The following is a 55916-nucleotide window of genomic DNA, read 5'->3' on the forward strand; positions in this document are numbered from 1 at the left end:
TCGAGCCGCTGCGCCGCGCCATGCCGTTCACGGTGATCTGCGGCACTTCGGCGGGCGCGATCAACGCCACTTCCATCGCCAGTCACGCCGACCATTTCCAGCACGGCGCGGCGCGTCTCGTTGACGTTTGGGCGGGTTTGAGCGCCGATAAGGTCTATCGCACCGACTGGCCCGGCATCGCGGCGGCGGGCGGCCGCTGGCTCGCGGCGCTCGCGTTCGGCTGGGCCACCTTCGGGCTCGGCGCGCGCCGCACGCCGCGCACGCTGTTCGACAACGCGCCGCTCGCCCACTTTCTCGCCGCCACGCTCGACTTCCATCGCATCGAGCAGATGCTCGACGCGCGCCTGCTGCACGCGCTTTCGGTCACGGCGCTCAGCTATTCGTCGGGGCGGCATCTGACTTTCTATCAGGCGAGCGAGCCGATCCAGGCCTGGCGGCGCGCGCAGCGCACGGCGCGCATGGTCGCGCTCACGCCCGCGCATCTGCTCGCGTCGGCGGCGATTCCCTATGTGTTTCCCGCCGTGCGCCTCGAACTCGACGGCCATCACGAATATTTCGGCGACGGCTCGATCCGCCAGATCGCGCCGCTTTCGCCCGCGATCCACTTCGGCGCCGAGCGCATCGTCGTGATCGGCGCGAGCGCGCCGACGCCCGGTGCGCCCGCGCCCGAAGCGCCGGAAGTCTCGGTCGCGCGTCCCGATATCGACGTCTATCCGACGCTCGCGCAAGTCGGCCAGCAGGTGCTCGCGAGCGTGTTCCTCGATGCGCTCGGCGCGGACATCGAGCGCGTCGAGCACGTCAACCGCATGGTCCTGCAACTGCCGCACACGGTCGAGCCGGAAAGCGGCTGGCGGCATATCGAGGTGCTCGCGATCGGTCCGAGCGAGCGTATCGAGCTGATCGCGGCGCGCCATCTCCAACGGCTGCCGCTTTCGGTGCGCATGCTGCTGGGCGCGGTGGGCGGCAACCGCGCGTCGGGCGCGGCGTTTGCGAGCTATCTGCTGTTCGAGCGCGAATTCACGCAGGCGCTGATCGAACTCGGCTATCGCGACACGCTCGCCCAGCGCGAAGTGCTTTTGAGCTGGTTGAAGATGCCGACAGCGGCGCCAGCAGCAGCGCCGACCGTGGCGCCGGCAGCGCCGCCGGACCCACCGTCGGGCGTCGTCACGGCCCACCCGGAGGCGCCCCGGAACTGAAAGATCGGCGTGCTATCATGGTGTAAGGTTTTTCTGGCCGTCCAGTCAGAGCGTCGGAGCGCCGCGAGCCTTATGGCACGTGCCTCCACGCGATTTCCGATGCGATCATCGGGAGGTGGCACTGCGTCATTCTGTCGCAGTGCTGGGACGGTCCGCCGGGGCCGCCGCGTATCACGCGGGCGAGGCGGCCAGGCGGCGTGGGCATCGCGAACCGGCGGCCCCGCGGACATTTCGGCAGCCGGGTTCGAGGCACGGTGTAACTACCCAGAACCCACGACGGCGCCTTACACCCCGGCAGCGCGGATTGCCGCTCGACAGGAAACAATCTGTTTAGCCGCGGTGAGATTGCGTCCAGAGGGCCGGTTACCGCGTAAAATTAAACGCTTTTCGCCTGTGCGCCGCGTGATGGCACGCGCAGCAGGCGGCACGCTACAAGTCGTCATGCGCAGAACAGGGGCGGGACTATGAACACGATGCTTTATCCGGAACTTTACAAGTCGCTCGAATCGGTCCGATGGGACATGGAGAAGGACATTCCGTGGGACCAATTCGACGCGTCGCTCCTGACCGACGAGCAGGCCGCGACCATCAAGATGAACGCGATCACCGAGTGGTCGGCGCTGCCGGCCACGGAAATGTTCCTGCGTGACAACCATCACGACAGCGACTTTTCCGCGTTCATGAGCGTGTGGTTCTTCGAAGAACAGAAGCACTCGCTCGTGCTGATGGAATACCTGCGCCGCTTCAAGCCGGAAATGGTGCCCACGGAAGAAGAACTGCACGCTGTGCGCTTCGAATTCGATCCGGCGCCGCCGCTCGAAACGCTCATGCTGCACTTCTGCGGCGAGATCCGCCTGAATCACTGGTACCGCCGCGCCGCCGAATGGCACACGGAGCCGGTCATCAAGGCCATCTACGAAACCATTTCGCGCGACGAAGCGCGTCATGGCGGCGCGTACCTGCGCTATATGAAGAAGGCGCTCGTGAACTGCGGCGACGTCGCGCGCGCGGCGTTCGCGAAGATCGGCGTGCTGATGGCGTCGGCGCGCCGCACCGAAAAGCCGCTGCACCCGACCAACCTGCACGTGAACCAGGCGCTGTTCCCGCGCGACACGGTGCAATCGCGCCTGCCCGACCCGGAATGGCTCGAGCGCTGGCTCGACGAGCAGATCCGCTTCGACGACGGCTGGGAAAAGAAGGTCATCGAGCGCATTCTGCACAACCTGTCGATCCTGTTCGAACGCACGTTCAGCACGGCGCAGGAACTGAACCGCTACCGCAAGGAAGTGGTGCAGCGCCTGCAGGCCGAGCAGGGCACGCAGCAACCGGCCTGAGCGCCGGCGCCTTCGAGCGCGCGCCTCGCGGCGTGCCCCGAAGCGCAAAACGCATGAATCGAAAACGGCCCGGCACGCTTGCGCGTCCGGGCCGTTTTACGTTGTGAGTCCAGCGGCTAATCTCGCAGTTAGTCCCGCAGTCAGTCAACTTCTTTTCGAGTCACATCCGATGCCCGCTTCCTTCGAACGCAAGATCACGACGCGCGAGGCGCTCGCGCAGATGCGCGCCTCGCTGCCCGGTCCGGTGGTGTTCACCAACGGCGTTTTCGACATCCTCCATCGCGGTCACGTGACCTATCTCGCCGACGCCAAAGCGCTCGGCGCAACGCTGATCGTCGGCGTGAACAGCGACGCTTCGGTGAAGCGGCTCGGCAAGGGCGACGATCGTCCGATCAACAACGAAAACGACCGCATGGCGCTGCTGGCGGCGCTCGAAAGCGTGGACTGGGTGGTGCAGTTCGGCGAGCAGACGCCGATCGAGCTCATCGAGGCCGTGCGCCCCGACATCCTCGTGAAGGGCGGCGACTACGACATGGATGCGCTGCCCGAGTCGGCGCTCGTGCGCGGCTGGGGCGGCAAGGCGCTGGCGATCGCGTTCGAGCACGACCGCTCGACCACCAAGCTGTTGCAGAAGGTGCGCGCGCAATCCTGATCGATCGCCCGATGAGGTAAGCGACGCCGCGCCTGGTGTGTAACCCCTACATGATCACTGCGTGAGCGTCGACGCCTGGATGGCCGGCTCGGCCACCGGGCCGCCGACCACGGGCACGTCCACGGACTCCGACGGCTTGATCGGCCGCACCGTGAGTCCTTCCGGGTGAATCTGCCGGTTCAGATGCTGCCGTTGCAGCGAGCCCGAAGCGGGCATGGGACCGAACAGGCCGCGTATCGCCGCGAAGGCGAGCAGGTTGGCGAGAATCAGGATGGCGATCAGCCAGCGCAGCATCGTGTGAAACTCCGTCGAAATCGTGGTTCGGATGGGCGGGCGCCGTGCAATGCGGCGTCCAGCAGGGCTTGGGCTGGGCTCAGGACTGCGCGATCAGCGCGAGGCCGGCGAGCACCAGCGCGTCGTGGCGAGTATGCGGCACCTTGAGCGCCGCTGTCACTTCGGCTGCCGCGCCGCCGCTCACCACCAGCCGGACCGGCATTGTCCACGCATCTTGCAAATCCGCCCACGCGCGCTCAATGAGGCCCGCCTGCGCGAGCGCGCAGCCCGCCGAGATCGAGCGCTTCGTGTCGGTGGCGAAAAGCGGGCCGGGCTGCTCGCCTGGCGCGCGCGCGGGCGCATCGATCAGGCCGCGCGCGTGCTGCGCGTCGAGCACCGGCAGTTGCGCGGTGTGCTCGCCGAGCGCGCGCATCATCAGCGTCCAGCCGGGCGCGATCAGGCCGCCGACGAAGGTGCCGTCGGCGCGCAGCGCTTCGAGCGTGGTGGCGGTGCCGAAGGTGGCGATCAGGAGCGGTTCGCCGGGAAACGCCGCGCGCGCGCCGATCATGCCGGCCCAGCGGTCGCTGCCGAGCGCGTCGGGCGTGCTGTAGCCGTTGGTCACGCCGCATTGGTGTTCGCAGGCGCGGATCACCGTGCGCGCGAGGCCGGGCCAGCGCGCGTCGAGCGCGGCGTCGAGGCGGCGCGCGACGGCTTCGCCCGCGACGTTCGAGATCCATGCGCCGCCGGGCGCGGGCAGCGTCGCCCAATCGGCGAAATCGAGACGGGGATCTTGCGCTTCATCGTGACTCGCATGATCCGCCGCGCCCGCGTGCAGACGCGCGCCGTCGGCGGCCACGAGGGCCCATTTGATGCGGCTGTTTCCGGCGTCGATCAGCAGAAAGGGCGCGGCCGCGCGGCTCATGCGCCGCCGCCCGCGAGACGCAGCGAGACGTCGCCGGTCGTGACCGCTTCGCGTCCGCGCGCGGTATCGACGAGCAACTGGCCGCGCTCGTCCACGCCCACGGCAATGCCGCGCATCAGCTCGGCGCCTTGTTCGTAGAGCGCGATTTCGCGGCCCGCGTAGGCGTGGCACGCGTTCCAGCGCGCCTGGAACGTGGCGAAGCCGCTTTCGCCGAAGCGCGCGAGCGCGTCTTCGAGCGCGTTGAGTTCGGCGGCCAGCACGTCGGTGAGATTGGCGCCGGGCCACACGCGCGAAAGCGCCGTGGGCGCCGCGCCGGGCACGGGCGCGGCCTGCTGCGCGGCGGTGTCGGCGTTGAGCGCCTGGACTTTCGCGGCCAGCGCGTCCGCGCCGCGCACGTTGGTGCCGATGCCGATCACCACCGCCGTCGCGTCGGGCGTGCTCCACGCCGTTTCCACCAGAATCCCCACCAGCTTGTCGCCTTCGAGCAGCACGTCGTTCGGCCATTTCAGCGCGATCTGGCCGGGTGCGCTCACGGGCAGCGTGCGCAGGCCGTCGACGAGCGCCGAGCCGACCGCGAGGCTGAGCCCCGCGAGTCCTTCGATCGGGCGCGGGATCACGCAGGCGAGCGAGAACAGCAGCGCGTCGCCGGGCTGGGCGACCCAGCCGCGGCCGCGCCGACCGCGTCCGGCGGTCTGCAGATAAGCCACGCGCACGAGCGGGCGCGCGAGCGCGTTGGTGCGATGGGGCAGCGCTTTCAGGCGCGCCATCAGGTCGGCGTTGGTGGAGCCGGTTTCCTCGACGATTTCGATCGGCCAGTCGTGTGCAGCCGGGCCGAACAGCGTCACCGCGCGATCGCGGTCGATGCGCCAGTCGTCGGCGCGCGGAGCGGGGGTGGGGGGCGTCGCATTCATGGTGCGTATTGTAGTGGCTGGCCGTGGCTGTGCGGCGCGCGGGCGGCGCGGGAACGGCGCGGCCGATGGGCTGACAGAGGAGGCGGCCGACGCGATCCGTCCCTCGTGTGGTTTTATCGCCGGAATGCCCGTTTTTTATGCAAATTCACAGCCCACCCACAGGCTGCCAACAGCTTATCCACGGATTCATCCACAGGCGCGAACGATTGTGATGATGAGAATCGCGCTGACGGTCCGCGAATTCCCCATCGTGCCCACAGGGTGCCAACAGGTCATCCACAGAATTGTCCACAGCCCCGCGCGCCCTCGCACGCACCCTCGTGGCGCGATGCGAAATCGGTGCGCGCTCGCACCGCCGAAACGGGGCGCGTTCGATACAATGTTTGATCATTTCTTCCGTCCGAGCGCCCCGCCTTGACTCAAGAGACGCCGCCTGGCCTCGAAATCGCGGCCGGCAACCAGGGAAAGATCGTGCGCCTGTCCGGCCAGTGGACCGCGCTCGCGCTCGCACGCGACCGCGATCAGGGCGGCGCGGCGCAGCGGCTGCGCGCGCTGCTCGGCGAGCGCGTCGGCCAGTGGGATCTGTCGCGGATCGAACGCATGGACCACGTCGGCGGTCAGGCGCTCTGGCGCGTCTGGGGCCACAAGCTGCCCGCCGATCTGGTCGCGCTCACGCAGACGCAGCGCGACATCTTCGAGCGCATCGCGCTGCTCGATTCGGTGCGCGAGGCGCCCGAGCGCGTCGTCAAGATCGATCCGGTCACGAAGCTCGGCCTCGCGATCTTCTCGTTCTGGGATCACCTTTACGGCGGCATTTCGATGCTCGGCCGCGTGATCCTCGATCTGCTCTTTATCCTGCGCAAGCCGAAGGCCACGCCCTGGATCGAGATTTCCGCGAATGTCTACAACGCGGGCGCGCGCGCGCTGCCGATCACGGCGCTGGTGGCGTTCCTGATCGGCATCGTGCTGTCGTATCTCTCTGCGCAGCAGTTGCGGCTGTTCGGCGCGAACCAGTTCATCGTCAATATTCTCGGGCTCGCGGTGATTCGCGAACTCGGTCCCGTGCTTGCGGCCATACTGGTGGCTGGGCGCTCCGGTTCGGCCATCACCGCGCAGATCGGCGTGATGCGCGTGACCGAGGAGCTCGACGCGATGCGCGTGATGGGCATCTCGCACGGCCTGCGGCTGATCCTGCCGCGCGTGGTCGCGCTGGGCGTGGCCATGCCGCTGCTGGTGATCTGGACCGACATCATCGCGCTGCTCGGCGGCGCGCTCGCGGCCAAGGCGGTGCTGGGCATCGACGTGTCGTATTTCGTGCGTTCGCTGCCGGGCGTGGTGCCGATCGCGAACCTCTGGATCGGGCTCGGCAAGGGCGTGGCGTTCGGCATGCTGGTGGGCATCGTCGGCTGCCACTTCGGCTTTCGCATCAAGGCGAATTCGCAGAGTCTCGGCGAGGGCACGACGACGTCGGTCGTGTCGTCGATCACCATCGTGATCCTCGCCGACGCCGTGTTCGCCATCCTGTTCCAGAACGTGGGGCTGTCATGAACACGTTGACCACGACCGGCACGCTGGGCACGCCGCTCAAGGAAGCCGTCGAGGACCTGCCGCTGCCGGCGATCGGCGAGCCGATCATCGAGGTGCGCAACCTCACGAAGCGCTACGGGCGCAACATCGTCCATCAGCATCTGAATCTGGATATCCGGCGCGGCGAGATCGTCACGATCGTGGGCGGCTCGGGTTCGGGCAAGACCACGCTGGTGCGGCAGATTCTCGGGCTCGAACGGCCCACGTCGGGCACCATCAAGATGTTCGGCGAAGACATTACGACGACCGATCCCGAGCGCGCGCGCCTGATGCGCACGCGCACCGGCATGCTGTTCCAGCACGGCGCGCTGTTCTCGTCGCTGTCGGTGTACGACAACATCGCGCAGCCGGTGCGCGAACTCGGCAAGGTGCCGGCCGACCTGCTGCGCGACATCGTCATGCTCAAGCTGGAGATGGTCGGGCTGCCGTGCAAGCACGCTTCGAAGATGCCGGCCGCGCTCTCGGGCGGCATGGTCAAGCGCGTCGGGCTCGCGCGCGCGATCGTGCTGGAGCCCGAACTGCTGATACTCGACGAACCGACGGCGGGGCTCGACCCGCGCTCGTCGGACGAAGTGGTGGAACTGATCAGCACGCTGCACCGCGCGCTGGGCCTGACCGTCGTGCTGATCACGCACGATCTGGACGCGATGGTCGCGCTCTCGACGCGCGTGGCCGTGATCGCGGAGCGCAAGGTGCTGGTGGCCGCGCCCGTGGAAGAGGCGGCCGGCGTGGACGATCCGTTCATCCGCGAATATTTTCTGGGCATGCGCGGACGGCGCGCGCTGCAGGCGCTGCCGCCCGAGCGCCGCGCGAAGCTGCCGCCGGCGGCGCTGCTGCCCGCATCCGTGGGCGTGAAGCCGTGCTGACGCGCGGGCGTGTCACGAGGCGCAAGGTCGCCAACAAGGGAATCTGACGATGGAAAACAAACCGCATGCGTTCTGGGCCGGCCTCTTCACGATCGGCCTGCTGGCGGCCATCGCGCTGGCGGTCTTCTTCTTCAGCGCCAATCATTCGGTGCGCGTGCCGTACGACCTGATCTCGCGCAGCAGCGTCACGGGCCTGTACCCGGACGCGGCCGTGCGCTATCGCGGTCTCGACGTGGGCAAGGTGCAGTCGATCCGCTTCGACGCGGCGCATCCGGGCCAGATCCGCATCCGTGTGCTGGTCGACCAGAAGGCGCCGATGACGCGCTCGACCTTCGGCACGCTCGCGCTCCAGGGCGTGACCGGCATCGCCTTCGTGCAGCTCGACGACAACGGCCTCGACCAGTCGCCGCTCGCGTCGTCGGAGAAGAATGTGGCGGAGATTCCGCTGCGGCCCGGCCTGCTCGACCAGCTTCAGCGGCGCGGCGACGTGCTGCTGCGCAAGCTCGACAGCATCGCCACCGACGTCGACCAGATGCTCAGCGAGGAAAACCGCAAGCAGGTGATGGCGACGGTGGTCTCGCTCCAGCAGGCCGCCGACAGCGTGAACACGCTCGCGCAGCAGTTGCAGCCGACCGCGAAGCAGTTGCCGGGCGCGGTCGCCGACCTGCAGAAAACCTTGCAGTCGACCAATCAGCTCATCACCAGCGTGAACCGCCCGGACGGCCCGTTCCAGACCAATCTGAACAAGGCCGGCACGGCGGCGGCGCAGGCGGGGCAGGCGCTCGCCTCGATGGACATGTCGATCCAGGAACTCTCGGCGCGCGTGGGCTACGACACGCTGCCCCGCGTCGATTCGCTGACCGACGACGTGCGCTCGGCGATGCGCTCGGTGGACCGCGCGGCGGGCACCTTCAGCAGCAGCCCGCGCAGCGTGCTGTTCGGCGGCGCGCCGCAACCCGCGCCGGGGCCGGGCGAGCCGGGCTTCGCCTGGCCGGGCACGGGCGCGAAGTAAGTCCGCGGCGAGGCGGCACGACGCAGCGGCACGCGTTCTGGCCCCTCGCAAAAATCGCTATGCTGCTGCGCGCGCCGCGAACTGCTGCGCCGCAACCGAGTCGGAGTCCATTCGACCTGGGCGGCGCCTGTCAGAACGGCGCCGCATAACCGCAAGAACCGGAAGGAACCGCAATGTCACGCCAAGCCACCCCGTCACGCTCGCTCCTGCGGCTTTGCTGCGCCGCGCTCGCGGCGCTCGCCATCGGCACGCTGGCGGCGTGCGCCGGCAATCCGGCCGCGCTCTCGGACATCCGCTACGACCTCGGGCCGCAGGAAGCGCCGCCCGCGGCGCCCACGCTGCCGCCGCTCAAGGTGCTCGAAGTGAGCGCGCCGGCCACGCTCGATCACGACGGCATCGTCTATCGCATCGGCGGCGACTCGCAGCGCTCGGCGCGCTACGCCGACAGCCGCTGGACGATGTCGCCCGCGCGCCTGCTCACGCAGCGTTTGCGCACCTCGCTCGCCACGCGCGTGACGGTGCTCTCGGGCGCCGACGCCGTGCAGGCGCCGATGCTCAAGGTCGAACTCACCGAGTTCGAACAGGTCTTCGACACCCAGTCGGAAAGCTCGGGCGTGCTGGCTGCGCGCGCGACGCTGATGCAGGGCGGCAAGGTGATCGCGCAGCGTTCGTTCCTTGCGCGCGCGCCCGCGAGCACGCCGGATGCGGCGGGCGGGGCGGCGGCGCTGCGCACGGCGAGCGACGACTTCGCGAGCCAGATCGGCGCATGGCTGAGCGTGCAGGCATTCGCCGGCACGCCTTGAGGAACGCGGCGGGCGGCGCGCGCGGCGCGCGGCACGCGGCTCCAGTGGGACCGGTTGGATGAGCGGCAAAGCGGGTAAGGGCGGCAAGGACGACGAGAGCGGCATCGGCGAATCCGGCGGCGGCGAGGCCCGCGCGCGGGAGGCGTCCGCTGCGTCTGCGCAATCCGGCTCGCTCGATCCTGCGCGCGATGTCGCCGTCGATTCGCGCGGCGGTTCCGCCAACAGTTCCCCCAACAGTTCATCCCGCAGTTCACCCATCAGTTCCCCCGATCCCACGCGCGAGAACCTGCCGCGCCAGGCCTCCACGCTCTCGCGCCAGGCGCTGGCGCTCTACACGGCGCTGATCGTCTACGGCTCGTGGTATCCGTTCTCGGGCTGGCGCTCGCTCGGCCTCGGTCCGTTCGACTTTCTCAACGATCCGTTTCCGCGCTACTGGACCGTCTTCGACGTCGTCACCAACGTGCTCGGCTACATGCCGTTCGGCGCGCTCGCGGTGCTGGCGGTCTGGCCGCGCTGCCGCGCGCTGGCGGCCGTCGCGCTCGCGACGCTGGGCGGCACGCTGCTCTCCAGCGCGATGGAAGCGGTGCAGACCTATCTGCCGACGCGCGTCGCATCCAATCTCGATCTCGCCACCAATGCGCTCGGTGCGCTGCTGGGCGCAGCGCTCGCGGCGCCGCTCACGGGCGCGCTGCTCGAACGCGGCTTTCTGCGGCGGCTGCGTTTTCGCTGGTTCGAGCGCGATGCCGGCGCGCTGATGGTGCTCGCGGCGCTCTGGCCGTTCGCGACGATGTTTCCCGCGCCGCGCCTGTTCGGCATGGGCGACTGGCCGCGCGCGATCTGGCAGCGCTTCGACGTCTCGATGCAGGACGCCGTGCTCGCCTGGACGCCCGCCGCCTGGCATCTGCGCGCGCTGCCCGACGCGCTCGCCGCGCGCCTGCCCGACAGCAGTTGGGAGGCGCTCGTCACGACGCTGAACCTGTTCGGCGCGGCGGCCTTCGCCTCGCTGCCGATGCGCCAGCGCGCGCCGCGCGCGCGGCTGATCGTTGTGCTGCTGGCGGCGACGCTGGTGGTGAAGGCGGGCGCGACCTTCCTGCAATCGCAAAGCGGGCTGATCTTCAACTGGGCGACGCCGGGCGCGCTCGGCGGCCTGGTGTGGGGCACGCTCGCGGCCTTTCTCGCGCTGCGCCTGCCGCGCGCCGCGCGCGCGGCGGCGGCGAGCGCGGCGCTGGCCGTGGCGCTCGTGCTGGTCAACGTGCTGCCCGTGAATCCCTATTTCGACGTGGTGCTCGCCGACTGGCGTCAGGGCCGCTATCTGCATTTCAACGGCCTCGCGCACTGGCTCGCGTGGAGCTGGCCGTGGGCCGCGCTCGGCTGGAGCGCGTTCTCGCTGGAGCGCGCGTGGCTCGCGCGGCGCTCGCTATAATCGACCGCACATTCCAGAACCGCCTTCAGCGATCCGATCAGGCACGCCGCGCGCGCATCGTCACCGGTTTCCGGTTCCGATCCTCCGGCAAGCGCCGCCCCCACTTTCACCGCCTTCACCGGTATTCAGCCATGACCGATTCCTTCTACAAACACCATGTGTTCTTCTGCCTGAACCAGCGCGAGCCCGGCGCCGAGCGTCCGAGCTGCGCGAACTGCAACGCGCAGGCGATGCAGGAATACGCGAAGAAACGCGTGAAGCAACTGGGCCTCGCGGGTCCGGGGCAAGTGCGTGTCAACAAGGCCGGCTGTCTCGACCGCTGCGAGGAAGGCCCGGTCGTCGTCGTGTACCCGGAAGGCACCTGGTACACCTATGTCGACGAAACCGACATCGAGGAAATCGTCGTGTCGCATCTGCAGAACGGCCAGGTGGTCGAGCGTCTGCTGATCGACCGTCCGTGATGCACGCCGGGATAAAAACGACTGTAAAAACGACAGCAAGGACCGTAGCCCGATGAACGCCCAGACGCAGAAATTCCATATCGACGGCCCGATCGGCCAGATCGAATGCGCGCGCGACACGCCCGACGCCGGCACGCCCGTGCGCGGTATCGCGCTCGTCGCGCATCCGCATCCGCTCTTTGGCGGCACGATGGACAACAAGGTCGCGCAGACGCTCGCGCGCACGCTCGTGCAACTCGGCTACACGACGTACCGCTCGAACTTTCGCGGCGTCGGCGGCACGGCGGGCACGCACGACAACGGCATCGGCGAGCAGGACGATCTGCTCGAACTGATCCGCTACATGCGCGCGCAGCCGGGTCAGGCCGATGTGCCGCTCGTGCTCGCGGGCTTTTCGTTCGGCACCTTCGTGCTCTCGCACGTCGCGAAGCGCTATCTGGAAGCGGGCGGCGAGATCGAGCGCATGGTGTTCGTCGGCACGGCGGCGAGCCGCTGGGAAGTCGCGCCGGTGCGCGAGGACACGCTCGTGATTCACGGCGAACTCGACGACACCGTGCCGATTCTGTCGGTGTACGAATGGGCGCGGCCGCAGGAACTGCCCGTTGTGGTGATTCCGGGGGCGGAACACTTCCTGCATCGCAAGCTGCATATTCTCAAGCGCATCATCGTCGAGGCCTGGCGCTGAGCGCTGCGTTTGCCGATCTGATTCACCCGCGCACGTTTTTAGGGTCCACATCGTTCGCACGCAATGGCTGTAAGCCGTGCGTCGGACGATCGTGAGAAAACATCGCGCGGCGCCGCAAAAAATGCGCGCGAAGCGTTAAAAATGCACGACAGGTGCGCGCAAACGTGTGCCCACTTCGAAAAACGCCTGCACGCGACGCGTATAATGGGCGCTCTTTTTGCGGCCGCCGCGCCCGCCTGAAACCTCATCAGGCGTGTGAGCGAGGCGGCGCAATCCGCCTCACCCGACCGTGCGCCGCATGGCGCGCCACGTTCATCCCGACCCCAATCCCGTCCGACCTGAACCCATGCGTTTTCTCTCCAACGGCCAGCAGTCCTCCTTCGTTTCTCCCTCCATCGTCCGTAAAGTCACGCTCGGCGCGCTCGTGCCGGCCTCGCTGCTCGCGAGCGCCAGCGCCTTCGCGCAAGTGCCGCCGCCGGCCGTGAACGCGCGCTCGTGGGTGCTCGTCGACGCCACCGCGAATCAGGTGCTCGCCTCGGGCAACGCCGACGAGCGCGTCGAACCGGCCTCGCTCACGAAGCTGATGACCGCGTACCTCACGTTCGAGGCGCTGCAATCGAAGAAGATTTCGATGGAGCAGATCGTCACGCCGAGCGAAGCCGTGCGTCGCGTGAAGACCGACGAATCGCGCATGTTCATCGAAGCGAACAAGCCGGTCTCGGTGCACGACCTCGTGTACGGCATGATCATCCAGTCGGGCAACGACGCGGCTATCGCGCTCGCCGAACTGGTCGGCGGCAGCGAAGCGAACTTCGTGAACATGATGAATGCCGAAGCGCAGAAGCTCGGCATGGCGCACACGCATTTCGCCGACGTCAACGGCATGCCCGACCCGAATCACTACACGACGGCCGGCGACCTCGCCACGCTGTCGGCGCGCCTGATTCGCGACTATCCCGAGTACTACAGCATCTTCTCGGTCAAGGAATTCAAGTACAACAACATCAAGCAGCCGAACCGCAACCGCCTGCTGTGGATCGACCCGACGGTCGACGGTCTGAAGACCGGCCACACGCAAGCTGCGGGCTACTGCCTGATCGCGTCGGCCAAGCGTCCGATGGCGGGCGGCGGCGATCGCCGTCTGGTCTCCGTGATGATGGGCGAGCAGAAAGAGCACGACCGGGTGCAGGACAGCCTGAAGATGCTCAACTACGGCTATAGCGCCTACGACACCACGCGCATCTACGGCGCGAACCAGGCCGTGGCTACGCCGCGCGTCTACAAGGGCGCGGCGGACGCCGTGAAGGTCGGCGTGAAGAAGGATCAGTTCGTCACGCTGCCGAAGGGCGCGGCCGACAAGGCCAAGCCGCAGATCGACATCACCAGCCCGCTGATCGCGCCGCTCGCGGACGGCCAGCAAGTCGGCACGGCGAAGTTCGTCGGCGCGGACGGCAAGGTGCTCGCGCAATTCCCGCTGGTCGCGCTCGAAGCGGTGCCGCAAGCCGGTATCGTCGGCCGCGTGTGGGATTCGCTCATGCTGATGTTCAACAAGAAGAAGTAAATGGCCGGGCCGACCTCGACTTCCGCGCCGCAAGACGGCGCGCTTGACCCGCACGACGAGCACGATGCCTTCGATGAGCACGATGTCGATGATGAGCACGATACCGGTGACGAGCACGAAGGCGAGCCCGTCGTCTGGCTGAACGGCGAGTTCACGCCGATCAGCCTGGCGCGCGTGCCGGTGCTCGACCGCGGCTTCATTTTCGGCGACGGCATCTACGAAGTGGTGCCGGTCTATGCGCTCGAAGTCGAGGGCGTCGAAAGCCACGATGACGATGACGACGAAGGCGCAGCGCCGCTGGTGCACGTGCCGTTCCGGCTCACGCAGCATCTCGCGCGGCTCGCGCGTTCGCTGGAGAAGGTCGGCATCGCCAATCCGTTCAGCGACAGCGGCTGGCGTGCGCTGATCGCGCGCGTGCTCGACGCCAACGTGCAGGCCGGCGCGCTCGCGCCCGATGCGCACGCGAACGTCTACGTGCAGGTCACGCGCGGCGTCGCGAAGCGCGCGCACGCGTTTCCGGCGGCGAGCGTGCCGCCCACGGTGCTCGTGATGGTGAACCCGCTCGTCATGGCGGGCGAGTCGCAGCGCGCGACCGGCGTGGGCTGCGTCACCGCCGAAGACCGCCGCTGGCTGCATTGCGACATCAAGTCGACATCGCTGCTCGGCAACGTGCTGATGGCGCAGCATGCCGCCGAACACGGCGTGTTCGAAACCATCCAGCTACGCGACGGTTGGGTGACCGAAGCATCGTCGTCGAATGTGTGGATCGCGAAGGATGGCGCGCTGTATGCGCCGCCGCGCAGCCACAAGATTCTCGAAGGCATCCGCTACGGGCTCGTCGAGGAACTGGCGCAGGAATGCGGGCTGCGTTTCGAGGCGCGCGAGATCGACGAGGCCGCGCTGCGCGCCGCCGACGAGGTGCTCTTGACCTCGGCGACCAAGGAAGTGCTGCCGGTCGTGACGATCGACGGCCAGGCCGTGGGCGACGGCAAGCCGGGGCCCGTCTATGCGGCGATTTACGCGGCGTACCAGCGTGCGAAGGCGCGCGCGGCGCGTGAGGTTTATGAGGCGGAATCGCTGGCGCAATCGCACGCCGAAGCCGCCGCCTCGCTACAGGAAGTGGACAAATGAGTGCATCGCAAACGAACGGCGCGGCCAGCGCCGAAGAAAAGACCTCGCTGATCGAGTTTCCGTGCGACTTCCCCATCAAGGTAATGGGCAAGACGCATCCCGAGTTTCAGGACACGATCATCGCCGTGCTGCGCGAATTCGACGGCGGTTTCGATACCGCGACCATCGAAACGCGCCCGTCGAGCGGCGGCAACTACACTGGCCTCACGGTGACGGTGCGCGCGACGAGCCAGCCGCATCTCGACGATATCTATCGCGCGCTGACCGGGCATCCGATGGTGAAGATCGTGCTGTAAGGGCGCGCTCCCGCCACTCGGGATCGACATGAAGCAAGGGCCGCTTTCGAGCGGCCCTTGTTGCGTTTACCGGCGGTTCAGGGCGCCTCGCCCGTGGTCGCGCGCATCGCGGCGGCGGCCGCCGTGATGACGGGACCGGCCTCGCAGGCGTCTTCGTAGAGCCGGCGAAAGCGCGCCACCTCGTCGAACACCCAGTTGCGGAACGCGGTCACGCGCTCGGTTTGCAGGCGCTGCGGCTGGCAGATGAAGTAGTAGCGCCACGGGCTCGGGCCGTCGATGTCCTTGAAGAGGCGCACGAGGCGTCCGCGCGTGATTTCGTGCATCGCGAGCGAGCGGCGCACGAGCGCGATGCCCTGGCCGTCCATCGCCGCCTGCAGCAGATTCGACGAATCCTGATAGAGCACGCCGCGCTTGGGCTCGGGCAGATCCTGCAGGCCGGCGGCGTCGAACCACGGGCGCCAGAGTTCGTCGTCGGAGCGCAGCAGCGGCAGCTTCGTCATCTCGCGCGGGTCTTCGGGCAGCTTGCCGCCGTTGAAGTCGGGCGCGCAGGCGGGAAAGAAGATCTCGTCGAGCAGCAGTTCGGTGTGCAGGCCCGGATAGTGGCCGAAGCCGAAGCGGATCGCCACGTCCACGTCGTCGCGCGCGAAATCGATCAGCGAGTTGGTGGATTGCAGCTCGACGTCCCACTGCGGATGCGCCTCGATGAAGCGGCCGATGCGCGGCGTGACCCAGCGCGCCGCGAACGACGACAGCATCGACACGACCAGCCGCCGCTCGCGGTCGCCCGCGCGGATTTCCTCGGTGGCGCGCGCCAACTGGTTGAGCGCGTCGCGCACCTGGGTGGCGTAGCGGCGGCCCGTGTCGGTCACGCGCACGCGCTTGCCGTCGCGCGCGAACAACGCTACGCCGAGTTCCGCTTCCAGCGCGCGGATCTGATGGCTGACCGCGCCGTGCGTGACGAACAGCTCGTCGGCGGCGCGCGAAAAACTCTCGTGACGGGCGGCCGCCTCGAAGGACTTGAGGGCATTGAGGGCCGGAAGCGTGCGCAGGTCCATCGTAATTTTTCTCACATAGCCGTGAAAAATGATCGTTTTGCTCGATCCCTTGCAGTGTCTAGGATTGTAGCCATTGGAGCAGGTCATTCGGAGTCGAAAATGAGAGAAATTTCTTCGGATATCACCTTCGAGGTGGAAGCGCATCAAGTCGCTTCGGTGCGGGTTTCGCGCAGCACGCGTCTGACGGTGCATTGCGGCGCGGTCTGGCTCACGCGCAGCGACGACACGGCCGATTACTGGCTCGAACCGGGCCAGACGGTGCGGCTGCGGCGCGGAGAGCGGCTGTGGATCGGCGCGGAGAAGGGCGCGCCCGCGTGGGTGGCGTTCGCGACGCCCCAGCGCGTGAGCGAGCGCGCGCTCGACTGGGCCGCGCGCACGGCGGCGCGCCTCGGCGTGCATACGGGCGACGGCTGGCGCACGGTTTGATGCACCGTGCATAGGTGTGCGGAAATGCGCCTGGATCGTGCTGAAATCGCGCGAAAAACACGCTGAAACCGCGAAATCGGGCGATTCTGGCGCGATCCCTGTGCGATCCCTGCGCGATCCCGACGAGGCACCGCTGCGCGCAGGCTGATCCCGGCCATGCCGCAGCGTCCTCGGCGCGCTTGTCCCGAATTGGGTAAACTTCGGGAATCATGTGTGCCACCCCGGTTTCACCCCTGTCCATGTCATCCGACCCCGCGCGCTCCGCGATTCCCACGATCGCCGAGGCGGCGTCCAGCAACGCATCCGGCGCATCCAGCGCACCGGTTTCCGCCGCGGTTTCAGTCCGATTCGCCGCGCCCGTCTTGCGCTGGCGCGGCACTGAAGCGTACCAGGCGAGCTTCGACGCCATGCGCGCGTTCACCGAACAGCGCGACGCCGATACGCCCGACGAAATCTGGCTCGTCGAGCATCCGCCCGTTTTCACGCTCGGCCAGGCCGGCAAGCCCGAACATCTGCTCGTCGCCAACAGCGGCATTCCGCTCGTGCAGATCGACCGCGGCGGCCAGATCACCTATCACGGGCCGGGCCAGATCGTGGCCTATTTGCTGCTCGATCTGCGACGCCGGAAACTGATGGTGCGCGAGCTCGTCACGCTCATCGAGCAGGCCGTGATCGACACGCTGGCGGCGTATAATCTCGCGAGCGAGCGCAAGGCCGGCGCGCCCGGTATTTACGTGCCGGAACACGCGCAAGGCGCGGCCGCGACGCACCGTGGCGCGAAGGTCGCGGCGCTCGGTCTGAAGATCCGCAACGGCTGCTCCTATCACGGCGTCAGCCTGAATGTGTCGATGGATCTGAGCCCCTTCCTCGCGATCAATCCGTGCGGCTACGCGGGCCTCGAAACCGTCGACATGGCGTCGCTCGGCGTCGCGGCGGACTGGCGCGAGGTGGCCGCCACGCTGGCGGCGCAGCTCGAGACGCAACTCGCTGCGCACGCGGCAACTCTTCCGGTGGCCGAAGCGGCCGCCACAGACCCGGCGGCCGAAGCGGCTGCAGTGGACCCGGCTGCTCAGGCGGCCTCAGGCGGGCAACCGCCGCAACCGCAGGCTGGCGCTGTTCCGGCGGCCTGACTGGATCGAACGAATGACTGATGTAACCGCGAACCCCGCCGCGAATTCGGTGCCGAACCCGGCCACGAGCCCGGTCCCCGCCGACGTCCCCTACGACGCCACCGCGAAACAGAAGGCGCAGGCCAAGACCGCGCGCATTCCGATCAAGGTCATCCCCATCGAGAAGCTCAAGAAGCCCGACTGGATCCGCGTGAAAGCGGCCACGGGCACCTCGCGCTTCTACGAGATCAAGAACATCCTGCGCGAGCACAACCTGCATACGGTGTGCGAGGAAGCGAGCTGCCCGAACATCGGCGAATGCTTCGGCAAGGGCACCGCGACGTTCATGATCATGGGCGACAAGTGCACGCGCCGCTGCCCGTTCTGCGACGTCGGCCACGGCCGTCCCGATCCGCTCGACCCGGACGAACCGGCGAACCTCGCGCGCACCATCGGCGCGCTCAAGCTCAAGTACGTCGTGATCACGAGCGTCGACCGCGACGATCTGCGTGACGGCGGCGCGGGCCATTTCGTCGAATGTATCCGCCAGGTGCGCGAGCATTCGCCGGAAACGCGCATCGAGATTCTCACGCCCGACTTCCGCGGCCGTCTGGACCGCGCGCTGGGCATCCTCAACGCCGCGCCGCCCGACGTGATGAACCACAACCTCGAAACGGTGCCGCGTCTGTACAAGGAAGCGCGCCCGGGTTCGGACTACGCGCACTCGCTGAAGCTCCTCAAGGACTTCAAGGCGCTGCACCCGGAAGTCGCGACCAAGTCGGGCCTGATGGTCGGTCTGGGCGAAACCGAGGAAGAGATTCTTCAGGTCATGCGCGACCTGCGCGCGCACGACGTGGACATGCTCACGATCGGCCAGTATCTGCAGCCTTCGGAGCACCATCTGCCGGTGCGTTCGTACGTGCATCCGGACACCTTCAAGATGTACGAGGAAGAGGCGTACAAGATGGGCTTCACGCACGCGGCCGTCGGCGCGATGGTGCGTTCGAGCTATCACGCCGATCTGCAGGCGCACGGCGCGGGCGTGGTCTAAGCCGCATCGTTTCGCTGCATCGCTTCGAAAAAAGCCCGCTGAAAAGCGGGCTTTTTCGTTGGCGCGCGGCATACGCCGGAACACGCAAAGCAATGCTCCAGCAGCGTCATTAGCTATCGCGGATAAATTAGAACCGGACGCCGCGAGACTCCCTATAGTCGGAACCGTCCATTCAACCTCAGTGGTTCCGCCGGAGTCTTTCGATGAGTCATCGCGCCCGTCAACGTGTCCTTTCCTCGCAACGTCCGCGCGGGCTCGCCGCCGCGCTGGCGGCCACGGCGCTGTTCGCCGCGTTCGGCGCGCCGCGCGCGCAGGCCGAGACGCGCGAAGTCGTGATCGCGTATCAGGACATGGTGGTGCCCTGGCGTTACGCGCAGGCGACCGGCGAAGTCGAAAAGGCCACCGGCTACAAGGTCACCTTCCGCAAGCTCGCGAGCGGCGCCGATGTGATCCGCGCGCTCGCCTCGGGTTCGGTGCAGCTCGGCGAAGCGGGGTCGAGCCCGATCGCGGCAGGGCTCTCGCAGGGCGTGAATCTCTCGCTGTTCTGGATTCTCGACAACATCAACGACGCCGAGGCGCTGGTCGCGCGCGACGGCTCGGGCGTGACGAGCATCGCAGGGCTCAAGGGCAAGACGATCGGCGTGCCGTTCGTGTCGACCTCGCACTTTCACGCGCTGGTGGCGTTGCAGAACGCGGGCGTGAATCCTGCCGACGTGAAGATCGTCAACCTGCGTCCGCCTGAAGTGGCGGCGGCCTGGCAGCGCGGCAACATCGACGCGACCTATATCTGGGACCCGGTGCTCGCGCAGGTGAAGAAGAACGGCAAGGTGCTGATCACGTCGGGGCAGGTGGCGAAGGCGACGGGCAAGGCGACCTTCGACGGCTTCGTGGTCGATCGCGGTTTCGCGAAGGATAACGGCGACTTCGTGGCGAAGTTCGTGCAGGTGCTGGCCGCCGCCGACGCCGATTACGGCGCGCATCGCACCGCGTGGAACGCCGCCTCGCCGCAGGTGCAGGCGGTGGCGAAGGAGTCGGGCGCGAACCCGGACGAAGTGCCCGCGAGCCTTGCGCTCTACGCGTTCCCCACGCCGGCCGAGCAGGCGTCGAAGACCTGGCTGGGCGGCGGCGCGCAGTCGGGCGCGGCGCAATCGCTGCTCGCGACCGCGACCTTCCTCAAGCAGCAGGGCACGATCCAGAACGTGCTGCCCGATTACTCGGTCGGCATCGATCCGCGTTACGTGCAGCGCGCCGCGGCGCACTGAGATCGGCATTCGTCACCGCACGCACGCGAAGGAGGCGAGCATGAGCGCACTGGATATCCGCGATCTGAGCGTCGCCTACGCGGGCGCGCGTCGCGGCGACGCGCCCAGCGTGGCGCTCGCGAACGTGAATCTGCAAGTGGAAAGCGGCGAGTTCGTGGTCGCGCTCGGCGCCTCGGGCTGCGGCAAAACCACCTTGCTGAACTGCATCGCGGGCTTCATCGAGCCGACCGGCGGCGAGGTGCGCGTGAACGGCGCGCGCGTGGCCGGGCCGGGCGCGGAGCGCGGCGTGGTGTTTCAGAAGCACGCGCTGCTGCCGTGGCTGAACGTGCTCGACAACGTCGCGCTGGGCCTGCGTTTCCGGCGCGTGCCGAAGGCCGAGCGCGAACGGATCGCGCGTGCGCAACTCGCGCTCGTCGGGCTCGACGAGCATGCGCGTTCGCGCGTGGATGCGCTCTCGGGCGGCATGCAGCAGCGCGTGGGCATCGCGCGCGCGCTCGCGAGCGATCCGCAAGTGCTGCTGATGGACGAGCCGATGGGCGCGCTCGACGCGATGACGCGCGAATCGGTGCAGACGCTCGTGCTCGACGTCTGGGCGCGCACGCAGAAGACGGTGTTCTTCATCACGCACAGCGTGGAGGAGGCGCTCTTTCTGGCGACGCGCGTGGTGGTCATGACGCCGGGGCCGGGGCGCATCGAGCACGCGTTCGAGGTGCCGTTCGCGCGCCGCTATCTGCGCACGCGCGACGCGCGCGCGGTGAAGTCGGCGCCCGATTTCATCGAATGGCGCGAGCGGCTCGTGAGCCTGCTGCACGCGGATGCGCGCGAACCGGCGCTGACTTGAGCCGATCCACGAGCCGATCCATGAAGCCCATAGTGAAGGTGATGCGATGAGCGTGCCGCAAGAATCGTTGGAAGCGCTGAACGCACGCGCCTCAAGTCATTTCGACGGCGCTGAAGTCGCGTCGCAAACCGCGTCGCAAACCGCGCCGCAAGCCGCGCCTGCTTCGTCCGCGCATTCGCGCGCCCGCGTCTGGCGCATGCCCGGCGAAGGCCCGACGGCCGCGCTGAGCGCCGCGTCGGTGGCCGGGCTGGCCGCGCTCTGGTGGCTCGCCACGCATCTGCACTGGCTGCCGCCGCTCTTTCTGCCGACGCCCGAGGCGGTCTGGCACGCGTTCGTCGACGCGTGGCACGGCCGCATCCAGGGCGGTCTGCCGCTCTCCGAGCATCTGTTCTGGAGCGCGCTGCGCGTGTTCGGCGCGTTCGCGCTCGCGGCGCTGACGGCGATTCCCGTCGGCATCCTGATGGGTGTGTCGCGCGTCGCGCGCGGCCTGCTCGATCCGCCGCTGGAGTTCTACCGGCCGCTGCCGCCGCTCGCGTATCTGCCGCTCGTGGTGATCTGGTTCGGCATCGACGAGACCGCCAAGATCGTCGTGATCTGGCTCGCCTGCTTCGCGCCCATCGCCATGGCCGCGCGCGCGGGCGCGAAAAGCGCCACGGTCGAGCAGTTGCGCGCGGCGGCGTCGCTGGGCGGCAGCTTCGCGCAGATCGTGCGCTTCGTGGTGCTGCCGGCCGCGCTGCCCGAGATCCTCACCGGGCTGCGCATCGCCATCGGCTTCGGCTGGACCACGCTGGTGGCCGCCGAAATGGTCGCCGCCACGGCGGGTCTCGGCCAGATGGTGCTCAACGCGTCGAGCTTCCTGCGCACCGACGTCGTGGTGATGGGCATCGTGCTGATCGGCCTGATCGCCTGGGGTTTCGACCTCGGCATGCGCGCGCTCGAACGGCGTCTCGTGCCGTGGAAAGGGCGCGGCTGAGGCGCGCGTTCCCCACCTGTTAAGACCCTTTTCCATCCCGCACCCGCGCGCCTGGATTTCCGGATTCCCGTACACATCCAATCCGCATTTCTGGAAATCCAGATTGCGGGCGCGCGGCCGCGCTAAAAATCCCTTGTAAATCAAGGGTGAAGGCGCGCTGCGCAGCTGGCATCAACCTTGCAAAATAAAGCGCGCGGCCACCCCGGCCGCGACAAAAAAAGCAAGGAGACAGCCGATGTCCGATCCCCTCGTCCGGTTTCGCTGATTCCCCCCGTTTCGACCTGTCGCGGTTCGGCGCGTATCTGCGCGCGGCCATCGGCTTAACTCATTGCAGGCATCCAAAGTGAAGAAACCTCTCCACAAAGTGCTGTATTTCCAGGTGATCGTGGCGATTGTCATCGGCGTGATCCTGGGCCATTTCTCGCCCGCCCTCGGCATCGACATGAAGCCGCTCGGCGACGCCTTCATCAAGCTGATCAAGATGGTGATCGGCCCGATCATCTTCTGTACGGTCGTGACCGGCATCGCCGGCATGGAAGACATGAAGAAGGTCGGCCGCGTGGGCGGCAAGGCGCTGCTCTACTTCGAGATCGTCTCGACCTTCGCGCTGGTGCTCGGCCTGATCGCCACGCACGTGCTGAAGCCGGGCGCGGGCTTCAACGTCGACGTGGCCACGCTCGACGCCAAGGCCGTCGCGAGCTTCGCGGAGAAGGCACACGGTCAGACCACCGTCGACTTCCTGATGCACATCATCCCGGACACGATGTTCTCGGCGTTCGGCCAGGGTGAAATCCTCCAGATCCTGCTGATCGCGCTGCTGTTCGGCGCAGTGCTCGCGCAACTGGGCGAACGCGGCCGCGTGGTGACCGATTTCATCGACAGCCTCTCGGGCGTGCTGTTCGGCATCGTCAAGATCGTCACGAAGCTGGCGCCGATCGGCGCGTTCGGCGCGATGGCGTTCACCATCGGCAAGTACGGCGTGGGCTCGCTCGTGCCGATGCTCAAGCTGATCGGCACGTTCTATCTGACGTCGATCGTGTTCGTGCTCGTCGTGCTCGGCGCCATCGCGCGCTTCACGGGCTTCTCGATCATCCGCTTCGTTTCGTACATCAAGGAAGAACTGCTGATCGTGCTGGGCACGAGCTCGTCGGAATCGGCACTGCCGCAACTGATGCAGAAGCTCGAACGCATGGGCTGCCCGCGCTCGGTCGTGGGTCTCGTGGTGCCGACCGGCTATTCGTTCAACCTCGACGGCACCAACATCTACATGACGATGGCGGTGCTCTTTATCGCCCAGGCGACCAACACCGACCTCACGTGGACCCAGCAGCTCACGCTGCTCGCGGTGACGATGCTCACCTCGAAGGGCGCGAGCGGCGTGACCGGCGCGGGCTTCATCACGCTGGCGGCGACGCTGGCCGTGGTGCCGACCATTCCGCTCTCGGGCATGGTGCTGATTCTCGGCATCGACCGCTTCATGAGCGAATGCCGCGCGCTGACCAACATCGTCGGCAACGGCGTGGCGACGGTCGTGGTGTCGGCATGGGAGAAGGAACTCGACCGCAACAAGATGCGCGCGGCGCTCTCGGGCAATCCCGAGGAAGTGAAGGAAGGCGCGGGCGTCTAAGCGTTTTTCTCGGGCGGAGGGCACATGCGCTTCGCCCGGATTGCATCTACGATTGCAGTAACGGTTGTACCTGCGCTTTACCCAGCATCATGTCCTTTAACGGCCTCGTGCCGTTGGGCGGCGCGCTGTTTCCCCTGCGGCGCGCCGCGCCTCTTTTCCCCTTCCGCTCAAGCCGTCGGCCGCCTCGCGCGGTAAGCGTGTGCCACAATTCTCCCCATCTCTGTCCGATTCCCCGGAAGCCTCATCCGTGACGCGCCGTCTCATTGTGTTCATCGTGCTCGCCGTCGGGCTCGCGGTGGTTTGCGCGCTCGCGTGGTCGCTCGCCTGGCAGACCGGCATCGACGCGCTGCGCCGCAACGCCGCCGTGCGCGGCGACCGCACGACCGCCGCGCTCAAGAGCACGCTGGAGCGCTACGAATCGCTGCCTTATCTGGTCGGCGCGCATCCGCTCGTGCAGGACGTGCTGGCCGATCCGCGCCCCGACTGGGTGGCCGAGGCGAACCGCTATCTCGAGGATGTGAACCGCCACGCGCGCGCGACCACGACCTACATCATCGGCGCCGACGGCCGCTGCATCGCCGCGAGCAACTGGCGCGGCGCGGACAGCTTCGTCGGCAGCGAATACCGCTTCCGCCCGTATTTCATCGAGGCCGCGAAAGGCAACGTCGGGCGCTTCTTCGGCATCGGCACGATCTCGCACGATCCGGGCTACTACATTTCGCAGCCGGTGCGGCGCGGCGACAAGATCGTCGGCGTGGCGGTGGTGAAGCTCAATCTCGAATGGTTTCCGGGCTCGGATGCGTCCGAGCCGCTGCTCGTCACCGACGATCACGGCGTGATCTTTCTGTCTTCGGTGCCCGCGTGGAAGTACCGCACGGTGCGGCCGCTGCCCGCCGAGATCGTCCGCTCGATCGACCAGACGCGCCAGTACGCGCGCCAGGACATCGCGCCCTTGCCCGCGAGCGTCGAGCGCGTGCTGCCCGGCGACGCCGATATCGTGCGCATCGGCAGCGGCCTGCGCGCGCCGCGCTATCTGGAAACGCGCCGCGCGCTCGGCGAGCCCGACTGGCATCTGGTGACGATGTCGCCGATCGATCCGGTGCTCGACGCCGCGCGCAACGCCACGGTCATGACGGGCTTCGGCTATGTGTCGCTGTGCCTGCTCGGCTTCTACTGGCGCATGCGCCGCGCGCGCGTGCGCGAAGTGCTGCGCAGCCGCGCGATGCTGCAAAAGGCCTATGCGATGCTCAACGACCGTGTGGCCGAGCGCACCGCCGATCTCTCGCAGGCCAACGAACGGCTGCAACGCGAAGTGGCCGAGCGCACGCGCGCCGAACAGGAATTGCGCGCGACCCAGGACGAGCTGATCCAGGCGAGCAAGCTCGCGGCGCTCGGGCAGATGGCGGCGGGCATCACGCACGAACTCAATCAGCCGCTCGCTGCGCTGCGCAGTTTTTCCGACAACACGCGCGTGTTTCTCGCGCGCGGCCAGTACGATTCGGCGCACGAGAATCTGGAGGCGATCGGCTCGCTCACCGAGCGCATGGGCAAGATCGTCAATCAGCTCAAGCTGTTCGTGGGGCGCGCGAAGCCCAGGAGCCAGCGCTCGCCCGTGGCGCGCGCGCTGCGTAATGCGCTCGCGCTGCTCGGCAAGCGGCTCGAAGGCGTGCGCGTCGAACTCACCCTGACCGACGGCGAGGCCGCGCCGGTGCCGCTCGATCCGCACGGCGAGTATCCCGAACTGGTCGCGCAATGCGACGACCTGCGGCTCGAACAGGTGCTGATCAACCTGATCGGCAATGCGCTCGACGCGGTCGCGGGGCTGCCCGATCCGCGCATCGTCATCGACATTCAGGCGCTGCCCGCGACGCTCGCGATTTCGGTGCGCGACAGCGGCCCCGGCATTCCCGACGACGTCATGCCGCGCCTCTTCGAGCCCTTCTTCACGACCAAGGAGATGGGGCAGGGGCTCGGTCTCGGGCTGGCGATTTCGTCGTCGATCGCGCGCGATTGCGGCGGCGCGCTGGCCGCGCACAACGGCCAGGACGGCGGCGCGTGCTTCGTGCTGACGCTGCGGCGCACGCGCATGGGGGCGGCGGAGCCGAAGCCGCAGAATCAGGAGAATGCGCGCGGCGCAGATAAAACCTCCAGCGCATCGCGCACCTCCAATCAGGAAGGCGAACGAACATGATCGACACGACGCCCGGCCGGGTGCTCTATATCGAGGACGACGAACTGGTGCGCCGCGCCGGCGTGCAGAGCCTGCAACTCGCGGGCTTCGAGGCCACCGGTTTCGCGACGGCCGAAGCCGCGCTGCCGCTCGTCGATGCCGAATTCGCGGGCGTGGTCGTCAGCGACATCCGCCTGCCCGGCATGAGCGGGCTTGACCTGCTCGCGCAGTGCCACGACCGCGCGCCCGATGTGCCGGTGATTCTCGTCACCGGTCATGGCGATATTTCGATGGCCGTGCAGGCGATGCGCGACGGCGCTTACGACTTCATCGAGAAACCGTTCGCGTCCGAGCGGCTGATCGAAACCGTGCGCCGCGCGCTGGAGCGCCGCACGCTGATGCTCGAAAACCTCGCGCTGCGCCGCGAACTGGCGGGGCAGAACGCGCTCGCGCCGCGCATCATCGGCAGAAGTCCGGCGATCGAGCAGGTGCGCAAGCTGATCGCGAACGTCGCGCCCACCGATGCGTCCGTGATCATCAACGGCGACACCGGCGCGGGCAAGGAGCTGATCGCGCGCAGCCTGCACGAGCTTTCGCCGCGCCGCGATAAACCGTTCGTGGCCGTGAACTGCGGCGCGCTGCCGGAGCCGATGTTCGAGTCGGAGATGTTCGGCTACGAGCCGGGTGCGTTCACGGGTGCGGCCAAGCGGCGTATCGGCAAGCTCGAACACGCGGCGGGCGGCACGCTCTTTCTCGACGAAATCGAAAGCATGCCGCTCGCGCTTCAGGTGAAGCTGCTGCGCGTGCTGCAGGACGGCGTGCTGGAGCGGTTGGGTTCGAATCAGCCGGTGCGCGTCGATCTGCGCGTGGTCGCGGCGGCGAAGGGCGACATGCTCGAACACGTCGCGGCGGGCACGTTCCGGCGCGACCTGCTGTATCGGCTCAACGTGGTGACGATCGCGCTGCCGCCGCTCGCGGAGCGCCGCGAGGACATCGTGCCGCTGTTCGAGCACTTTCTGCTGGACGCAGCGGTGCGTTACCAGCGGCCCGCGCCGCTGCTCACCGAGCGCGACCGCATGCGTCTCGCGCAGCGCGACTGGCCCGGCAACGTGCGCGAACTGCGCAACGCGGCGGACCGCTATGTGCTTGGGATTCCCGACGATGTCGCGCCGCCCGCCGCGAACGGCGCCGACGACGCGCAGCCGCTCAAGGAGCGCGTCGAGCAATACGAGCGCGCGCTGATCGCCGACGCGCTCCAGCAATCCAACGGCGCGGTCGCGCAGGCGGCGGAGCGCCTGCAGATGGCTAAGGCCACGCTCTACGAAAAGATCCGGCGCTACGGCCTCGTGGCGCGCGGCGAGCACGAACCGCGCGCATAAAAAAACGGCAGCGAATTTCGCTGCCGTTTTTTATTGGGCGATGCGTTCTGTGCGGCTCAGGTCGCGAGCGCCTTTTGCAGCAGCTGGTCGAGTTCCGCGAACTGCGGCTCGCCCACATAGCGCTTGAGGATCTTGCCGTTGCGGTCGACCACGAAGGTCGTCGGCGTGAGCTGCACGTTGCCGAACTGCTTCGCGGCGGAGCCGTCGTCCATCGCCACCTTGAACGGCAGCTGGCGCGTTTGCGCGTAGTTGGCGACGTACATCGGCGCGTCGTAGTTCATCGCCACGGCGACGAATTCGAGGCCTTCGCCCTTGTAGCGGTTATAGGTCTGAACCATCTGCGGCATTTCCTGCATGCAGGTCGCGCAGCTGGTCGCCCAGAAGTTGATCAGATAGACCTTGCCCTTGAGATCGGCGGTCGAGACCTTCTGGCCGGACAGCAGCGTGAAGGTGGCGTCCGGCACGCGCTGCTGGCTGCCGAAGAACGCGAAATAGCCGGCCACGGCGATCGCCAGCACGACGACGGCGGCGGCGATGTTGCGCAGCGCGCCGGAGCGCGCCTTTGGTGAATTCGGGGATGCGGACATGGGTTGGTGCCTCGAGCGCCCACGGGCGCGGAAAGAGCCGGACTGCGTCTGGCAAAACTGCGGACAAAACCGCCGGCAAAAAACAGGCAAAACTTGAGCAAAGGCATTGTAGCGCTGAATTTCCCGGCATAGCGGCTACGCAGGCACATGCCCGGCATCGCAGCGGATAATGATGCGAACCTTCGCTCATTCCCGCACTTTTATGCCGCCACGCCAGCGTTTTCCGGGTTTTCCAACTGTCGCCGCGTTTTTCGCCGGACTCCGCGCGCGGTCTGCGCGGGAGTTGCCGCTTTCACTATCAGGGTCGCGATGGCGCGCGCGTGTGCGCCGCGGCGGCGCGTGCATGCTGGGCGCGGCGCTCGTCGCGGGCGTGCTGGCGTGCTCGCCGACCTACGACTGGCGCACGGTGTCGAACAACGCGAGCGGCTATAGCGTCGACTTGCCCGCCAAGCCGGGCGCGGATCAGCGCAGTCTCGACGTCGGCGGCACAACCATGCGCATGCGCGTGCAGACCGCCGAAGTGGGCGGCGCCGTATTCGTGGTCGGCACGCTCGATCTGCCCGACGCACAGCCCGCCACCCAGCAAAAAGCGCTCGATTTCCTGCGCGACGGCCTCGCGCGCAATCTGGGCGCGCCGCCCGCCGCGCATGCGGTGGACGTGCCGCTGGCGGCGGGCGGCGCAGTGCAGGGCATCGAACTCGATCTGACGGGCAAGGCCGATAACCCGGCAGGATTCGGCAACGCGGGTGGCAAGGCCGAAGCGCGCACGATTCACGCGCGTCTTGTCGCCAGAGGAACGCACGCGTACCAGCTCGCGATCGTGGGCCGCGAGCAGCCGCCCGTGGAACAAGTCGATCAGTTCTTCCAATCTTTCAGACTGTATTGAGGATAACGGAGCGACGGGCGCTGGCGGCCCGAAGTGAATGTGCTCTCCTGGGTTTACCGGCTAACACACGGATTTGATTGAGGGTTTACGGGTTACCCACAGAGCCTGTGGGTAACTTTGTGGAAAAAGCCGCGCCGCCAGCCGCAAAAGGCCGCCCTGTGGGCTTTTTGTTAGATCTGAGCGCTTTCCGGTGGTTTGCTAATTACTGAAGAATCAATGACTTGCGGTATGAATAAAAACTGAATGCGAATCGTGCACATAAACGGGTCGAACACGACGTTGTGTGCATAAGTCAAGTCTTGACATGCATTTTTTGATCCGTCTGACGAGTGACGCCGTGCCGCCGCTGCCTGGAACGCACAAAGCGCCGCGTGGCGCGGCGCACGAGCGTTCGCGTCGCGCAATTCGTGCGCACTACTGATCGGCGAGCGCGCGGCGATACTGCACGGCCTCCGCGATATGGGCGGCCGAGGGCATGGCGGCGCCGTCGAGATCGGCGATCGTGCGCGCGACCTTGAGCGCGCGGTAGTAAGCGCGCGCCGACCAGCCGAAGCGCTCGCCCGCTTCGCGCAGCAGCGCTTCGCCAGCAGCATCGGGGCGGCAGACGGTGTCGGTTTCGCGTCCGCTCAATTCACGGTTGGTCTTGCCCTGACGCGCGATCTGCCGCTCGCGCGCGGCCGCCACGCGCTGCGCGATGATCGCGCTGGCCTCGCCGGGTGCGCTGGCGCGGCCAGCGAGTTCGGCGGGCGGCAGCGCGGGAATCTCGATCTGGATGTCGATGCGGTCGAGCAGCGGCCCGGACAGCTTGCGCCGGTAGCGCGCCGCACCTTCGGGCGTGCAGCGGCACCGCCCGGACGGATCGCCGCGCCATCCGCACGGACACGGATTCATGGCCGCGACCAGTTGGCAGGCGGCGGGGAAGTCGGCTTGCCACGCCGCGCGCGAGATGGTGATGGAACCGGCTTCCAGCGGCTCGCGCAAGGTCTCCAGCACATGGCGGTCGAACTCGGGCAGCTCGTCGAGAAAGAGGACACCTAAATGTGCGAGCGTAATTTCGCCGGGCTGCGGCGGATTGCGCCCGCCGACCAGCGCCGCCGCACTCGACGAATGATGCGGCGCGCGAAACGGCCGCCGCCGCCACTGCTGCGGCGAGAAGCCGATCGCGCTCGCCGAGAGCAGCGCGGCACTCGCGAGCGCTTCGGTGTCGGTCATCGGCGGCAACAGGCCGGGCAGGCGCGCGGCGAGCATGGACTTGCCCGCGCCGGGCGGCCCGACCATCAGCAGATGATGACCGCCCGCCGCCGCCACTTCGAGCGCGCGACGGGCGCCGCGCTGGCCGATCACGTCGGCCATGTCGGGCAGGGCGGCGCGCGGCGTGGCGTCGAGCGCGCTGGCGCGCACGGGCGCAAGGCGCGCGTCCTCCGCACCCTCCGCGCCGGAGAGATGCGCGCACAGTGCGCGCAGGTCGGTGACCGCGTAGACATCGACATCGGGCACCAGGGCGGCTTCGGCGGCGTTGTCGGCGGGGAGATAGAGCTGCGGCGTGCGTGGTGCCGCGTGATCGGCGGCGGCTTCGTCGCTGTGCTCAGCGGCAGGGGCAGCCGCAGCAGCCGAATGCGCATGTGCGCGCGCCGTGCCGCAAGCCATCGCGAATGCGCCGCGCATCGGCCGCACCGCGCCGGTGAGCGACAGTTCGCCCGCGAACTCGCGATCGGCGCTGAGCGAAGCGGCGGGAATCTGCCCGCTCGCCGCCAGGATGCCGAGCGCGATCGGCAAGTCGAAGCGTCCCGATTCCTTCGGCAGATCGGCGGGCGCGAGATTGACGGTGATGCGGCGCACGGGAAAGTCGAAGCCGCAGTTGCTGAGCGCGGCGCGCACGCGCTCGCGGCTTTCGCGCACTTCGAGATCGGGCAGGCCGACGATGGAGAACGACGGCAGCCCGTTGGCAAGATGGACTTCGACGGTGACGTCGGGCGCGCGGCCAGCAGCCGGCGCGCGGCTGCGCACCACGGCAAGCGACATGGGGATCTCCGGGAGACGGCACACGCGCGCCGCACGCGCGACGTGGATGTCGCGCGCGGCCCATGCGCCAGGCTGGTGAGGCGCGTGCCCCTTTACGGTTCCTTTGCGAAACCGTTACGGCTCGCTTGCCTTAAGCAAACACAGAATTGTTCAGGACGACTGGCCAGTGACGGGCAGCTTCTGTTCGAGTTCGGCCACGCGGCGTTCGAGTTCTTCGAGGCGCGCGCGCGTGCGGGCGAGCACTTGCGCCTGCGCGTCGAACTCCTCGCGCGTGACGAGTTCGAGCTTCGAAAAGCCCTGCGAGAGCATCGCGCGCACGTTGCGCTCGACGTCGCGCGCGGGCGAGTTCTTCAGCAGATCGCTGACCTTCGACTGAATGTCGTTGAATACATCGTTCGGTTGTTTCATTCGCTTCCCCTTCGTTGCACAAATTTTGTGCAAGTTTCGTTTCGACTGTGCCTCGCTTTGGGTCGTGACCGATCTTGGTGCGCAACCCGCAAGTCGGGCCATACCCGTGTGCGCATCTGGTGCGTGGCGCGTGCGATGTTGCCTGCGGGTGCGTGCGAGGCACCGGCAAGGCACCCGCGAGGCGCCGGCGCGCGGCCTGCAAACTCGCGCCCAAGCGGCTTTGCGCGGTGCTCGCGCACCTGCGCCATGACGCGAGACCTGAGAACACTCTAGCAACGATCCCAGGCCGCCGCCACCGCGCGGACCTCACGTTGGCCATCCGGCCAGGACCTGCGCCGGCCGTGCCCGCGCCCCGCCTGGACCGCGTTTGGCGTCGTCGGCAGGTCGTTCGCGCGCGGGCCTGCGCACGCGGATCGCGCATTGTCCACGGGATGCGCCAATCCTGCATCGAACTCTGTCAAAAACTTCGGCCGATCGAATTGGCACGGGTGTTGCTAATACCGTCCCGCGCACCGAAAAACGGCTGGCTCGCGGTGCGCCAGCGGGGCGAGACCCGCACCGCAGGCGCCCGTTGCAGAAATAAACACGGGATGAAGCAACTACAGCGAGGACTACATGAAACTGATTACAGCAATCATCAAGCCGTTCAAGCTCGATGAGGCGCGCGAGGCCCTGTCGGCCATCGGCGTCTCGGGGATCACGGTCACCGAAGTGAAAGGCTTCGGCCGTCAGAAGGGCCACACCGAGCTGTATCGCGGTGCGGAGTACGTCGTCGACTTCCTGCCCAAGGTGAAGATCGAGGCCGCCGTGTCCGACGACATCGTCGACCAGGCGATCGAGGCGCTCGAACGCGCCGCGCGCACGGGCAAGATCGGCGACGGCAAGATTTTCGTCACCCCCATCGAACAGGTCATCCGTATCCGCACCGGCGAGACCGGCGCAGACGCGCTCTGACCACCAGCAGCACACGCGATAGTCGATAGACGAGAGAGACAAGAGGAAACCGAGATGCGCAAACTTTTGATGTCCCTGCTGATGGCCGGCTCGCTGCTCGCCGGCGGCATCGGCGCCGCCCTCGCGGACGACGCTTCGGCGCCGGCCGCGGCGTCGGCTCCCGCAGCTTCCGCTGCCCCTGACGCTTCGGCGGCCGCAGCAGCGCCTGCCGCCTCCGCACCCGCCGCCGACGCGGCATCCGGCGCCTCCGCCAGCGCGCCGGCCGCCGACGCCGCGCCCGCCGCACCGACCGCGCCGTTCTCGGTCGATTCGTCGAAGATCAGCTCGGGCGACACCGCCTGGATGCTGACCTCCACGGCGCTCGTGCTGTTCATGACGATCCCGGGTCTCGCGCTGTTCTACGGCGGCATGGTCCGCAAGAAGAACGTGCTCGCGACGCTGATGCAAAGCTTCGCCATCACCTGCGTCGTCACGGTGATCTGGACGGTGATCGGCTACTCGCTGGCGTTCACGCCGGGCGGCTCGTTCATCGGTGGCTTCTCGCGCGTCTTCCTTGAAGGCATGAACTACATCAAGGGCGACAAGGCGACGACGCTGACGGTCAGCCACCTCGCGCCGACCATCCCGGAAAGCGTGTACTTCGTGTTCCAGATGACGTTCGCGATCATCACCCCGGCGCTCATCACCGGTGCGTTCGCTGACCGCATGAAGTTCTCGGCGATGCTGGTGTTCATGTCGCTCTGGTCGGTCATCGTCTACGCGCCGATCGCGCACATGGTCTGGGAACCGACCGGCTGGCTCGCCAGCGCAGGCATCCTCGACTTCGCAGGCGGCACGGTGGTGCACATCAACGCCGGTGTGGCCGGTCTCGTGTGCTGCCTCGTGCTCGGCAAGCGTGTCGGTTATGGCCGCGAAGTGATGGCTCCGCACAACCTCGTGCTCACGCTGATCGGCGCGGCCATGCTGTGGGTGGGCTGGTTCGGCTTCAACGCGGGTTCGGCAGTGGCGGCTGACGGCCGTGCCGGTTTCGCGATGCTCACGACGCAGATCGCCACGGCATGCGCGGCGCTCGGCTGGATGTTCGCGGAGTGGATCGCCAAGGGCAAGCCTTCGGTGCTCGGTATCGCTTCGGGCGCGGTGGCAGGTCTGGTTGCAGTGACGCCGGCTTCGGGCTTCGTCGGCGTGATGGGCTCGATCGTGATCGGCGTGGTGGCAGGCGTGGTCTGCTTCTGGTCGGCTACGTGGCTCAAGCACAAGTTCGGTTATGACGACTCGCTCGACGCATTCGGCGTGCACGGCATCGGCGGCATCATCGGCGCCATCCTGACCGGCGTGTTCGCGGTCAAGGACATCGGCGGCGCCGACGGCAGCGTGATCCTGCAGATCAAGGGCGTCGCGACGACCCTGATCTACAGCGGCGTGGTCAGCTTCATCCTGCTGAAGGTCATCGACATGGTGATGGGCCTGCGCGTCACGGAAGAAGAAGAACGCGAAGGTCTGGACGTGATCCTGCACGGCGAACGCGTCGAATAAGCGTTCGATCACGGATCCGATTCATGGTTTGAGGTTGTAGGGCAGTACAGGCAGTAAAGGCAGTACTGGAGCACAGCGACTTGGGCCCGTCCTCGTGACGGGCCCTTTCTTTTTTTGCGAGCTTTGTGCGTGCGATGGCTGCCGAAACGCGGGCGCGCGGTTTGCTCCCTCGTTTCGCGATGTGGGAATAAAGGCGCGCGGCGCGCGTTAGCTGCGTATGGGGGAAATTGCGGGGAAGTTGCAGCGAAGTTGCAGGCAAGTTGCCGAGAAAGTGTCCCTTCATTTCGTGGGACTCCATTGCGCGCGACGGCGCACGCGGTCCAGAATGGATATTCACCAGGAATGAAGGGAGGGCCGGCGGCGCGCCGGGGTGACGAACCGCCCGAGGCCTGGCCGCGCATCACCCTACATGGCGTAAGGAGAACGCGTCTTGCATCCGGCGCAATCGTCCCCAGATAGACCACCGGTTTCCCTACAATCCAATAAGCTTTCGTCCGCGAGTAATCCCATATGGTCCCGCATCTGGTCACGGCGTTGAATGGCCCGCTCCTCGAACTGGAGCAGCGCATCCTCGACGCGACGCCGGCCATCGAGCGCTGGTTCCGCCTCGAATGGCAGGAGCACACGCCGCCGTTCTACTGTTCGGTGGATCTGCGCAACGCCGGCTTCAAGCTCGCGCCGGTCGACACCAATCTGTTCCCGGGCGCCTTCAACTGCCTGCCGCAGGAAGTGCTGCCGCTCGCCGTGCAGGCCGCCATGGCCGCCATCGAGAAGATCTGCCCGGACGCCAAGAATCTGCTCGTGATTCCCGAGCAGCACACGCGCAACGCGTTCTATCTGGAGAACGTCGCGCGGCTCGCCACGATCATGCGTCAGGCGGGCCTGAACGTGCGTTTCGGCACGCTCGACGAAACCATCGCCGGGCCGGTCACGATCTCGCTGGCGGACGGCCAGAAGATCGTGCTGGAGCCGCTCGAACGTTCGCAGCGCCGTCTCGGGCTGAAGAACTTCGACCCGTGCTCGATTCTTCTGAACAACGATCTGTCCGGCGGCATTCCGCCCGTGCTGGAGAACCTGCACGAGCAGTATCTGCTGCCGCCGCTGCACGCGGGCTGGGCGGTGCGCCGCAAATCCACGCACTTCTCCTGCTACGACGACGTGGCGAAGAAGTTCGCGAAGATGGTCGGCGTCGATCCGTGGATGATCAACCCGTACTTCGCGCACGTGGAAGGCGTCGACTTCGAGGCGCGCACGGGCGAGGAGCAACTGGCGACCGCCATCGACGCGGTGCTCAAGAAGATCGCGAAGAAGTACCGCGAGTACGGCATCACCGAAAAGCCCTACGTGGTGATCAAGTCCGACGCGGGCACCGACGGCCGCGGCGTGATGACGGTGCACGACGCTTCGGAGGTCGCCGCGCTCACCAAGCGCGAACGTGCGAAGATGTCGGCCACGAAGGACGGGCTCGAGGTGCACGACGTGATCGTGCAGGAAGGCGTCTACACCTTCGAGCACATCGGCGACGAAGTGGCCGAGCCGGTCGTCTACATGATCGACCGCTACGTGGTGGGCGGTTTCTATCGCGCGCACGGCAGCCGCGAGCGCGACCAGAATCTGAACGCGCCCGGCATGCACTTCGTGCCGCTCGGCTTCGAGCACACGGCGCTGCCCGACACGCGCGCGAAGCCGGGCGCGGCGCCGCCGAACCGCTTCTACATGTACGGCGTGGTCGCGCGCCTCGGATTGCTGGCGGCATCGGTCGAGCTCGAAAAGACCGACCCGGAAGCGATCCAGGTCTGATGGCCGGCGCAGACCGGCGCCAGGCACGACACGACGGATAACACGACGCTGCGCCCGCCCTGTGCGGGCGCAGCCGTCATCACATCACGAAACAGCACGGATACAGCAGGGACGACATGGACATTCTCTTCATCGCCGATCCGCTCGAGCGGTTCAAGATCTACAAGGATTCGACCTACGCGATGATGGCCGAGGCCGCGAAGCGCGGCCACACGCTCTATGCGTGCGAGCCGCAGCAGCTCGCCTGGGTGAACGGTCGCGTGGAAGCCGACGTGCGGCGCGTCGAGATCGTCGGCGATACGGCGGACCTGCATCGCGCGCCGTGGTTCACGGCCACCGACACCACGCGCGCGCTCACGGAGTTCGGCGCGGTGCTGATGCGCAAGGATCCGCCGTTCGACATGGAGTACGTCACGTCCACGTGGTTGCTGGAACTGGCCGAGCGCGCGGGCGCGAAGATCTTCAACAAGCCGCAGGCGATCCGCGATCACTCGGAAAAACTCGCGATCGGCGAATTCCCGCAGTTCGTCGCGCCGACGCTGGTCACGCGCGACGCCGCGCGTCTGCGCAAATTCCACGAAGAACATCAGGACGTGATCCTCAAGCCGCTCGACGGCATGGGCGGCATGGGCGTGTTCCGCGTGAAGGCGGACGGCATGAACCTCGGCTCGATCATCGAGATGCTGAGCGAGGACGGCCACCGCAGCGTGATGGCGCAGAAGTTCATCCCCGAGATCAAGGACGGCGACAAGCGCATCCTGCTGATCGGCGGCGAACCGGTGCCGTACTCGCTCGCGCGCATTCCGCAGGGCAACGAGGTGCGTGGCAATCTGGCCGCGGGCGGTCTGGGCCGCGCGCAGCCACTCACGGCGCACGACATGGAGATCGCCAAGGCGCTCGGGCCGACGCTGGCCGCGCGCGGGCTGCTGCTCGTGGGCCTCGACGCTATCGGCGACTGGCTCACCGAAGTCAACGTCACGAGCCCGACCTGCTTCCGCGAGATCATGGAGCAGACCGGCTTCGACGTGGCCGCGATGTTCATCGACGCGCTGGAGCGCGCGGCGGCTTGAGTCTGCGTCGGTTTGATGGCTTCATGCCGCGTTTCGAGGAGACGCTCGAAACGCGGCAGCGCGGCGCTTGATTCCGGGCGCCGCGACGGCATCTGAGGGGTGAGGGCGCGTAGCGCGGTGCTGCAAGGCACAAAAACTGCGCTGCACGTTGGGTGAGGTTGATGCGAGCGGAATGAAAACCGCGAGCAAAACCGCATGGTCTGCGCGAAAATGAGCCTGCTACAATGCCGCGAGTCCGTCTCCGGGACGCGCGTGCTGCATCGCCAGAAAGCGCGCCCGAGCACGTTCCGACCCTGATGGCCCACGGCTGGCCACCGGTCGGCGCCAGCATCATCCGAAGCCGTTTATTGCAGTCAAGCTGACATGGCAGGGATTCTCATCATCGCCCACGCACCGCTCGCCACCGCGCTGCGCGAGTGCATTGCCCATATCTACGGCGGTTGTCCGGCGCGCATCGGCGCACTCGACGTGCTGCCCGACAGCGACCCCGCCGAGGTGGTCGCCCGGGCCAACGCCGAGATCGAGCGTCTGCGCGAGGAAAACGGCGCGCTCGTGCTCACCGACATGTTCGGCGCCACGCCCTCGAACATCGCCGCGCGTCTCGCCACGGTGCCGCAGGTGCGCGTGCTCGCGGGCGTGAATCTGCCGATGCTGGTGCGTGCGGTCTGCTACCGCGCGACGCCGCTCGACACGCTCGTCGAAAAGGCGCTCGCGGGCGCGAGCAAGGGCGTGCAGACCATCGGTCCGTGCACGCCGCCACCCGTGAACGACTGCGGCTGCGCGCCCACGCCGTGCGCGGAAGCGGCTTCCGACGCGGCCGCCGACATGGCGAAGTCCGCCGTGGCGGGCGCGAGCTGCGCAACGGCTGCAACGGCTGCGCCAGTACTCGCCGAAGCCGGCTGCGGCGACCTCGCGAGCCGTCTCGCCGATGCGCTCAAACCCGCCGGCACGGCCTGAGGCGGCATCCGCATCACGGCGGCGTGGCGCGAGCCGCGCCGCAGCGCGCGCGGCGCAGGCCGCGCAGCGAGCACGCCGGGCCACGGCGTCGCACAATCTCACCGCATCACTCCAACCTACACTGCGTCTGGATCGACCTATGCTGCAACAAGAAACGACCATCGTGAACAAACTCGGCCTGCATGCGCGCGCGTCGGCGAAGCTGACGCAACTGGCCGGCAACTATCAGTCGGAAATCTGGATGAGCCGTAACGGCCGCCGCATCAACGCCAAGAGCATCATGGGCGTGATGATGCTGGCCGCGGGCATCGGCAGCACGGTGCTGATCGAAACCGAAGGCCCCGACGAGCAGGACGCCATGAGCGCGCTGCTCAAGCTGATCGCCGATAAGTTCGGCGAAGGCCAGTGAAGCGCGAATGAGCGTGTCCGGCGCGGTCCTCTTCCTGCGCCAGCCGCCTCGCCTTTGAACGGACGACAGCAGCGCTTCGGCCACCGCTTCGTTCAACGCTTTGCCCCCTCTCCACGCCGCGTTCCGACGCGGCGTTTTCATTGCTGCACCGATCTGCGCGCGCGCCGTCATGTCAGACGAATGCACGAGGCATCGGCACGCGGCGCAAGCCGTTGTGGCGTTGCAAAACACGTATCGCAAGGGAACATCGGCACGCGGCGGAATTTATAATGACGGTCGGGGTCAGAGAGTGCGCATTGCAGCGGTTTGCCGCGGCATCACATAACCAGAGGAGGTGCGCGTGCCGTTCACGCTGCATGGAATTCCCGTATCGCGCGGTATTGCCATCGGGCGGGCGTATTTGATCGCTCCGGCCGCGCTCGACGTCGATCACTATCTGGTCGAGCTGTCGCAGATCGAAGCCGAGATCGAACGCTTCCGGGTCGCGCTCAAGCTCGTCGAGCAGGAGCTCGACACCTTGCGCGCCGACCTCGCCGCCGACGCGCCCAGCGAAATGGGCGCCTTCATCGGCGTGCACCTCATGATCCTGAACGACGTGATGCTCGTGCAGGAGACCATGGACCTCATCCGCACGCGCCGCTTCAACGTCGAGTGGGCGCTCACCGAACAGCTCGAACGCCTCACGCGCCACTTCGACGAAGTCGAGGACGAATACCTGCGTGAACGCAAGGCCGACATCGAGCAGGTGGTCGAACGCGTGCTCAAGGCGCTCGCGGGCGCCTCGCCCACGCCGCTGCACGGCAGTTGCGACGAGATGATCGTGGTCGCGCACGACATCGCGCCCGCCGACATGCTGCAGTTCAAGGGCCAAACCTTCCAGGGCTTCGTCACCGATCTGGGCGGCCGCACTTCGCACACGGCGATCGTCGCGCGCAGTCTCGGCATTCCGGCGGCTGTCGGCGTGCAGCAGGCGAGCGCGCTGATCCGCCAGGACGACCTCATCATCGTCGATGGCGATCACGGCGTGGTGATCGTCGATCCCGCGCCCATCGTGCTGGAGGAGTACACCTACCGGCAAAGCGAAATGGCGCTCGAGCGCCGCAAGCTGCAGCGTCTGAAGTTCTCGCCGACGCAAACGTTGTGCGGCTCGCGCATCCAGCTTTACGCGAATATCGAACTGCCCGAGGACGCCCAGGCGGCGCTCGAAGCGGGCGCGACCGGCGTGGGCCTGTTCCGCACCGAGTTCCTGTTCATGAATCACAAGGACCAGTTGCCGGAGGAGGACGAGCAGTTCGAGGCCTACAAGCGCGCGGCCGAGCTGATGAACGGGCTGCCCGTGACCATCCGCACGATCGACGTGGGCGCGGACAAGCCGCTCGATTCGCTCAGCGGCGACGGTTACGAGACCGCCGCGAACCCGGCGCTGGGTCTGCGCGCGATCCGCTGGAGCCTCTCCGAGCCGCAGATGTTCCTCACGCAGCTGCGCGCGATCCTGCGCGCGTCGGCGTTCGGCAACATCAAGATCCTGATTCCGATGCTCGCGCACGCGCAGCAGATCGACCAGACGCTCGACCTGATCCGCGAAGCGCGGCGTCAGCTCGACGACGCGGGCCTCGGCTACGATCCGAACATCCAGGTCGGCGCGATGATCGAGATTCCGGCGGCGGCGCTCGCCTTGCCGATGTTCCTGCGCCGGCTCGACTTCCTCTCGATCGGCACCAACGATCTGATCCAGTACACGCTCGCGATCGACCGCGCCGACAACGCCGTGGCCGATCTCTACGATCCGCTGCATCCGGCCGTGCTTCAGCTGATCGCGCACACGCTGCGCGAGGCGAAGCGCGCGGGTGTGCCGGTCTCGGTGTGCGGCGAGATGGCGGGCGATCCGCAGCTCACGCGTCTCTTGCTCGGCATGGGGCTGACCGAGTTCTCGATGCACCCGAGCCAGTTGCTGGTGGTGAAGCAGGAGATTCTGCGCTCGCAGTTGAAGGCGCTAGAAAAGCCGGTCGCCGATGTGCTGGCGGCTTACGAGCCGGAGGAATTGCAGGCGGCCTTAGGACGTCTCGCGCAGGCGTGACCTGCGCCGTCGAGTGCTTCAAAAGTGAAAAAGCCCCGGCATGCCGGGGCTTTTTTCATGGTCGCTCAAACGTGCCGCTCGCCGTGCCGCTCGCTGCAAACGGGGCAGTCGGGCTGGCGCGCGATGCGCATCGTGTTCCATTCCATCCGCAGCGAATCGAGCATCATCAGCCGCCCGACGAGCGGCGTGCCGATCTCGCCGACCACGCGCAGCGCTTCCGCCGCCTGCATCGCGCCGATGATGCCGACCGTGGGCGCGAACACGCCCATCGTCGAGCACGCGACTTCCTCGAACGGCTGATCCTCGGGAAACACGCAGGCGTAGCAGGGCGAGTCCTCGCGGCGGAAATCGAAGGTGCTGATCTGGCCGTCGAAGCGCAGCGCCGCACCCGAGACGAGCGGCACGCCGTGCTTCACGCAGGCGCGGTTGATCGCGTGGCGCGTGGCGAAGTTGTCGGTGCAATCGAGCACCACGCTCATCTTCGGCACCTGCTCGTCGAGCCAGGCGTCGTCGATACGCGCCTGCACGGCGTTCACCGTCACCTCGGGATTCAGGCGTGCGACGGCCTCGCGGCCCGACTCGACCTTGGCGCGGCCCACCGACGCCGTCTCGTGCATGATCTGGCGTTGCAGATTGGTGAGATCGACCGTGTCGTTGTCGACGAGCGTGAGCGTGCCGATGCCCGACGCCGCGAGATACATCGCCGCCGGCGAACCCAGCCCGCCCGCGCCGACCACGAGCGCATGCGCGTCGAGAAAGCGCTGCTGAGCCTCGATGCCGATCTCGTCGACGAGGATATGGCGGGAATAGCGGAGGAGTTGGTCGTCGTTCATCGCGGGGCGCACGGTGCGAGGCGCAGCGACAAGGCCGGAGGGCCGCGACGTGCGCCGTGAGTACAGGTTGCCTATTGTACCGGCGCTGGCGCAGATGGCCTTGCGGCCCCTGACGCGCGAAGCGTCAGGGGCCGCAAGGAGGGTGCTACGGGATGCTGCGTGTTACTTCGCGGGGGGCGAGGCCGGAGCCGGTGCCGAAGCGCCCGGCGCCATGATCAGCGCGCCCGGCTTGACGGCGATGGGCGCCGACGCCGAGGTGGGCGGCTTCTGCTGCGACAGGCGGCGCTCCATCGGCGACTTCGATTCCGTCACCGGCTTGCCCTGGAGCTTGTTCAGCGCCTGCTGGAGCATGAAGTCGTCAGTCGAACCGAATTCGACCGGCTTGCGCTCGCGATCCTTCTGGCGCTGTTCCGGCGTCTTCTTGTCGTTCTGCTCCTCGAGTTGACGCAGCATGTCCATGCGTTCCTGCTCGCGCAGATCCTGCTCCTTCTTCTCGTCCGGGTCCTGCGTGTTCGCAAGGTGGTTCGAGTAGTCGACTTCGCGCGTGACGAGTGCGTCGTCCGGATCGCCGTCTGCGTACTGGTCGACCGCGACGTCAGGACGGATGCCCTTGTTCTGGATCGAGCGGCCGCTCGGCGTGTAGTAGTACGCCGTGGTCAGACGCAGCGCCGTGTCGGCCGTCATCGGACGCACGGTCTGCACCGAGCCCTTGCCGAACGTCGTCTTGCCGATGATGAGCGCGCGCTTCTGGTCCTGCAGCGCGCCCGCCACGATTTCCGACGCCGACGCCGAGTAGGCGTTGGTCAGCACGATCATCGGCACGGTCTTGAACTCGGCCGCCTCGCCCTTGAGCGGATCGCCGTCGAACGACGGCAGACGGTAGTTCTCGTAGTTGTCGCGATAGACCTGCTTCGAGTCGGGGATCTGGCCGTTCGTGGAGACGACAACCGAGTCCGCCGGCAGGAACGCGCCCGCGACGCCGACCGCGCTCTGCAGCAGGCCGCCGCCGTTGTTGCGCAGGTCGAGGATGAGGCCCTTCAGGTTCGGCTCCTGACGCGCGATGTCCTGCAGCTTGGCTGCGAGGTCAGGCGTGGTGCGTTCCTGGAAGCTCGTGATGCGGATGTACGCGTAACCCGGCGCGAGGATCTTCGACTTCACGCTCTGCACCTTGATGATGGCGCGCGTGATCGTGAGCGGGAAGGTGCGGTCGTCGGTCTTGCGGAAGATCGTGAGCGTGACCTTCGTGCCCGGGTCGCCGCGCATCTGCTTGACCGCCTGGTCGAGCGTCATGCCGCGCACGGGCTTGTCGTTGATGCGCGTGATGAGGTCGCCCGGACGGATGCCGGCGCGGAACGCGGGCGTGTCTTCGATGGGCGAGATCACCTTGATCAGGCCGTCTTCCGAGGAGATCTCGATGCCGAGGCCCGCGAAGCGGCCCTTGGTCTGTTCCTGGAGTTCCTGGTAGTCGGTCTTGTCGAGATACGACGAGTGCGGGTCGAGGCTCGACACCATGCCCTTGATGGCGGCGGTGAGGAGCTTCTTGTCGTCGACCGGCGTGACGTACTCATGCTTGATCTGACCGAAGACTTCGGCAAAGAGCCGCAGCTGGTCGAGCGGCAGCGGCTCGATCACGGTCTGCTGGGTCTGCTGCGCCGAGGCGGAAATCTGCAGGGTGGCAAATACGCCGGTCGCGAGGCCAGCGGCGATCAGGCCGATGTTTTTCAGGTTCTTTCGCATAGAGGTTGTTGCGTGCGGTCGAGGCGCGTTAGAAAAGGCGCGTGGCAGCGTCTAATGGAAAAGCGACGGACAAGTATAACTGCACAGTTGCCGCGTCTGTGTACAAGGCGCGTTCAGCGCCGGGTTCGACGAATGCGCGGGCGTGCATCGAAGCTCGCGGCGAGGCCGAACGTTGCGGGTTCGACAACCGCGCAGCGGGCGGGTTCGCAATCCGCGTGCCGTGAATTGTGCCGTGAAATTCGCCGCGAGTGCTGGTTGGACGCGGGCGTGGCGGAGAACTGGCGCGAAGCTGGCGGCGCCGTCAGCGAGGCCGCGAGCAGCGCGGAGTGTGGCCGAAGTTGGCAGCCGCCGCGCGGGTGGGCGGGTACGTGGGGGCGCGCACACGTGCTTACGCGGTTACGTGGGTAAACGGCCAGCGCCCGCTCGGATGAGCGGGCGCTGGTGAGTGTCATGCGCGGGCAGGACGGGAGGGACGGCGATTAGCCGGCCTTTTTGCCCTGGTTCGCGACAGCGGCCTGGGCCGCCGCGATCGCCTCGGCGTCGCCGAGGTAGTAATGCGTGATGGGCTTGAGGTTCTCGTCGAGTTCATAGACGAGCGGCACGCCGTTCGGAATGTTCAGGCCGACGATGTCGCTGTCCGAGATGCCGTCCAGGTACTTCACGAGCGCGCGGATCGAGTTGCCGTGCGCGGCGATCACGATCTTCTTGCCCGACTTGATGGCCGGCGCGATCGACTCGTTCCACAGCGGCAGCACGCGCGCGACCGTATCCTTCAGGCATTCGGTCAGCGGCAGCTGCTCGCGCGGCACCTTGGCGTAGCGCGGGTCGTTGTAGGCCGTGCGGTCGTCCGACGGATCGAGCGCGGGCGGCGGCGTGTCGTAGCTGCGGCGCCAGACGAGCACCTGTTCGTCGCCGTACTTCTCGGCCGTTTCCGCCTTGTTCAGGCCCGAAAGCGCGCCGTAATGGCGCTCGTTCAGACGCCACGAGTGGACCACCGGGAGGTACATCTGGTCCATCTGGTCCTGGACGTGCCAGAGCGTGCGGATCGCGCGCTTGAGCACCGACGTGTAGGCGATGTCGAACGCATAGCCCGACGCCTTGAGGAGCTGGCCGGCCTGCTGGGCTTCGCGGTTGCCCTGTTCGGTCAGGTCGACGTCCACCCAGCCGGTGAAGCGGTTTTCCTTGTTCCACGTCGATTCGCCGTGGCGGATGAGTACGAGTTTGTACATGAGGATGCCGGTCGGTAGTGAAGAAGCGGTAATCGGGGACGGGAACGGCCAGCAAGCCAGGGCGGCCCGGTCCATCGGGTTTCGCGCCCGGGCTGGGGGCGTCAACCCTGCGACAAACGGTTATTTTATAATGAGCGGATTGTCCGAACTCGATTTCCCACGATTTCTCTTTTTCCCGGCGGCCCCTCCGTGACGTTCTTCACCAATTACATCAACCTTGTTCTCATCGCGATCGTCCTCATCTCAGGAGGGTTGCTCCTGTGGCCGACGCTCAAGCGCGGCGGCCGCGGCGGTATTTCAGCCGCCGAAGCCACGCAGATGATCAACCGCCGCAACGCGGTAGTGATCGACGTGCGTTCGGCCGAAGAGTTCGCGAAGGGCCATTTGCCCGCTGCCCGTCACCTGCCGGTGGGCGAGCTGCAAGGCAAGATCGGCCAGCTCGTGAAAAACAAGAGCAACCCGGTGCTGCTGGTCTGCCAGACGGGCCAGCACTCGAACAAGGCCGCAAGCCTTGTGAAAGAAGCCGGTTTTGCCGAAGTCCACGTGCTGGACGGCGGCGTGAACGCCTGGCAGCAGGCCGGTATGCCGGTCGTGAAACAAGGAGGTTCGAAGTGAACAAGGTGGTCATGTACAGCACCCAGGTGTGCCCGTATTGCCAGATGGCCGAACGTCTTTTAAAGTCGCGCGGCGTCGAACACATCGAGAAGGTGCTGATCGACCGGGATCCGGCGCGCCGTGAAGAAATGATGACGCGCACCGGCCGTCGCACGGTGCCGCAGGTCTATATCGGCGAGACGCACGTGGGCGGTTACGATGACCTCTCCGCGCTCGATCGTGCCGGCGGCCTGATGCCGCTGCTCGAAGCCACGGCCTGATTTTTCGGGCTGAACGTCGGTCCGATGCATCCGCCGCCCCGAAAGGGCGGCTTGGGCGCGGTAAAAGCGCCCCAGGTTTCGCCCGCGCGAGCCGAAACGGTTCGCGCGGGCGTGTTGTCGTTTGTTGCTGCTCAGTGCGGCTGCGCCGTGCAGGCTCGCATCATTGCGAGACCTTGCGATACTGTGCAGCCGCAGTTCAATCAATCAGGAAGCCAAACACCATGTCTGACGAGAATAACCAGCCGTTCTTCAACATCCAGCGCATCTACCTCAAGGACCTGTCGCTCGAGCAGCCGAACTCGCCGGCCATCTTCCTTGAGCAGGACATGCCGTCGGTGGAAGTGGAAGTCGACGTCAAGGCCGAGCGCCTCGCGGAATCGGTGTTCGAGATTCTCGTCACCGGCACGGTCACCGCCAAGGTCAAGGACAAGGTTGCGTTCCTGATCGAAGCCAAGCAGGCCGGCATTTTCGACATCCGCAACATCCCGGCTGAACAGGTCGATCCGCTCGTCGGCATCGCTTGCCCGACCATCCTGTTCCCGTACCTGCGCTCGAACATCGCCGACGCGATCACGCGTGCGGGCTTCCCGCCGATCCATCTCGCCGAGATCAACTTCCAGGCGCTCTACGAGCAACGCCTGCAGCAGATCGCGCAGCAGCAGGACGGCGCCAGCAACGCCACGCATTAATCGTTTTTTGATCGCTGATCGAACCAACCGGTGCGGAGTATCGGAATGAAAGTCGCCGTTCTCGGCGCCGGAGCGTGGGGCACCGCGCTGGCAGGGCATCTGGCCCAGGCGCATGACACGGTGTTATGGGCGCGCGATGGCGCGCTCGTCGACGCCCTGCGCAAAACGCACGAGAACGCCCGCTATCTCGCGGGCGTCTCGCTGCCTGAATCTCTTCAGTACGAAACCGATCTCGCCGCCGCGCTCGACCACGGCGCGGGCGAGGCCGATCTCGTCGTGCTCGGCACGCCCGTGGCGGGCCTGAGCGACATGCTGCGCACGATGCGCGACCTGGGCCGCGTGCCCGCGCATTTCGTCTGGCTTTGCAAAGGCTTCGACGCCGGCTCGCAACTGATGCCGCATCAGGTCGTGGCGGCGGAATTGCCCGAGCACGCGAGCAACGGCGTGCTGTCCGGCCCGAGCTTTGCGCGCGAAGTGGCCGAGGGCTTGCCCGTCGCGCTCACGGTCGCGAGTACTTCGGCCGACTGCCGCGAGCGCACGCTCGCCGCGTTCCATCACCGCGCGATGCGCATCTATACCGGCGACGACGTCGTCGGCGTGGAAGTGGGCGGCGCGGTCAAGAACGTGCTGGCGATCGCCACCGGTATTTCCGACGGTCTCGGGCTGGGCCTGAACGCGCGCGCCGCGCTCATCACGCGCGGGCTCGCGGAAATGACCCGTCTGGGCGTCACGCTCGGCGGCCGCGCGGAAACCTTTACCGGTCTCACGGGCCTCGGCGACCTCATCCTCACCGCCACCGGCGACCTCTCGCGCAACCGCACCGTCGGCAAGCAGCTGGCGAGCGGGCGCACGCTCGACGACATTCTCGGCGCGCTCGGCCATGTGGCCGAAGGCGTGCGCTGTGCGCGCGCCGTGCTGGCGATCGCGCGCGCGCATCAGATCGACATGCCGATCACCGAGGCGGTATGCGCCGTGCTGTTCGACGGCGTGGCGCCGCGCGACGCCGTGAGCGCCCTGCTCAGGCGCGACGCGAAGGCGGAGTAATACGGATCGGCGCATGATTCATGCGCCGATTTGCGTGCGGCGCGGGGCGCGTGATGTGTTGCGCCTTCGCCTTCGCCGTGAATGCGCAACGTTGCGCGTGATCGCGCAAGGAGGACCGTCATGCTCACCATCGGACATTGCACGCTGGAGGCGCGGGTCGTGGACATCACGACGCTCGCCGTCGATGCCATCGTGAACGCCGCCAACAGTTCGCTGCTCGGCGGCGGCGGCGTGGACGGCGCGATCCACCGCGCGGCCGGCCCCGATCTGCTGCGCGAATGCGAGACGCTGCATGGCTGCCCGACCGGCGACGCCAAACTCACCGCCGGCTACCGGCTTCCCGCGAAACACGTGATTCACACCGTCGGCCCGGTCTGGAACGGCGGCGCGCGCGACGAGGCGTTTCTGCTCGCTTCGTGCTACCGGCGCTCGCTCGACGTCGCGCGAGACGCGGGCGTGACGAGCATCGCGTTTCCGGCGATCAGCTGCGGCGTGTATCGATTCCCGCCCGACGAAGCGATGACGATTGCGGTCGCAACCGTCATCGACGCCTTGCCCGCGTATCCGGCGCTCGACCGCGTGATTTTCGCGTGCTTCGACGACGCGATGCTCGCGCGGTATGCGCGCGAATTGCGTGCTCAATAAGCACGCATTCGATCGATCCGTCCTTATTCCCCGCCTTCGAAACCGGCCTGGCGCCACGCCTCGAACACCACCACCGCGACGGTGTTCGAGAGGTTCAGGCTGCGGTTGCCGGGCCGCATCGGCAGGCGCACGCGCTGTTCGGGCGCGAAGCGCTCCAGCACGCCGTCGGGTAGGCCGCGCGTCTCCGCGCCGAACACGAACCAGTCGCCGGGCAGGAACGCGTGATCGTGAAAGCGGCCCGAGCCGCGCGTGGTGAACGCGAACATGCGCGCCGGATCGGGCGTTTCCTTCGCGACGAACGCGTCCCAGTTGGCGTGCACGTGCATCTGCGCGTATTCGTGATAGTCGAGGCCCGCGCGGCGCATCTTCGTGTCGTCGAGCGGAAAGCCGAGCGGCTCGATCAGATGCAGTCGCGCGCCCGTGTTGGCGCACAGGCGAATGACGTTGCCGGTGTTCGGCGGGATTTCCGGTTCGACGAGAACGACGTTGAACATGATGATGAAACTCGTGAAAAGACAGTAAAAGACGATAAAAACGATGCGGATGGCGAGCCGTGTACGCTCAGTCCTTCGGCGTCCGAAGCGCGACGAAATTCGTCACGCGCCGCGCGCCCGCGGCCTTGAGCGTGTGGGCGAGGGCGTCGAGCGTGGCGCCCGAGGTCATCACGTCGTCGACCACGCCGAGGTGCAGGCCGCGCAGATCGGCCCGCGTCAGTGCGAACGCGCGGCCCACGTTGCGGCGGCGCGTTTCGCGGTCGAGCTTCGATTGCGGCGCCGTGTGCAGCGTGCGGCGCAGCAGCGTGGCGCTGGCGCGCGTGCCGAGCGCGCGGGCCAGCGGCTTTGCGATCAGCCACGCCTGGTTGTAGCCGCGCTCGATCAGGCGCTCGCGCGAGAGCGGGACGGGCACGATCAGGTCGGGCGCATCCGGGTGCGAGTCGGCGTCGAGCGCGTCTTCGGCGGCGAGCGCGAGCCGCCGCGCGAATTCTTCACCCAGCGCAAGCCTCGCGCGGAACTTCAGCCCGCGCGCGAGACCGTCGAGCGGCGCGCGATAGTCGGCGAGCGCAAGCGTCGCGTCGAACGCGGGCGGGGTTTTCACGCAAGCGTCACAACAATAGCGGCCGCGTGTCCCGTCCGCCGCGTCCACCGGGTTCTTCGTGCGCCGCGCGCTCGCCAGCGGCAGCGCGCAGACCGCGCAGCGCAGCCGCGCTTCGTTCCAGTACGCGGCATCGCACCCTTCGCAGAGCACGCTGCGCACGCTGGAAGCGCCGGACACGCTGAAACTGCCTCGCGTCAAATTGCCGCATAATGGGCACGGATTGGGCAGCACGAAGTGGGCGAGCCGCGGCCAACGCGCTCGCACGCTCTGACAGACGCGCGGCAGGGCCTGAATTCGGCTCCAGACACAGGCGCGTCGCCAGGCGGGCGACTCAAGAGACGTCGAAGGGGACGTCGAAGCGGGCGGCGGCGGCATCGAAGGGCGGCCCGAAGCGGGCTCGTGAACTGAAAGGATGGGAGTGAGCGAGTATACTTCGCAGACTTCGCCAATACGACCGACATGTCCCCGTCTCACCCCAGACCCGGCCGTCCAGCCTATGATCCGCGCCATGTGCAGCGGATTTTCGATCGTCGCGCGGCGGCGTTCGACGAGGTTGCGTTCCTGCCGCGTGAAATCGCGAGCCGCATGCGCGAGCGCCTCGACTACATCAAGGTGAGCCCCGCAGCCGTGCTCGACCTGGGCTGCGGCCCCGGTGACGACCTCCCGAATCTGCGCGAGCGCTTCCCCGAAGCGCCGGTATTCGGCGCCGACCTCTCGTTTGCCATGCTCGAGCGCGCCTGCGCGCACGACGCCGGCGACACCAGCTGGCGCCGCTTCCTTCCCGCCTCGATCGGCCGGGCGCTCGGCGCACGCGGTCCGCGTTTCGCGCAGGCCGATTTCGCCGAGCTGCCGTTCGCGCACGGCGCGTTCGAGCTGCTCTGGTCGAACCTCGCGCTGCACTGGCATCCGCGCCCGGACCTCGTGTTCGGCGAATGGCAGCGCGTGCTCAAGGTGAACGGTCTGCTGATGTTCAGCACGCTCGGTCCCGACACGCTCAAAGAGCTGCGCGGCGCCTATGCCGAAGTCGAGGCCGCGCACGGCGTGCCCACGCAGCCGCACGTGATCGATTTCGTCGACATGCACGATCTCGGCGACATGCTGGTCGAGAATGGCTTCGAGATTCCGGTGATGGACCAGGAGACGCTCACCGTCACCTACAAGTCGCCGGAGAAGCTGCTCGCCGATGTGCGCCGCTGGGGCGCTTATCCGTTTGGTTCGGAAGCGTTCGGCACGGAGGCGTCGGATGCCGGGAAGCTCGCGCCGCGCCGGCTGTATCGCGCGTTGCTGGAGGCACTGGAGGCGCGCCGCCTGAAGGACGGGCCGAACGCCGGGACGATCCCGCTCACCTTCGAGATCATCTACGGACACGCGTGGAAGGCCGTCCCGCGCACGACTGCGGAAGGGCACGGGATCGTGCGGATCGAAGATATCGGACGCGGTCCGACAAGGAATCGCTGACGTGGTAAGGGGGCTTTCGTTATGCCTGAAATTAGCGCCTGAAAAGCCCCCGACATTTTGTTGAAAAATCGCTGGAAGTGCCGTCTGGTAAGGGTTTTAGGCAGATCGGGGCTTGCTTGTGAGGGCTGGGGTTCGCGCCTATAATGCGTCAGCTTGCTGCACGGACAGACCCCAAATCCGACACGGCAAGTCCAGATCTCCCGCAGTTGTGTAAGGCGCAAAGCGGCGATAGTCTGAGGATGTTGCAGTGGGGGAAGCGAGCGATGCAGACATCTGATCTGCTGGCGAGTTCGGCGGAGCCGGTCCTGCAAGACTGGACCATGAAGCGCAATTGTTCGGTTTCGCCCAGGCAATTCGTGTTGTTCTATGTGTCGCTGGCGCTGGTCTCCATCGCGATCGCCGTTCTGCTGTTGATCCACGGCGCCTGGCTGGTTTTGCCGTTCACTGGAATCGATCTGTTGGTAGTTGGGGGCGCCTTCGCCATCTATGCGCGCCATGCTGTCGATTACGAACGTATCAGGCTATATCCGAACCGGCTGGTGATCGAGCAGATGAGCGCCAACGCGCTCACCCAGTTCGAATTCAATCCCCGCTGGGTCCGGGTCGAGCCGGGCGCGACCCCACGCGATCCGGTGCGTCTCGTGTCCCGCGGCCAGGCGGTCGCTGTCGGGTTGCATCTGCCGCAGTATCGGCGTGCGCAGTTCGCGCGGGAACTGCGTGCGTGGCTTGCGCGCGCGGGTTGAATTCATGCGTGCCGCGTCGTTTTGCGAGTCGCGGCGCGAGCGCCCCAGGGCGCGACCTGATTGCGAAACCTTCCTGCGGGGTCGAGGGTTTGAATGGAAATTATGGGTAAGGAAGCTATGAAAACAATCAAGCGAGCCCTTCAGGGCGTGCTCGCGTGCAGCGGACTTCTGGTCGCGGGCGCGGCACTCGCAGTCGGAGACGTTCCGGGCGGTCCAGCGGTCAACGAGATCAATCTCCAGCCGCCCGTCACGCGCATCGCAGAAGAGCTCTACAGCCTCCATACGATGATGCTGATCCTGTGCACGGTGATTTTCATCGGCGTGTTCGGCGTCATGTTCTATTCGATCTTTGCGCACCGCAAATCGAAGGGCCATCAGGCCGCGCATTTCCACGAGAGCACGACCGTCGAAATCATCTGGACGGTGGTGCCGTTCGTGATCGTCGTGCTGATGGCGCTGCCGGCGACCAAGGCCGTCGTGGCGATGAAGGACACCTCCAACGCCGACCTCACCGTGAAGGTCACCGGCTATCAGTGGAAGTGGGGCTACGACTACGTGAAGGGGCCGGGCGAGGGCATCAGCTTCCTCTCGACGCTCACCACGCCGCGCGCCGAAGTGAACGGCCACGCGCCGATCACCGACACCTATCTGCAGGAAGTCGACAACCCGCTCGTGGTGCCGGTCAACAAGAAGATCCGCGTGATCACGACCGCCAACGACGTGGTCCACTCGTGGTACGTGCCCGCGTTCGGCGTGAAGCAGGACGCGATTCCGGGCTTCGTGCGCGACACGTGGTTCAAGGCCGAGAAGACGGGCACCTATCGCGGCTTCTGCACCGAGCTGTGCGGCAAGGAACACGCGTACATGCCGGTCGTGGTCGAAGTGCTGTCCGACGACGACTACGCGAAGTGGGTGCAGACGCAGAAGGCGAAGATGTCCGCCGCCAACGACGACCCGAACAAGACCTATACGATGGCCGAGCTCAAGGAGCGCGGCGAGAAGGTCTACGCGGCCAACTGCGCTGTGTGCCACCAGCCGACCGGCAAGGGCGCGGGCGCGTTTCCCGCGCTCGACGGCAGCAAGGTCGCGAACGGTCCGATCGCCGAGCACGTGAGCATCGTGCTGCACGGCAAGAACGCGATGCCGTCGTGGGCGCCGACGCTCAACGACGTGGAGATCGCCTCGGTCGTCACATACGAGCGCAACACGTGGGGCAACCACATGGGCGACCTCCTGCAGCCGCGTCAGGTCGCCGACGCGCGCAACGGCAAGCTGCCCGAAGGCGGCGCGACGGCCGCGGCGGGTGCCGCAGGTGCGTCGGGCGCAGCGGGCGCTTCGGGTGCGGAAGCCGCATCGGCTGCCTCGGGCGCCGATCAAGCCGCCGCGAGCGGCGCGGATCAGGCTTCGGGCGCGGCGCAAAGCAGCGCGTCGCTGCCCGCGAACGTCTACTTCGAAGTGGGCAAGAGCACGCTGCCCGCCGACGCGAAAGACGCCATCCAGGCCGCCGCCGACTATGCGAAGGCGCACCCGGACGCGAAGTTCACGCTCTCGGGCTACACCGACGCGAGCGGCAAGGCCGACGCGAACGCCGAACTCGCCAAGCATCGCGCGCAAGCCGTGCGCGACGCGCTGAAGGCGGCCGGTATCGCCGAAGACCACATCATCATGAAGAAGCCGGAAACCGTCACTGGCGGCGCCGATCCGAAAGAGGCGCGTCGCGTGGCGATCAGCCCGGCGGCTTGAGCCGCGCGGCCGGCCACACGGCCGCGACGGCAAGCAGTCCATAAGAATTCAAAAGAACGCGCAGTACGCAGTACGAGCGGGCCTACGCACGCCCTGACCAAACTGCAGTAAGAGACGCAAAGCAATTCGCTTCAGGAGAGACTCATGTCGAGCATCGGACACGATGTAGCGGGGCACGGCCACGTGCATGGCGACCACGCGCACGAGACGCCGCACGGCTGGCGGCGCTGGCTGCTGGCCACCAATCACAAGGACATCGGAACGCTGTATCTGCTGTTCTCGTTCGTGATGTTCCTGTCGGGCGGCGTGATGGCGCTCGGCATTCGCGCCGAGCTGTTCGAGCCCGGATTGCAGATCATGCGCCCCGAGTTCTTCAACCAGCTCACCACCATGCACGGCCTGATCATGGTGTTCGGCGCGATCATGCCGGCCTTCGTGGGCTTCGCGAACTGGATGGTGCCGCTGCAGATCGGCGCCTCGGACATGGCGTTCGCGCGCATGAACAACTTCAGCTTCTGGCTGCTGCCGGCCGCCGCGTGTCTGCTGGTCGGCTCGTTCTTCGCGCCCGGCGGCGCGACGGCCGCGGGCTGGACGCTCTACGCGCCGCTCTCCACGCAGATGGGCCCCGGCATGGACTTCGCGATTTTCGCGGTCCACATCATGGGCGCTTCGTCGATCATGGGCGGCATCAACATCGTCGTGACGATCCTGAACATGCGCGCGCCGGGCATGACGCTCATGAAGATGCCGATGTTCGCGTGGACGTGGCTGATCACCGCCTACCTGCTGATCGCCGTGATGCCGGTGCTCGCGGGCGCGATCACGATGCTGCTGTTCGACCGCCACTTCGGCACGAGCTTCTTCAACGCGGCGGGCGGCGGCGACCCGGTCATGTACCAGCACATCTTCTGGTTCTTCGGCCACCCCGAGGTCTACATCATGATCTTGCCGGCGTTCGGGATCGTGTCGCAGGTGATTCCGGCGTTCTCGCGCAAGCCGCTGTTCGGCTATAGCTCGATGGTGTACGCCACGGCGTCGATCGCGATTCTCTCGTTCATGGTCTGGGCGCACCACATGTTCGCCACCGGCATGCCGGTCACGGGCCAGCTGTTCTTCATGTACGCGACGATGCTGATCGCGGTGCCGACGGGCGTGAAGGTGTTCAACTGGGTCGCCACCATGTGGCGCGGCTCGCTGACCTTCGAAACGCCGATGCTGTGGGCCGTGGGCTTTCTGATCGTGTTCACGTTCGGCGGTCTCTCGGGCCTGATGCTCGCGATGGCGCCGCTCGACATCCAGTATCACGGCACTTATTTCGTGGTGGCGCACTTCCACTACGTGCTGGTGGCGGGGTCCTTGTTCGCGCTGTTCTCAGGGTGGTACTACTGGTCGCCAAAATGGACCGGCTGGATGTACAACGAGATGCGCGGCAAGATCCACTTCTGGTGCTCGCTGTTCTTCTTCAACCTCGCGTTCCTGCCGATGCACTTCGTCGGCCTCGCCGGGATGCCGCGCCGCTATGCGGACTATCCGGCCCAGTTCACCGACTGGAACCAGGTGATCACGATCGGCGCATTCGGCTTCGGGCTGTCGCAGGTGTACTTCCTGTTCTTCGTGGCGCTGCCCGTGTATCGCGGCGGCGGCGATCTGGAACCCGCCGGCGACAAGCCGTGGGACGGCGCGACCGGCCTCGAATGGACCGTGCCGAGCCCGGCGCCGTTCCACACCTTCGAGAATCCGCCGACGGTCGAGTAAGCCGCGTCTCGCCTCCCGTGTCCGGCGCGTGCCGGGCACGACGCGAGGCGATCACGCCGATCCGCTAAACACGCCGCGGTCTTTGAGCGGTTTTCATCGCAGCACGCAACGAGGAGCGATTCACGATGCGCATCACGATGACCGAGCTGGACGCGGCCAACCCTGGCGCGAGCATGACCCGCAATTCAGACAAAAGACGCACGCCCGAACAGATTCGCGCGGGCAACCGTCGGCTCGGCCTCGTGCTGCTGGCGATCGTCGCGGCCTTCTTTCTGGCCGGCGTCGTCAAGCAGGTGTATTTCGCCGGCCACTGACGCCGGGGCACGAGCCGTCTTACCGCAAGAGGAAGTTCGATGTCCACGCAGCATGCCGATAACGACCGCGCGTTCAACCGATCGATGCTCGTGAAGCTCGTCGTGGTCGCGCTGTTGATGTTCGGTTTCGGCTTCGCGCTGGTGCCGATGTATCGCGCGATCTGCCAGATCACCGGCATCAACAATCTCGTGCAGCGCGACGCCACCGAACGCGAGGCGCGCAACACGCAGGTCGACATGACGCGCACGGTGTCGATCGAGCTCGACGCGAATGCGCGCGGGCTGCTCGGCTTCCGTCCCGAGCAGCGCAGCATCGACGTGCATCCGGGCGAGGTCATGACCGTGATGTACGACATTTCGAACAACGAAGGACGCACGATCGACGCGCAGGCGATTCCGAGCTACGCGCCGAAGCAGGCGACCGAGTATTTCCGCAAGATCGAGTGCTTCTGCTTCACGCAGCAGACCTTGAAGGCGAACGAAACGAAGCGCATGCCGGTGGTGTTCGTGATCGACCCGAAGCTGCCTAAGGATGTGAAGACGATCACGCTGTCGTACACGTTCTTCGAGCTGAACAAGCCGGCGGTGCCGGCTGCGCCGAAGCAGGCGGCGGGCGCGTGAGCCCGGCGCGACGATCACTCAGCACGGATGCGGTGAAGCGCCCATGAACGGACACGGCACGAACGGCGAAGGCAGCGCGAAGAAGGGCGGTTTCATGCAGCTCGTGAAGGCGGTCGCGTGGTCGTTCCTCGGCGTGCGCAAGCGCGCGGATCTCGAAGCCGATGCCGCGCAACTGCACCCGGCGGCGCTGATCGCGGCGGGCATCATCGGCGCGGTGCTGTTCATCGTCGTGCTGTTGCTGATCGTGCACGCGGTGGTGGGTTGAAGCCGCGCGACGTATGCGGGACAGCGGTCGAAAAGGTGCGCGAGAGAGCAGACAACGCAGCAAACAAGAAGCACAACGAGAGACATACAGCCGGCTGCGGCCGGAGCAACTGGAAATTGGAGAATCAGGCATGAGCGGCCAAAACGATAGCCCGTACTACTTCATTCCGCACCCGTCGCGGCATCCGATCAGCGCGGCCGTCGGCCTTCTGGTCATGCTCGCCTCGCTCGCGTCGTGGATCAACGGCGATTCGTGGGCGCCGATCGGCGTCGTGATCGGATTGCTGTGGGTGCTGTTCACGCTCTATCACTGGTTCGGCGACGCCATCGCCGAGTCGGAGGGCGGCATGTACGGCAAGCGCGTCGACGTGTCGTACCGATGGAGCATGAGCTGGTTCATCTTCTCCGAGGTGATGTTCTTCGGCGCATTCTTCGGCGCGCTGTTCTACGCGCGCCAGATCGCGCTGCACCAGCTCGGCAGCCTCGACTACAAGCTGATCTGGCCGGACTTCGCGGCGGTGTGGCCGAACAACGGTCCGGCGGCGCTCGTCTCGCACTTCCGCTCGATGACGCCCTGGCCGGTGCCGACCATCAACACCGCGCTGCTGCTCTCGTCGGGCGCGACGCTCACGGTCTCGCACCACGCGCTGCGCGAGAATCATCGCACCAAGGCGATCGCGTGGCTCGCGGCCACGATCGTGCTGGGGCTGTGCTTCCTGTTCCTGCAGGCGTTCGAGTACATCCACGCTTACGGCGAACTGAACCTCACGCTCGCCTCGGGCATCTATGGTTCGACGTTCTTCCTGCTGACGGGCTTCCACGGCTTCCACGTCTTCCTCGGCGGAACGATGCTGACCGTGGTGCTGATCCGCATGATTCGCGGTCACTTCACGGCTGAGCATCACTTCGCGTTCGAAGGCGCGGCGTGGTACTGGCACTTCGTGGACGTGGTGTGGCTGGGTCTCTACGTCGTCGTGTACTGGCTCTGACACACGCCGCGCGGGACGCGACGCTTCGCGGCGAAACAACACGATTCAGACGCCGCTCCGACTTCGTCGGCGCGGCGTTTTTGTCTTCGAAGTCCTGAATTTGATGAGCTGACGATCGAGTGTGAAACTCGCGCGCGGCTCAGCGGCCGTACGGAATGCCGGTGGACTGAATC

56 protein-coding genes (1 of these 56 cut by a window edge) are annotated in these 55916 nt (G+C 66.8%); 43 read left to right on the forward strand and 13 right to left on the reverse strand.

Annotated elements, in window-relative coordinates:
* The 3 genes from LDO54_RS11260 to rfaE2 all read left to right on the forward strand — a co-directional run.
* Nucleotides 1-1196, forward strand: a 1196-nt coding sequence (locus tag LDO54_RS11260; RefSeq protein ID WP_436975553.1) for a patatin-like phospholipase family protein, incomplete at its 5' end; no start/stop codon positions are given.
* A gap of 464 nt (nt 1197-1660) precedes the next feature.
* Nucleotides 1661-2530, forward strand: a complete 870-nt coding sequence (locus LDO54_RS11265; RefSeq protein ID WP_224010254.1) for a ferritin-like domain-containing protein — start codon at nt 1661-1663, stop codon at nt 2528-2530.
* Nucleotides 2531-2699: 169 nt separating this feature from the next.
* On the forward strand, nt 2700-3182 hold the full coding sequence (rfaE2, locus tag LDO54_RS11270; RefSeq protein WP_205997738.1) for a D-glycero-beta-D-manno-heptose 1-phosphate adenylyltransferase: 483 nt from the start codon (nt 2700-2702) through the stop codon (nt 3180-3182).
* A 54-nt stretch (nt 3183-3236) separates the two neighbouring features.
* Here the strand turns inward: rfaE2 and LDO54_RS11275 are convergent, their stop codons facing one another.
* The 3 genes from LDO54_RS11275 to LDO54_RS11285 all read right to left on the reverse strand — a co-directional run bounded on the left by LDO54_RS11275 (nt 3237) and on the right by LDO54_RS11285 (nt 5288).
* Complete coding sequence (locus LDO54_RS11275) at nt 3237-3476, reverse strand: hypothetical protein (RefSeq protein WP_224010255.1); 240 nt, start codon at nt 3474-3476, stop codon at nt 3237-3239.
* A gap of 79 nt (nt 3477-3555) precedes the next feature.
* Entirely contained in the window at nt 3556-4377 is an 822-nt protein-coding gene (locus LDO54_RS11280) for a type III pantothenate kinase (RefSeq protein WP_224010256.1), read from the reverse strand.
* Nucleotides 4374-5288, reverse strand: a complete 915-nt coding sequence (locus LDO54_RS11285; RefSeq protein WP_224010258.1) for a biotin--[acetyl-CoA-carboxylase] ligase — start codon at nt 5286-5288, stop codon at nt 4374-4376. The genes LDO54_RS11280 and LDO54_RS11285 overlap by 4 nt, the downstream gene beginning before the upstream one ends.
* Nucleotides 5289-5702: 414 nt before the next feature.
* Between LDO54_RS11285 and LDO54_RS11290 the strand changes: the two genes are divergently transcribed.
* The 10 genes from LDO54_RS11290 to LDO54_RS11335 all read left to right on the forward strand — a co-directional run bounded on the left by LDO54_RS11290 (nt 5703) and on the right by LDO54_RS11335 (nt 15113).
* Nucleotides 5703-6836 carry an MlaE family ABC transporter permease gene (locus LDO54_RS11290; RefSeq protein WP_224010261.1) on the forward strand — a complete coding sequence of 378 codons (1134 nt, stop codon included), beginning with the start codon at nt 5703-5705 and terminating at the stop codon, nt 6834-6836.
* A 23-nt stretch (nt 6837-6859) separates the two neighbouring features.
* Nucleotides 6860-7741: an ABC transporter ATP-binding protein gene (locus tag LDO54_RS11295; protein WP_224010478.1), complete on the forward strand. Its 882-nt coding sequence runs from the start codon at nt 6860-6862 to the stop codon at nt 7739-7741.
* A gap of 49 nt (nt 7742-7790) precedes the next feature.
* Nucleotides 7791-8753 carry an MlaD family protein gene (locus tag LDO54_RS11300; protein WP_224010263.1) on the forward strand — a complete coding sequence of 321 codons (963 nt, stop codon included), beginning with the start codon at nt 7791-7793 and terminating at the stop codon, nt 8751-8753.
* Nucleotides 8754-8926: 173 nt separating this feature from the next.
* Nucleotides 8927-9556 carry an ABC-type transport auxiliary lipoprotein family protein gene (locus LDO54_RS11305; RefSeq protein WP_224010265.1) on the forward strand — a complete coding sequence of 210 codons (630 nt, stop codon included), beginning with the start codon at nt 8927-8929 and terminating at the stop codon, nt 9554-9556.
* Between the two features lie 58 nt (nt 9557-9614).
* On the forward strand, nt 9615-10979 hold the full coding sequence (locus LDO54_RS11310; protein ID WP_224010267.1) for a VanZ family protein: 1365 nt from the start codon (nt 9615-9617) through the stop codon (nt 10977-10979).
* 131 nt (nt 10980-11110) lie between these two features.
* Nucleotides 11111-11440 carry a (2Fe-2S) ferredoxin domain-containing protein gene (locus tag LDO54_RS11315; RefSeq protein WP_224010269.1) on the forward strand — a complete coding sequence of 110 codons (330 nt, stop codon included), beginning with the start codon at nt 11111-11113 and terminating at the stop codon, nt 11438-11440.
* A gap of 52 nt (nt 11441-11492) precedes the next feature.
* Nucleotides 11493-12125 (forward strand): alpha/beta hydrolase, encoded by a 633-nt coding sequence (locus LDO54_RS11320; protein ID WP_224010271.1) that lies wholly within the window; start codon nt 11493-11495, stop codon nt 12123-12125.
* A gap of 346 nt (nt 12126-12471) precedes the next feature.
* Nucleotides 12472-13686 (forward strand): D-alanyl-D-alanine carboxypeptidase family protein, encoded by a 1215-nt coding sequence (locus tag LDO54_RS11325; RefSeq protein ID WP_224010273.1) that lies wholly within the window; start codon nt 12472-12474, stop codon nt 13684-13686.
* Entirely contained in the window at nt 13687-14817 is a 1131-nt protein-coding gene (locus LDO54_RS11330; RefSeq protein WP_224010275.1) for a D-amino acid aminotransferase, read from the forward strand.
* Nucleotides 14814-15113, forward strand: a complete 300-nt coding sequence (locus LDO54_RS11335; RefSeq protein ID WP_224010277.1) for a DUF493 family protein — start codon at nt 14814-14816, stop codon at nt 15111-15113. The genes LDO54_RS11330 and LDO54_RS11335 overlap by 4 nt, the downstream gene beginning before the upstream one ends.
* A gap of 77 nt (nt 15114-15190) precedes the next feature.
* On the opposite strand, the gene LDO54_RS11340 is transcribed toward LDO54_RS11335, so the two are convergent.
* On the reverse strand, nt 15191-16168 hold the full coding sequence (locus LDO54_RS11340) for a transcriptional regulator GcvA (protein WP_224010279.1): 978 nt from the start codon (nt 16166-16168) through the stop codon (nt 15191-15193).
* A 99-nt stretch (nt 16169-16267) separates the two neighbouring features.
* On the opposite strand from LDO54_RS11340, the gene LDO54_RS11345 reads away from it, so the two are divergent.
* From LDO54_RS11345 to LDO54_RS11385, 9 genes are all read left to right on the forward strand, one after another.
* Entirely contained in the window at nt 16268-16594 is a 327-nt protein-coding gene (locus LDO54_RS11345) for a DUF2917 domain-containing protein (protein WP_224010281.1), read from the forward strand.
* 239 nt (nt 16595-16833) lie between these two features.
* Nucleotides 16834-17724: a lipoyl(octanoyl) transferase LipB gene (gene lipB, locus LDO54_RS11350; protein ID WP_224010283.1), complete on the forward strand. Its 891-nt coding sequence runs from the start codon at nt 16834-16836 to the stop codon at nt 17722-17724.
* Nucleotides 17725-17737: 13 nt separating this feature from the next.
* Nucleotides 17738-18754, forward strand: coding sequence for a lipoyl synthase (gene lipA / locus LDO54_RS11355; protein ID WP_224010285.1), 1017 nt, complete (start codon nt 17738-17740; stop codon nt 18752-18754).
* Between the two features lie 203 nt (nt 18755-18957).
* On the forward strand, nt 18958-20016 hold the full coding sequence (tauA, locus tag LDO54_RS11360) for a taurine ABC transporter substrate-binding protein (protein ID WP_224010287.1): 1059 nt from the start codon (nt 18958-18960) through the stop codon (nt 20014-20016).
* A gap of 40 nt (nt 20017-20056) precedes the next feature.
* Complete coding sequence (locus LDO54_RS11365) at nt 20057-20857, forward strand: taurine ABC transporter ATP-binding protein (RefSeq protein WP_224010288.1); 801 nt, start codon at nt 20057-20059, stop codon at nt 20855-20857.
* Nucleotides 20858-21053: 196 nt separating this feature from the next.
* The gene (locus LDO54_RS11370) at nt 21054-21830 is read left to right on the forward strand and encodes an ABC transporter permease subunit (protein ID WP_224010479.1); all 777 of its coding nucleotides are present in this window, start codon (nt 21054-21056) and stop codon (nt 21828-21830) included.
* 343 nt (nt 21831-22173) lie between these two features.
* Nucleotides 22174-23457, forward strand: a complete 1284-nt coding sequence (locus tag LDO54_RS11375) for a dicarboxylate/amino acid:cation symporter (protein WP_224010289.1) — start codon at nt 22174-22176, stop codon at nt 23455-23457.
* Between the two features lie 199 nt (nt 23458-23656).
* Nucleotides 23657-25648 (forward strand): sensor histidine kinase, encoded by a 1992-nt coding sequence (locus LDO54_RS11380; protein WP_436975554.1) that lies wholly within the window; start codon nt 23657-23659, stop codon nt 25646-25648.
* Nucleotides 25645-27006 carry a sigma-54-dependent transcriptional regulator gene (locus LDO54_RS11385; RefSeq protein WP_224010290.1) on the forward strand — a complete coding sequence of 454 codons (1362 nt, stop codon included), beginning with the start codon at nt 25645-25647 and terminating at the stop codon, nt 27004-27006. The genes LDO54_RS11380 and LDO54_RS11385 overlap by 4 nt, the downstream gene beginning before the upstream one ends.
* 56 nt (nt 27007-27062) lie before the next feature.
* On the opposite strand, the gene LDO54_RS11390 is transcribed toward LDO54_RS11385, so the two are convergent.
* Nucleotides 27063-27593, reverse strand: a complete 531-nt coding sequence (locus LDO54_RS11390) for a TlpA disulfide reductase family protein (protein ID WP_224010291.1) — start codon at nt 27591-27593, stop codon at nt 27063-27065.
* Between the two features lie 169 nt (nt 27594-27762).
* Here LDO54_RS11390 and LDO54_RS11395 point away from each other — a divergent pair, with 169 nt between their 5' ends.
* Complete coding sequence (locus tag LDO54_RS11395) at nt 27763-28479, forward strand: hypothetical protein (protein WP_436975555.1); 717 nt, start codon at nt 27763-27765, stop codon at nt 28477-28479.
* Nucleotides 28480-28893: 414 nt separating this feature from the next.
* Here LDO54_RS11395 and LDO54_RS11400 read toward each other — a convergent pair whose 3' ends face one another.
* Nucleotides 28894-30501, reverse strand: coding sequence for a YifB family Mg chelatase-like AAA ATPase (locus LDO54_RS11400; RefSeq protein WP_224010292.1), 1608 nt, complete (start codon nt 30499-30501; stop codon nt 28894-28896).
* A gap of 150 nt (nt 30502-30651) precedes the next feature.
* Nucleotides 30652-30909, reverse strand: coding sequence for an accessory factor UbiK family protein (locus LDO54_RS11405; RefSeq protein WP_065062099.1), 258 nt, complete (start codon nt 30907-30909; stop codon nt 30652-30654).
* A gap of 615 nt (nt 30910-31524) precedes the next feature.
* Between LDO54_RS11405 and LDO54_RS11410 the strand changes: the two genes are divergently transcribed.
* From LDO54_RS11410 to ptsP, 7 genes are all read left to right on the forward strand, one after another.
* Nucleotides 31525-31863: a P-II family nitrogen regulator gene (locus tag LDO54_RS11410; RefSeq protein WP_006048089.1), complete on the forward strand. Its 339-nt coding sequence runs from the start codon at nt 31525-31527 to the stop codon at nt 31861-31863.
* Nucleotides 31864-31917: 54 nt separating this feature from the next.
* Nucleotides 31918-33396, forward strand: a complete 1479-nt coding sequence (locus tag LDO54_RS11415; RefSeq protein WP_224010293.1) for an ammonium transporter — start codon at nt 31918-31920, stop codon at nt 33394-33396.
* A gap of 510 nt (nt 33397-33906) precedes the next feature.
* A complete protein-coding gene (gshA, locus tag LDO54_RS11420) occupies nt 33907-35196 on the forward strand; it encodes a glutamate--cysteine ligase (RefSeq protein ID WP_065062103.1) in 1290 nt (429 codons plus the stop codon).
* 116 nt (nt 35197-35312) lie between these two features.
* Complete coding sequence (gene gshB, locus LDO54_RS11425) at nt 35313-36266, forward strand: glutathione synthase (RefSeq protein ID WP_224010294.1); 954 nt, start codon at nt 35313-35315, stop codon at nt 36264-36266.
* 363 nt (nt 36267-36629) lie between these two features.
* On the forward strand, nt 36630-37223 hold the full coding sequence (locus LDO54_RS11430; protein WP_224010296.1) for a PTS sugar transporter subunit IIA: 594 nt from the start codon (nt 36630-36632) through the stop codon (nt 37221-37223).
* Between the two features lie 139 nt (nt 37224-37362).
* Nucleotides 37363-37632, forward strand: coding sequence for an HPr family phosphocarrier protein (locus LDO54_RS11435; RefSeq protein WP_065062107.1), 270 nt, complete (start codon nt 37363-37365; stop codon nt 37630-37632).
* 340 nt (nt 37633-37972) lie between these two features.
* Nucleotides 37973-39709: a phosphoenolpyruvate--protein phosphotransferase gene (gene ptsP / locus LDO54_RS11440; protein ID WP_224010298.1), complete on the forward strand. Its 1737-nt coding sequence runs from the start codon at nt 37973-37975 to the stop codon at nt 39707-39709.
* Nucleotides 39710-39774: 65 nt separating this feature from the next.
* Here the strand turns inward: ptsP and LDO54_RS11445 are convergent, their stop codons facing one another.
* The 3 genes from LDO54_RS11445 to gpmA form a co-directional block, all read right to left on the reverse strand.
* Nucleotides 39775-40542, reverse strand: a complete 768-nt coding sequence (locus LDO54_RS11445; RefSeq protein ID WP_224010300.1) for a HesA/MoeB/ThiF family protein — start codon at nt 40540-40542, stop codon at nt 39775-39777.
* Between the two features lie 162 nt (nt 40543-40704).
* Complete coding sequence (locus LDO54_RS11450; protein WP_224010301.1) at nt 40705-42279, reverse strand: S41 family peptidase; 1575 nt, start codon at nt 42277-42279, stop codon at nt 40705-40707.
* Between the two features lie 479 nt (nt 42280-42758).
* Nucleotides 42759-43508 (reverse strand): 2,3-diphosphoglycerate-dependent phosphoglycerate mutase, encoded by a 750-nt coding sequence (gpmA, locus tag LDO54_RS11455; protein WP_224010302.1) that lies wholly within the window; start codon nt 43506-43508, stop codon nt 42759-42761.
* A gap of 189 nt (nt 43509-43697) precedes the next feature.
* Here gpmA and LDO54_RS11460 point away from each other — a divergent pair, with 189 nt between their 5' ends.
* From LDO54_RS11460 to LDO54_RS11480, 5 genes are all read left to right on the forward strand, one after another.
* Nucleotides 43698-44123: a rhodanese-like domain-containing protein gene (locus LDO54_RS11460; protein ID WP_224010303.1), complete on the forward strand. Its 426-nt coding sequence runs from the start codon at nt 43698-43700 to the stop codon at nt 44121-44123.
* Nucleotides 44120-44383: a glutaredoxin 3 gene (grxC, locus tag LDO54_RS11465; protein ID WP_205996396.1), complete on the forward strand. Its 264-nt coding sequence runs from the start codon at nt 44120-44122 to the stop codon at nt 44381-44383. Before LDO54_RS11460 ends, grxC begins: the two co-directional genes overlap by 4 nt.
* 221 nt (nt 44384-44604) lie before the next feature.
* Nucleotides 44605-45072 carry a protein-export chaperone SecB gene (gene secB, locus LDO54_RS11470; RefSeq protein WP_065062119.1) on the forward strand — a complete coding sequence of 156 codons (468 nt, stop codon included), beginning with the start codon at nt 44605-44607 and terminating at the stop codon, nt 45070-45072.
* Nucleotides 45073-45117: 45 nt separating this feature from the next.
* Complete coding sequence (locus tag LDO54_RS11475; RefSeq protein WP_224010304.1) at nt 45118-46116, forward strand: NAD(P)H-dependent glycerol-3-phosphate dehydrogenase; 999 nt, start codon at nt 45118-45120, stop codon at nt 46114-46116.
* Nucleotides 46117-46236: 120 nt separating this feature from the next.
* Nucleotides 46237-46761 carry an O-acetyl-ADP-ribose deacetylase gene (locus LDO54_RS11480; RefSeq protein ID WP_224010305.1) on the forward strand — a complete coding sequence of 175 codons (525 nt, stop codon included), beginning with the start codon at nt 46237-46239 and terminating at the stop codon, nt 46759-46761.
* A 23-nt stretch (nt 46762-46784) separates the two neighbouring features.
* Here the strand turns inward: LDO54_RS11480 and trmL are convergent, their stop codons facing one another.
* Nucleotides 46785-47255, reverse strand: coding sequence for a tRNA (uridine(34)/cytosine(34)/5-carboxymethylaminomethyluridine(34)-2'-O)-methyltransferase TrmL (gene trmL, locus LDO54_RS11485; protein ID WP_065062125.1), 471 nt, complete (start codon nt 47253-47255; stop codon nt 46785-46787).
* A 67-nt stretch (nt 47256-47322) separates the two neighbouring features.
* Nucleotides 47323-48141 (reverse strand): ComF family protein, encoded by an 819-nt coding sequence (locus LDO54_RS11490; RefSeq protein WP_224010483.1) that lies wholly within the window; start codon nt 48139-48141, stop codon nt 47323-47325.
* Between the two features lie 174 nt (nt 48142-48315).
* Between LDO54_RS11490 and LDO54_RS11495 the strand changes: the two genes are divergently transcribed.
* The 8 genes from LDO54_RS11495 to LDO54_RS11530 all read left to right on the forward strand — a co-directional run bounded on the left by LDO54_RS11495 (nt 48316) and on the right by LDO54_RS11530 (nt 55743).
* The gene (locus LDO54_RS11495; RefSeq protein ID WP_224010306.1) at nt 48316-49314 is read left to right on the forward strand and encodes a methyltransferase domain-containing protein; all 999 of its coding nucleotides are present in this window, start codon (nt 48316-48318) and stop codon (nt 49312-49314) included.
* Between the two features lie 263 nt (nt 49315-49577).
* Nucleotides 49578-50057 (forward strand): DUF2244 domain-containing protein, encoded by a 480-nt coding sequence (locus tag LDO54_RS11500; RefSeq protein ID WP_224010307.1) that lies wholly within the window; start codon nt 49578-49580, stop codon nt 50055-50057.
* 93 nt (nt 50058-50150) lie between these two features.
* Nucleotides 50151-51800, forward strand: a complete 1650-nt coding sequence (gene coxB / locus LDO54_RS11505) for a cytochrome c oxidase subunit II (protein WP_224010309.1) — start codon at nt 50151-50153, stop codon at nt 51798-51800.
* 144 nt (nt 51801-51944) lie between these two features.
* On the forward strand, nt 51945-53555 hold the full coding sequence (gene ctaD, locus LDO54_RS11510) for a cytochrome c oxidase subunit I (protein WP_224010311.1): 1611 nt from the start codon (nt 51945-51947) through the stop codon (nt 53553-53555).
* Nucleotides 53556-53728: 173 nt separating this feature from the next.
* Nucleotides 53729-53869 carry a cytochrome oxidase small assembly protein gene (locus tag LDO54_RS11515; RefSeq protein WP_224010485.1) on the forward strand — a complete coding sequence of 47 codons (141 nt, stop codon included), beginning with the start codon at nt 53729-53731 and terminating at the stop codon, nt 53867-53869.
* A gap of 39 nt (nt 53870-53908) precedes the next feature.
* On the forward strand, nt 53909-54490 hold the full coding sequence (locus LDO54_RS11520) for a cytochrome c oxidase assembly protein (protein ID WP_224010313.1): 582 nt from the start codon (nt 53909-53911) through the stop codon (nt 54488-54490).
* A gap of 43 nt (nt 54491-54533) precedes the next feature.
* Nucleotides 54534-54755, forward strand: coding sequence for a DUF2970 domain-containing protein (locus LDO54_RS11525; protein WP_224010315.1), 222 nt, complete (start codon nt 54534-54536; stop codon nt 54753-54755).
* Nucleotides 54756-54885: 130 nt separating this feature from the next.
* Nucleotides 54886-55743: a cytochrome c oxidase subunit 3 gene (locus LDO54_RS11530; protein ID WP_224010316.1), complete on the forward strand. Its 858-nt coding sequence runs from the start codon at nt 54886-54888 to the stop codon at nt 55741-55743.
* A 139-nt stretch (nt 55744-55882) separates the two neighbouring features.
* Here the strand turns inward: LDO54_RS11530 and LDO54_RS11535 are convergent, their stop codons facing one another.
* A protein-coding gene (locus LDO54_RS11535) for a twin transmembrane helix small protein (RefSeq protein ID WP_028201826.1) crosses the window boundary here: on the reverse strand, nt 55883-55916 show its 3' end. 176 nt of this gene lie beyond the right edge of the window; only the last 34 of its 210 coding nucleotides appear in the window; the start codon falls outside the window, past its right edge; the stop codon is at nt 55883-55885.

The sequence above is a fragment of the Paraburkholderia tropica genome (genome assembly GCF_914484835.1).
Classification (GTDB): Bacteria; Pseudomonadota; Gammaproteobacteria; order Burkholderiales; family Burkholderiaceae; genus Paraburkholderia; species Paraburkholderia tropica_A.

Coding starts and splice junctions, on each gene's coding strand:
- rfaE2 (WP_205997738.1), top strand. CDS start 2,700: ATGCCCGCTTCCTTCGAACGCAAGATCACGACGCGCGAGGCGCTCGCG.
- LDO54_RS11445 (WP_224010300.1), bottom strand. CDS start 40,542: ATGAACGACGACCAACTCCTCCGCTATTCCCGCCATATCCTCGTCGAC.
- gpmA (WP_224010302.1), bottom strand. CDS start 43,508: ATGTACAAACTCGTACTCATCCGCCACGGCGAATCGACGTGGAACAAG.
- LDO54_RS11320 (WP_224010271.1), top strand. CDS start 11,493: ATGAACGCCCAGACGCAGAAATTCCATATCGACGGCCCGATCGGCCAG.
- LDO54_RS11300 (WP_224010263.1), top strand. CDS start 7,791: ATGGAAAACAAACCGCATGCGTTCTGGGCCGGCCTCTTCACGATCGGC.
- LDO54_RS11330 (WP_224010275.1), top strand. CDS start 13,687: ATGGCCGGGCCGACCTCGACTTCCGCGCCGCAAGACGGCGCGCTTGAC.
- secB (WP_065062119.1), top strand. CDS start 44,605: ATGTCTGACGAGAATAACCAGCCGTTCTTCAACATCCAGCGCATCTAC.
- LDO54_RS11365 (WP_224010288.1), top strand. CDS start 20,057: ATGAGCGCACTGGATATCCGCGATCTGAGCGTCGCCTACGCGGGCGCG.
- LDO54_RS11285 (WP_224010258.1), bottom strand. CDS start 5,288: ATGAATGCGACGCCCCCCACCCCCGCTCCGCGCGCCGACGACTGGCGC.
- LDO54_RS11340 (WP_224010279.1), bottom strand. CDS start 16,168: ATGGACCTGCGCACGCTTCCGGCCCTCAATGCCCTCAAGTCCTTCGAG.
- ctaD (WP_224010311.1), top strand. CDS start 51,945: ATGTCGAGCATCGGACACGATGTAGCGGGGCACGGCCACGTGCATGGC.
- LDO54_RS11410 (WP_006048089.1), top strand. CDS start 31,525: ATGAAACTGATTACAGCAATCATCAAGCCGTTCAAGCTCGATGAGGCG.
- LDO54_RS11315 (WP_224010269.1), top strand. CDS start 11,111: ATGACCGATTCCTTCTACAAACACCATGTGTTCTTCTGCCTGAACCAG.
- LDO54_RS11430 (WP_224010296.1), top strand. CDS start 36,630: ATGGCAGGGATTCTCATCATCGCCCACGCACCGCTCGCCACCGCGCTG.
- gshB (WP_224010294.1), top strand. CDS start 35,313: ATGGACATTCTCTTCATCGCCGATCCGCTCGAGCGGTTCAAGATCTAC.
- gshA (WP_065062103.1), top strand. CDS start 33,907: ATGGTCCCGCATCTGGTCACGGCGTTGAATGGCCCGCTCCTCGAACTG.
- LDO54_RS11275 (WP_224010255.1), bottom strand. CDS start 3,476: ATGCTGCGCTGGCTGATCGCCATCCTGATTCTCGCCAACCTGCTCGCC.
- tauA (WP_224010287.1), top strand. CDS start 18,958: ATGAGTCATCGCGCCCGTCAACGTGTCCTTTCCTCGCAACGTCCGCGC.
- LDO54_RS11530 (WP_224010316.1), top strand. CDS start 54,886: ATGAGCGGCCAAAACGATAGCCCGTACTACTTCATTCCGCACCCGTCG.
- LDO54_RS11435 (WP_065062107.1), top strand. CDS start 37,363: ATGCTGCAACAAGAAACGACCATCGTGAACAAACTCGGCCTGCATGCG.
- LDO54_RS11335 (WP_224010277.1), top strand. CDS start 14,814: ATGAGTGCATCGCAAACGAACGGCGCGGCCAGCGCCGAAGAAAAGACC.
- lipA (WP_224010285.1), top strand. CDS start 17,738: ATGACTGATGTAACCGCGAACCCCGCCGCGAATTCGGTGCCGAACCCG.
- LDO54_RS11385 (WP_224010290.1), top strand. CDS start 25,645: ATGATCGACACGACGCCCGGCCGGGTGCTCTATATCGAGGACGACGAA.
- trmL (WP_065062125.1), bottom strand. CDS start 47,255: ATGTTCAACGTCGTTCTCGTCGAACCGGAAATCCCGCCGAACACCGGC.
- LDO54_RS11310 (WP_224010267.1), top strand. CDS start 9,615: ATGAGCGGCAAAGCGGGTAAGGGCGGCAAGGACGACGAGAGCGGCATC.
- LDO54_RS11370 (WP_224010479.1), top strand. CDS start 21,054: ATGCCCGGCGAAGGCCCGACGGCCGCGCTGAGCGCCGCGTCGGTGGCC.
- LDO54_RS11520 (WP_224010313.1), top strand. CDS start 53,909: ATGTCCACGCAGCATGCCGATAACGACCGCGCGTTCAACCGATCGATG.
- coxB (WP_224010309.1), top strand. CDS start 50,151: ATGGAAATTATGGGTAAGGAAGCTATGAAAACAATCAAGCGAGCCCTT.
- LDO54_RS11265 (WP_224010254.1), top strand. CDS start 1,661: ATGAACACGATGCTTTATCCGGAACTTTACAAGTCGCTCGAATCGGTC.
- LDO54_RS11525 (WP_224010315.1), top strand. CDS start 54,534: ATGAACGGACACGGCACGAACGGCGAAGGCAGCGCGAAGAAGGGCGGT.
- LDO54_RS11325 (WP_224010273.1), top strand. CDS start 12,472: ATGCGTTTTCTCTCCAACGGCCAGCAGTCCTCCTTCGTTTCTCCCTCC.
- LDO54_RS11405 (WP_065062099.1), bottom strand. CDS start 30,909: ATGAAACAACCGAACGATGTATTCAACGACATTCAGTCGAAGGTCAGC.
- LDO54_RS11390 (WP_224010291.1), bottom strand. CDS start 27,593: ATGTCCGCATCCCCGAATTCACCAAAGGCGCGCTCCGGCGCGCTGCGC.
- LDO54_RS11415 (WP_224010293.1), top strand. CDS start 31,918: ATGCGCAAACTTTTGATGTCCCTGCTGATGGCCGGCTCGCTGCTCGCC.
- LDO54_RS11475 (WP_224010304.1), top strand. CDS start 45,118: ATGAAAGTCGCCGTTCTCGGCGCCGGAGCGTGGGGCACCGCGCTGGCA.
- LDO54_RS11395 (WP_436975555.1), top strand. CDS start 27,763: ATGATGCGAACCTTCGCTCATTCCCGCACTTTTATGCCGCCACGCCAG.
- LDO54_RS11400 (WP_224010292.1), bottom strand. CDS start 30,501: ATGTCGCTTGCCGTGGTGCGCAGCCGCGCGCCGGCTGCTGGCCGCGCG.
- LDO54_RS11450 (WP_224010301.1), bottom strand. CDS start 42,279: ATGCGAAAGAACCTGAAAAACATCGGCCTGATCGCCGCTGGCCTCGCG.
- LDO54_RS11500 (WP_224010307.1), top strand. CDS start 49,578: ATGCAGACATCTGATCTGCTGGCGAGTTCGGCGGAGCCGGTCCTGCAA.
- LDO54_RS11305 (WP_224010265.1), top strand. CDS start 8,927: ATGTCACGCCAAGCCACCCCGTCACGCTCGCTCCTGCGGCTTTGCTGC.
- LDO54_RS11495 (WP_224010306.1), top strand. CDS start 48,316: ATGTCCCCGTCTCACCCCAGACCCGGCCGTCCAGCCTATGATCCGCGC.
- LDO54_RS11345 (WP_224010281.1), top strand. CDS start 16,268: ATGAGAGAAATTTCTTCGGATATCACCTTCGAGGTGGAAGCGCATCAA.
- LDO54_RS11480 (WP_224010305.1), top strand. CDS start 46,237: ATGCTCACCATCGGACATTGCACGCTGGAGGCGCGGGTCGTGGACATC.
- lipB (WP_224010283.1), top strand. CDS start 16,834: ATGTCATCCGACCCCGCGCGCTCCGCGATTCCCACGATCGCCGAGGCG.
- LDO54_RS11280 (WP_224010256.1), bottom strand. CDS start 4,377: ATGAGCCGCGCGGCCGCGCCCTTTCTGCTGATCGACGCCGGAAACAGC.
- LDO54_RS11515 (WP_224010485.1), top strand. CDS start 53,729: ATGACCCGCAATTCAGACAAAAGACGCACGCCCGAACAGATTCGCGCG.